Source organism: Neisseria sp. HMSC061B04 (assembly GCF_001836705.1).
GTDB lineage: Bacteria > Pseudomonadota > Gammaproteobacteria > Burkholderiales > Neisseriaceae > Neisseria.
The window spans coordinates 47,075-104,745 of record NZ_KV830189.1 but is presented as its reverse complement, the minus strand read 5'-3'; the positions used below and the strand labels follow the sequence as shown (position 1 = coordinate 104,745).

General features: G+C 50.1%; 49 protein-coding genes. 21 read left to right on the top strand and 28 right to left on the bottom strand.

The genetic code is table 11. The features are described 5' to 3' along the window. The first annotated feature begins 42 nt into the window (after positions 1-42). Entirely contained in the window at positions 43-771 is a 729-nt protein-coding gene (locus tag HMPREF2661_RS05150; RefSeq protein WP_003747857.1) for an LOG family protein, read from the top strand. A gap of 109 nt (positions 772-880) precedes the next feature. Here the strand turns inward: HMPREF2661_RS05150 and HMPREF2661_RS05145 are convergent, their stop codons facing one another. Both HMPREF2661_RS05145 and sstT read right to left on the bottom strand, forming a co-directional pair. Further along, positions 881-2,737 (bottom strand): ABC transporter ATP-binding protein, encoded by a 1,857-nt coding sequence (locus tag HMPREF2661_RS05145; protein ID WP_049323675.1) that lies wholly within the window; start codon positions 2,735-2,737, stop codon positions 881-883. A gap of 227 nt (positions 2,738-2,964) precedes the next feature. After that, on the bottom strand, positions 2,965-4,188 hold the full coding sequence (gene sstT / locus HMPREF2661_RS05140) for a serine/threonine transporter SstT (RefSeq protein WP_049323676.1): 1,224 nt from the start codon (positions 4,186-4,188) through the stop codon (positions 2,965-2,967). 449 nt (positions 4,189-4,637) lie between these two features. Between sstT and HMPREF2661_RS05135 the strand changes: the two genes are divergently transcribed. Together HMPREF2661_RS05135 and HMPREF2661_RS05130 are read left to right on the top strand one after the other, a co-directional pair. Beyond that, positions 4,638-6,479: an autotransporter assembly complex protein TamA gene (locus HMPREF2661_RS05135; protein ID WP_070822612.1), complete on the top strand. Its 1,842-nt coding sequence runs from the start codon at positions 4,638-4,640 to the stop codon at positions 6,477-6,479. A 78-nt stretch (positions 6,480-6,557) separates the two neighbouring features. Continuing rightward, positions 6,558-10,706 carry a translocation/assembly module TamB domain-containing protein gene (locus HMPREF2661_RS05130; RefSeq protein WP_070822610.1) on the top strand — a complete coding sequence of 1,383 codons (4,149 nt, stop codon included), beginning with the start codon at positions 6,558-6,560 and terminating at the stop codon, positions 10,704-10,706. Between the two features lie 239 nt (positions 10,707-10,945). Here the strand turns inward: HMPREF2661_RS05130 and HMPREF2661_RS11435 are convergent, their stop codons facing one another. From HMPREF2661_RS11435 to gltX, 10 genes are all read right to left on the bottom strand, one after another. Further along, positions 10,946-11,119, bottom strand: coding sequence for an anti-sigma factor family protein (locus HMPREF2661_RS11435; protein ID WP_049323681.1), 174 nt, complete (start codon positions 11,117-11,119; stop codon positions 10,946-10,948). Positions 11,120-11,131: 12 nt separating this feature from the next. Next, entirely contained in the window at positions 11,132-11,710 is a 579-nt protein-coding gene (locus HMPREF2661_RS05125) for a sigma-70 family RNA polymerase sigma factor (RefSeq protein WP_070822608.1), read from the bottom strand. 142 nt (positions 11,711-11,852) lie between these two features. Continuing rightward, the gene (locus tag HMPREF2661_RS05120) at positions 11,853-12,539 is read right to left on the bottom strand and encodes an HvfC family RiPP maturation protein (protein WP_070822606.1); all 687 of its coding nucleotides are present in this window, start codon (positions 12,537-12,539) and stop codon (positions 11,853-11,855) included. Beyond that, positions 12,529-13,371, bottom strand: a complete 843-nt coding sequence (locus tag HMPREF2661_RS05115) for an HvfB family MNIO-type RiPP peptide maturase (RefSeq protein ID WP_049323685.1) — start codon at positions 13,369-13,371, stop codon at positions 12,529-12,531. The genes HMPREF2661_RS05120 and HMPREF2661_RS05115 overlap by 11 nt, the downstream gene beginning before the upstream one ends. Positions 13,372-13,457: 86 nt before the next feature. Next, the gene (locus HMPREF2661_RS05110) at positions 13,458-13,730 is read right to left on the bottom strand and encodes a hypothetical protein (RefSeq protein WP_049333024.1); all 273 of its coding nucleotides are present in this window, start codon (positions 13,728-13,730) and stop codon (positions 13,458-13,460) included. Between the two features lie 98 nt (positions 13,731-13,828). Beyond that, positions 13,829-14,278: an HvfX family Cu-binding RiPP maturation protein gene (locus HMPREF2661_RS05105; protein WP_070822604.1), complete on the bottom strand. Its 450-nt coding sequence runs from the start codon at positions 14,276-14,278 to the stop codon at positions 13,829-13,831. 223 nt (positions 14,279-14,501) lie between these two features. Continuing rightward, positions 14,502-16,811, bottom strand: a complete 2,310-nt coding sequence (recQ, locus tag HMPREF2661_RS05100) for a DNA helicase RecQ (protein WP_070822602.1) — start codon at positions 16,809-16,811, stop codon at positions 14,502-14,504. A gap of 216 nt (positions 16,812-17,027) precedes the next feature. Beyond that, positions 17,028-17,363, bottom strand: a complete 336-nt coding sequence (locus tag HMPREF2661_RS05095; RefSeq protein ID WP_070814739.1) for a zinc ribbon domain-containing protein YjdM — start codon at positions 17,361-17,363, stop codon at positions 17,028-17,030. 59 nt (positions 17,364-17,422) lie between these two features. After that, positions 17,423-17,761: a hypothetical protein gene (locus tag HMPREF2661_RS05090; protein WP_004519158.1), complete on the bottom strand. Its 339-nt coding sequence runs from the start codon at positions 17,759-17,761 to the stop codon at positions 17,423-17,425. A 261-nt stretch (positions 17,762-18,022) separates the two neighbouring features. Beyond that, the gene (gltX, locus tag HMPREF2661_RS05085) at positions 18,023-19,417 is read right to left on the bottom strand and encodes a glutamate--tRNA ligase (protein WP_070822600.1); all 1,395 of its coding nucleotides are present in this window, start codon (positions 19,415-19,417) and stop codon (positions 18,023-18,025) included. Between the two features lie 159 nt (positions 19,418-19,576). Between gltX and HMPREF2661_RS05080 the strand changes: the two genes are divergently transcribed. Further along, positions 19,577-20,671 (top strand): ABC transporter substrate-binding protein, encoded by a 1,095-nt coding sequence (locus HMPREF2661_RS05080; protein WP_070822598.1) that lies wholly within the window; start codon positions 19,577-19,579, stop codon positions 20,669-20,671. Positions 20,672-20,777: 106 nt separating this feature from the next. Further along, the gene (locus HMPREF2661_RS05075; protein WP_070461000.1) at positions 20,778-21,029 is read left to right on the top strand and encodes a hypothetical protein; all 252 of its coding nucleotides are present in this window, start codon (positions 20,778-20,780) and stop codon (positions 21,027-21,029) included. 70 nt (positions 21,030-21,099) lie between these two features. Here the strand turns inward: HMPREF2661_RS05075 and HMPREF2661_RS05070 are convergent, their stop codons facing one another. Both HMPREF2661_RS05070 and arsC read right to left on the bottom strand, forming a co-directional pair. Then, a complete protein-coding gene (locus tag HMPREF2661_RS05070) occupies positions 21,100-21,756 on the bottom strand; it encodes a YdcF family protein (RefSeq protein WP_070822596.1) in 657 nt (218 codons plus the stop codon). Positions 21,757-21,781: 25 nt separating this feature from the next. After that, positions 21,782-22,141, bottom strand: coding sequence for an arsenate reductase (glutaredoxin) (gene arsC / locus HMPREF2661_RS05065; RefSeq protein WP_004519164.1), 360 nt, complete (start codon positions 22,139-22,141; stop codon positions 21,782-21,784). Between the two features lie 169 nt (positions 22,142-22,310). Here arsC and HMPREF2661_RS05060 point away from each other — a divergent pair, with 169 nt between their 5' ends. After that, positions 22,311-22,793 (top strand): TlpA disulfide reductase family protein, encoded by a 483-nt coding sequence (locus HMPREF2661_RS05060; protein WP_070822594.1) that lies wholly within the window; start codon positions 22,311-22,313, stop codon positions 22,791-22,793. A 75-nt stretch (positions 22,794-22,868) separates the two neighbouring features. Here the strand turns inward: HMPREF2661_RS05060 and HMPREF2661_RS05055 are convergent, their stop codons facing one another. The 3 genes from HMPREF2661_RS05055 to HMPREF2661_RS05045 all read right to left on the bottom strand — a co-directional run bounded on the left by HMPREF2661_RS05055 (position 22,869) and on the right by HMPREF2661_RS05045 (position 29,727). Continuing rightward, positions 22,869-25,889, bottom strand: coding sequence for a type I restriction endonuclease subunit R (locus tag HMPREF2661_RS05055; RefSeq protein WP_070822592.1), 3,021 nt, complete (start codon positions 25,887-25,889; stop codon positions 22,869-22,871). A 94-nt stretch (positions 25,890-25,983) separates the two neighbouring features. Then, the gene (locus HMPREF2661_RS05050) at positions 25,984-27,306 is read right to left on the bottom strand and encodes a restriction endonuclease subunit S (protein ID WP_070822590.1); all 1,323 of its coding nucleotides are present in this window, start codon (positions 27,304-27,306) and stop codon (positions 25,984-25,986) included. 48 nt (positions 27,307-27,354) lie between these two features. Next, positions 27,355-29,727: a type I restriction-modification system subunit M gene (locus tag HMPREF2661_RS05045; RefSeq protein WP_070822588.1), complete on the bottom strand. Its 2,373-nt coding sequence runs from the start codon at positions 29,725-29,727 to the stop codon at positions 27,355-27,357. 342 nt (positions 29,728-30,069) lie between these two features. Here HMPREF2661_RS05045 and ftsE point away from each other — a divergent pair, with 342 nt between their 5' ends. The 5 genes from ftsE to HMPREF2661_RS05020 all read left to right on the top strand — a co-directional run bounded on the left by ftsE (position 30,070) and on the right by HMPREF2661_RS05020 (position 35,484). After that, positions 30,070-30,720: a cell division ATP-binding protein FtsE gene (gene ftsE / locus HMPREF2661_RS05040; RefSeq protein ID WP_004519169.1), complete on the top strand. Its 651-nt coding sequence runs from the start codon at positions 30,070-30,072 to the stop codon at positions 30,718-30,720. After that, positions 30,717-31,634 (top strand): permease-like cell division protein FtsX, encoded by a 918-nt coding sequence (gene ftsX, locus HMPREF2661_RS05035; protein ID WP_049323027.1) that lies wholly within the window; start codon positions 30,717-30,719, stop codon positions 31,632-31,634. Before ftsE ends, ftsX begins: the two co-directional genes overlap by 4 nt. Positions 31,635-31,830: 196 nt before the next feature. Beyond that, complete coding sequence (murA, locus tag HMPREF2661_RS05030) at positions 31,831-33,084, top strand: UDP-N-acetylglucosamine 1-carboxyvinyltransferase (RefSeq protein ID WP_049333045.1); 1,254 nt, start codon at positions 31,831-31,833, stop codon at positions 33,082-33,084. 127 nt (positions 33,085-33,211) lie between these two features. Continuing rightward, the gene (gene metG, locus HMPREF2661_RS05025) at positions 33,212-35,266 is read left to right on the top strand and encodes a methionine--tRNA ligase (protein WP_070822586.1); all 2,055 of its coding nucleotides are present in this window, start codon (positions 33,212-33,214) and stop codon (positions 35,264-35,266) included. A gap of 23 nt (positions 35,267-35,289) precedes the next feature. After that, positions 35,290-35,484, top strand: a complete 195-nt coding sequence (locus tag HMPREF2661_RS05020) for a hypothetical protein (protein WP_063076351.1) — start codon at positions 35,290-35,292, stop codon at positions 35,482-35,484. A 108-nt stretch (positions 35,485-35,592) separates the two neighbouring features. Here the strand turns inward: HMPREF2661_RS05020 and rsgA are convergent, their stop codons facing one another. Beyond that, on the bottom strand, positions 35,593-36,459 hold the full coding sequence (rsgA, locus tag HMPREF2661_RS05015) for a ribosome small subunit-dependent GTPase A (protein WP_003686695.1): 867 nt from the start codon (positions 36,457-36,459) through the stop codon (positions 35,593-35,595). Between the two features lie 151 nt (positions 36,460-36,610). Here rsgA and HMPREF2661_RS05010 point away from each other — a divergent pair, with 151 nt between their 5' ends. The 5 genes from HMPREF2661_RS05010 (at position 36,611) to HMPREF2661_RS04990 (ending at position 41,456) form a co-directional block, all read left to right on the top strand. Further along, a complete protein-coding gene (locus HMPREF2661_RS05010) occupies positions 36,611-37,228 on the top strand; it encodes a tellurite resistance TerB family protein (RefSeq protein WP_070822584.1) in 618 nt (205 codons plus the stop codon). A gap of 99 nt (positions 37,229-37,327) precedes the next feature. After that, positions 37,328-38,248, top strand: a complete 921-nt coding sequence (locus tag HMPREF2661_RS05005) for a patatin-like phospholipase family protein (protein WP_049323020.1) — start codon at positions 37,328-37,330, stop codon at positions 38,246-38,248. A 108-nt stretch (positions 38,249-38,356) separates the two neighbouring features. Continuing rightward, complete coding sequence (locus HMPREF2661_RS05000; RefSeq protein WP_049323017.1) at positions 38,357-40,213, top strand: ribonuclease catalytic domain-containing protein; 1,857 nt, start codon at positions 38,357-38,359, stop codon at positions 40,211-40,213. Between the two features lie 135 nt (positions 40,214-40,348). Then, complete coding sequence (locus tag HMPREF2661_RS04995) at positions 40,349-40,576, top strand: exodeoxyribonuclease VII small subunit (RefSeq protein WP_003681131.1); 228 nt, start codon at positions 40,349-40,351, stop codon at positions 40,574-40,576. Then, positions 40,560-41,456 carry a polyprenyl synthetase family protein gene (locus HMPREF2661_RS04990; protein WP_049323016.1) on the top strand — a complete coding sequence of 299 codons (897 nt, stop codon included), beginning with the start codon at positions 40,560-40,562 and terminating at the stop codon, positions 41,454-41,456. Before HMPREF2661_RS04995 ends, HMPREF2661_RS04990 begins: the two co-directional genes overlap by 17 nt. A gap of 157 nt (positions 41,457-41,613) precedes the next feature. Here the strand turns inward: HMPREF2661_RS04990 and ftsY are convergent, their stop codons facing one another. Next, entirely contained in the window at positions 41,614-43,134 is a 1,521-nt protein-coding gene (gene ftsY / locus HMPREF2661_RS04985; RefSeq protein ID WP_070822582.1) for a signal recognition particle-docking protein FtsY, read from the bottom strand. A 145-nt stretch (positions 43,135-43,279) separates the two neighbouring features. Here ftsY and msrAB point away from each other — a divergent pair, with 145 nt between their 5' ends. Continuing rightward, positions 43,280-44,848 carry a bifunctional peptide-methionine (S)-S-oxide reductase MsrA/peptide-methionine (R)-S-oxide reductase MsrB gene (gene msrAB / locus HMPREF2661_RS04980; RefSeq protein WP_070822579.1) on the top strand — a complete coding sequence of 523 codons (1,569 nt, stop codon included), beginning with the start codon at positions 43,280-43,282 and terminating at the stop codon, positions 44,846-44,848. 130 nt (positions 44,849-44,978) lie between these two features. On the opposite strand, the gene purB is transcribed toward msrAB, so the two are convergent. Further along, entirely contained in the window at positions 44,979-46,349 is a 1,371-nt protein-coding gene (gene purB, locus HMPREF2661_RS04975; RefSeq protein ID WP_070822577.1) for an adenylosuccinate lyase, read from the bottom strand. 210 nt (positions 46,350-46,559) lie between these two features. Here purB and HMPREF2661_RS04970 point away from each other — a divergent pair, with 210 nt between their 5' ends. Continuing rightward, positions 46,560-47,000 (top strand): surface-adhesin E family protein, encoded by a 441-nt coding sequence (locus tag HMPREF2661_RS04970; RefSeq protein WP_049323011.1) that lies wholly within the window; start codon positions 46,560-46,562, stop codon positions 46,998-47,000. A 385-nt stretch (positions 47,001-47,385) separates the two neighbouring features. Here HMPREF2661_RS04970 and HMPREF2661_RS04965 read toward each other — a convergent pair whose 3' ends face one another. Then, complete coding sequence (locus tag HMPREF2661_RS04965) at positions 47,386-47,955, bottom strand: L-threonylcarbamoyladenylate synthase (protein WP_049323029.1); 570 nt, start codon at positions 47,953-47,955, stop codon at positions 47,386-47,388. A gap of 71 nt (positions 47,956-48,026) precedes the next feature. Continuing rightward, positions 48,027-49,298, bottom strand: coding sequence for a phosphoribosylamine--glycine ligase (purD, locus tag HMPREF2661_RS04960; RefSeq protein ID WP_049323010.1), 1,272 nt, complete (start codon positions 49,296-49,298; stop codon positions 48,027-48,029). 140 nt (positions 49,299-49,438) lie between these two features. On the opposite strand from purD, the gene HMPREF2661_RS04955 reads away from it, so the two are divergent. After that, positions 49,439-49,750 carry a DUF4298 domain-containing protein gene (locus HMPREF2661_RS04955; protein WP_049323009.1) on the top strand — a complete coding sequence of 104 codons (312 nt, stop codon included), beginning with the start codon at positions 49,439-49,441 and terminating at the stop codon, positions 49,748-49,750. Between the two features lie 54 nt (positions 49,751-49,804). On the opposite strand, the gene HMPREF2661_RS04950 is transcribed toward HMPREF2661_RS04955, so the two are convergent. The 5 genes from HMPREF2661_RS04950 to HMPREF2661_RS04930 form a co-directional block, all read right to left on the bottom strand. After that, positions 49,805-50,416 carry an IMPACT family protein gene (locus tag HMPREF2661_RS04950; RefSeq protein WP_049323008.1) on the bottom strand — a complete coding sequence of 204 codons (612 nt, stop codon included), beginning with the start codon at positions 50,414-50,416 and terminating at the stop codon, positions 49,805-49,807. A gap of 61 nt (positions 50,417-50,477) precedes the next feature. Continuing rightward, entirely contained in the window at positions 50,478-51,410 is a 933-nt protein-coding gene (locus HMPREF2661_RS04945; protein ID WP_049359009.1) for an electron transfer flavoprotein subunit alpha/FixB family protein, read from the bottom strand. 10 nt (positions 51,411-51,420) lie between these two features. Next, positions 51,421-52,170, bottom strand: a complete 750-nt coding sequence (locus tag HMPREF2661_RS04940) for an electron transfer flavoprotein subunit beta/FixA family protein (protein ID WP_049323005.1) — start codon at positions 52,168-52,170, stop codon at positions 51,421-51,423. A 184-nt stretch (positions 52,171-52,354) separates the two neighbouring features. Next, on the bottom strand, positions 52,355-53,323 hold the full coding sequence (waaC, locus tag HMPREF2661_RS04935) for a lipopolysaccharide heptosyltransferase I (RefSeq protein WP_070822575.1): 969 nt from the start codon (positions 53,321-53,323) through the stop codon (positions 52,355-52,357). A 46-nt stretch (positions 53,324-53,369) separates the two neighbouring features. Further along, complete coding sequence (locus tag HMPREF2661_RS04930) at positions 53,370-54,005, bottom strand: nicotinamidase (RefSeq protein ID WP_049349188.1); 636 nt, start codon at positions 54,003-54,005, stop codon at positions 53,370-53,372. A 170-nt stretch (positions 54,006-54,175) separates the two neighbouring features. Between HMPREF2661_RS04930 and tsaA the strand changes: the two genes are divergently transcribed. Then, positions 54,176-54,850 carry a tRNA (N6-threonylcarbamoyladenosine(37)-N6)-methyltransferase TrmO gene (gene tsaA, locus HMPREF2661_RS04925; RefSeq protein ID WP_070822573.1) on the top strand — a complete coding sequence of 225 codons (675 nt, stop codon included), beginning with the start codon at positions 54,176-54,178 and terminating at the stop codon, positions 54,848-54,850. Positions 54,851-54,945: 95 nt separating this feature from the next. Here the strand turns inward: tsaA and gap are convergent, their stop codons facing one another. Then, positions 54,946-55,950: a type I glyceraldehyde-3-phosphate dehydrogenase gene (gene gap / locus HMPREF2661_RS04920; protein WP_003747744.1), complete on the bottom strand. Its 1,005-nt coding sequence runs from the start codon at positions 55,948-55,950 to the stop codon at positions 54,946-54,948. A gap of 651 nt (positions 55,951-56,601) precedes the next feature. On the opposite strand from gap, the gene lpxC reads away from it, so the two are divergent. Continuing rightward, positions 56,602-57,516, top strand: a complete 915-nt coding sequence (gene lpxC, locus HMPREF2661_RS04915; RefSeq protein ID WP_036492441.1) for a UDP-3-O-acyl-N-acetylglucosamine deacetylase — start codon at positions 56,602-56,604, stop codon at positions 57,514-57,516. Positions 57,517-57,671 lie beyond the last annotated feature (155 nt).

Genomic DNA, 57,671 nt, shown 5'->3' with positions numbered 1-57,671 from the left:
TTTCGGGTTACAATACGGCACACAAAACACGAAGGAAAAGCCGTGAGCCTGCTCAAAAAACTGCCCAAACCCATGCTGCCCGACGAAACCCGCCGCGATATTCAGGCGCGCGAGTCGTATCATGTATTGAAGATTATTTCCGAATTTGTCGAAGCCGGCGAAGAATTACGCGCCATTCAGCCGGCCGTCAGCATTTACGGCAGCGCGCGCACGCCTGAAAACCATCCCGACTACGCGTTCACATTGCGCTTGGCGCGCAAACTGTCGGATGCCGGATTTTCCGTCATTTCCGGCGGCGGGCCGGGCATTATGGAAGCAGCCAACAAAGGCGCGTTTGCAGGCGCAAGTCCGGCGGTGGGGCTGAATATCGTGTTGCCGCACGAGCAAAAAGCCAATCCGTATCAAGATTTGTCGATTAAATTCCAACACTTCTTCCCACGCAAAGTCATGTTCGTCAAACACGCCGTGGCGTATGTCGTCATGCCCGGCGGTTTCGGCACATTGGACGAATTGTTTGAAAGCCTGACTTTGGTGCAAACCGGCAAAACGCCCGACCGCCCGATTATCTTAGTAGGCAAAGCATTTTGGGCGGGACTGTTGGACTGGATACGCGAGCAGTTGCTGGGCAGAAACCTGATTTTGGAAGAGGACTTGAACCTGATCCGCGTCATCGACGACGAAGACGAAATCATCGAAGAAATCTTCGCCCATTACGAAAACCGCTTGGAAGACTTGTCCGAACACCAAAATGCTTGGTCGCTGGGGCTGTAAAAAACTAAGGTTTCAACTGAAAAAGCAGTTATCCCGCCTGCCCTTTGCTTCATGAATAAAGGCCGTCTGAAAATGTTTTCAGACGGCCTTTTATCTTCTTTCAAAGCGTTTAATTGTTTTCCCACTCGACATGCTCACTCAAGAAACCGCCGCTTTGGTGCGCCCAAAGTTTGGCGTACAGGCCTTGTTTCGCGAGCAACTCGGTGTGGCTGCCTTCTTCGATGATGCGGCCTTTGTCCAAGACGATGAGGCGGTCCATCGCGGCGATGGTGGAGAGGCGGTGGGCGATGGCAATCACGGTTTTGCCTTCCATCATTTTGTCGAGGCTTTCTTGGATGGCGGCTTCGACTTCGGAGTCGAGCGCGCTGGTGGCTTCGTCAAGCAACAGAATCGGCGCGTCTTTAAGCATGACGCGGGCGATGGCGATGCGTTGGCGCTGGCCGCCGGAAAGTTTCACGCCGCGTTCGCCGACGTGTGCGTCATAACCGCGCCGGCCTTTGGCGTCGGAAAGGTTGGGGATGAAGTCGGCGGCTTCGGCGCGTTCGGCGGCGGAAATCATTTCGGCGTCTGTGGCATCGGGGCGGCCGTAGATAATGTTGTCGCGCACGGAGCGGTGCAGCAGGGAAGTGTCTTGCGTCACCAGACCGATTTGGGCGCGCAGGCTTTCTTGGGTCACGCTGTCCACGTTTTGTCCGTCGATCGAAATCGTGCCGCTTTGCGGTTCATAAAAGCGCAGGAGTAGGTTGACGATGGTGGATTTGCCTGCGCCGCTGCGGCCGATCAAGCCGACTTTTTCGCCGGGTTTGATGTTCAGGTTAAAGCCGTTGAGGAGCGGTTTGCCTGCTTCGTAGGAGAAATCGACGTGTTCAAACTTGATTTCGCCCCGGGTAACTTTCAGCGGCAGGGCTTGCGGCTTATCGAGGATGGTGTGGGGTTTGGACAGGGTGACCATGCCGTCGTTGACGGTACCGATGTTTTCAAACAATCGGGCGGATTCCCACATGATGTATTGCGACAAACCGTTCACGCGCAATGCCATGGCCGTGGCGGTGGCGACCGCGCCCACGCCGACTTGGCCGTGATACCAAAGCCAAATACCCAAGGCAGTCGTACCGACGGTCAGCGAGCTGTTGACGATAAAACTGCAGGTGTGAAGCAGCGTTGCCAAACGCATTTGGGCATGGACGGTTACCATAAATTCTTCCATCGACTGCTTGGCATAAGCGGCCTCGCGTGCGCCGTGGGAGAAGAGTTTGACGGTGGCGATATTAGAGTAGGCGTCGGTAATGCGGCCGGTCATCAGCGAGCGCGCATCGGCCTGACGCGCAGCGGTTCTGCCGAGCTTGGGAATCAGGAAACGCATAATCATGGCAAATCCAATCATCCAGCAAATAAACGGCACGATAAGCCAAGCATCGAATGAGGACAGAATCACGCCGGAAGTGATGAAGTACACCAACACATACACAACCATATCGGCAACGGTCATCACGACATCGCGCAGCGCCAGCGCGGTTTGCATGACTTTGGCGGACACGCGGCCGGCAAACTCGTCCTGATAAAAGCCCAGGCTTTGACCCAGCATCAGGCGGTGGAAATTCCAGCGCAGGCGCATGGGGAACACGCCTTGCAGGGTTTGCAGGCGCACATTGGAAGCGAAAAAGGTCCAAACGGCAAAAAATGCCACCATGGCCATCATGCCGATTAATGCATGGCCTTTTTCAACAAAAAGCGTTTGCGGCGTATACGTGCCGAGCCAATCAACCACCTTGCCCATAAATTGGAACATCAAGGCTTCCATGATGCCGACGCCGACCGTAAACACGGCCAACACGGCAATCCATTTGCGCACGCCTTCGATGTTGCTCCAAATAAACCGCCACAACCCTTTTTCAGGCGTTTTCGGGGCGGCTTCGGGATAAGGGTCGATGCGGGACTCGAACCATGAGAATATTTTTTTAATCATTGTTTTTGCAAATTTGATAAGACGGCCAGGCCGTCTGAAAAGGATAACTCAAATACATTCAAGACTGTATTTTACGGTAAAAATCCGACTGATGACAGCAGATACCGTCAGTCCGACCAAACCAATCTATCGATTTGGCCATCTAAAAATCCCTTTTCTTTGCCCAAAACAAAGGCCGTCTGAAACTTTTCAGACGGCCTTTGCCGGATTGGGCTTAACCCTAAAAACTACTCTTTACGTTGGCGGCCCAAATCGGCAGCGGCAGTAAACAAAACGTCGGTGGAAGAGTTCAACGCCGTTTCAGCAGAGTCTTGAATCACGCCGATAATCATGCCGACGCCGACGACGCGCATGGCGAAGTCGTTGTCGATGCCCAAGAGGCTGCAGGCGACGGGGATCAGCAGCAGCGAGCCGCCGGCAACGCCGGATGCGCCGCATGCGCCGACGGTGGCGACGAGGCTCAGGAGCAGGGCGGTTGGGTAATCGACGACGATGCCTTTGGTGTAGGCGGCCGCCATGGCTAAGACGGTGATGGTAATCGCTGCGCCTGCCATGTTGATGGTTGCGCCCAGAGGGATGGAGACGGAGTAGGTGTCTTCATGTAAGCCGAGTTTCTTCGCCAATGCCATGTTGACGGGGATGTTGGCGGCGGAGGAGCGAGTGAAGAAGGCGTAGAGTCCGCTTTCGCGCAGGCAGGTGAAGACGAGTCCGTAAGGGTTTTTGCGGGTTTGCGACCAGACGATGAGCGGGTTCACGACAAGGGCGATGAATGCCATGCTGCCGAGCAGGACTGCCAGCAGGCGTCCGTAGCTGAGGAAGGCGGCAAAGCCGGTTTCGGCGACGGTTTGGGAGACCAATCCGAAAATGCCCAAGGGGGCGAAGCGGATAACCCATTGCACGACGGTGGTAACGGCTTCGGAGAGGTCGGAGACGACTTGGCGGGTGGTGTCGGAGCCGTGGTGGCGCAATGCGGAGCCTAAAACCAATGCCCATGCAAGAATGCCGATGTAGTTGGCTTGCACGATGGCGTTAATCGGGTTGGACACGAGCTTCATCAAAAGCTCTTTGAGGACTTGGACGATGCCGGAGGGCGGTGCGAGGGTGGAGGCAGCTACGTCTTTAAACACCAGTGCGGTCGGGAATGCCATACTGGCGGCAACGGCGACTGCGGCGGCGGCAAATGTGCCGACGAGATACAGAATAATGATGGGTTTGATTTTGGCTTCGCCGCCTTTGCGGTATTGCACCAGCGCGGCGGTTACCAAGACAAACACCAATACGGGGGCGACGGCTTTCAATGCGCCGACGAACAATTCGCCGAGCAGCCCGACGTTCATGCCTGCTTTCGGGGAGATGGTACCGACCAATACGCCCAACATTAAACCGATGATAATTTGCGGTACGAGTCCGATACGGTTGACTGCGTTCAGCAGTGGATTGCCACTTGCCATATCTGTTCCTTCACAATTTAAAGATATGTTAAAAAAGTCTTACATTCTAAAATAAAAAATCATTTGTCGGCGAGGTTTTCATGCACACCTCACAAAAACAGCATTAAATTTTAGCATTTATAACACATTTGGTTCTTTATACCAAAAATACAGCCAAACTTATGCAAGACCTGCTTAAAAGCATACCCATACCGTTGCCTTATCCCTCTGTATCTTGATTTCAGACGGCCTGAAACCTGCACCATAAGGCCGAACACAAAGGCAACTTCATCAGTCAAAATACAAAAACATAAATATTACAATCAGATAGAAACAAACCAAAATCTTCCCTTAAGTCGCATTTGGCAACATTATCGCGCTAAATTTCCGTTTATAACCATAGTCTGAAAGCTTGCAGAAATAATGTTAAAATCCCCAAACTGAAGAATTGTCGCTGTCGAACACACATCATGACCAAACTGACCTACCCTGTTTTATTCGCATCATTGGCGCTTGCCTACGGACACGCGTTGGCAGTAGAGACTTCCGTTCCCAAAGCGGAAGACTACGAGGCCGTCCCCGAATCCGAAATGCCCAAGCAGCCCAAAGACGACCAAACAGGCAAACTCAAGCCCAAATTCCCCGTCAAAATCGACACTCAAGACAGCGAAGTCAAAGAAATGCTTGAAGAATACCTGCCGCTGATTACCCAGCAGCAGGACGAAGAACTGGACAAAGAGCAGGTCGGCTTCCTCGCCGAAGAGGCGCCCGACAACGTCAAAACCATGCTCCGGACCAAAGGCTACTTCAACAGCAACGTCAGTATTCAAGACCACGGTGAAAGCTACACCGTCAACGTTACCCCCGGCCCGCGCACCAAAATCGACAACGTCAGCGTGGCCATCCTCGGCGACGTATTGAATGATGAAAACCTGGCCGGGTACTACCAAAATGCGATGGAAAACTGGCAGCAGCCCATTGGCGAAAACTTCGATCAAGACGGCTGGAATGCGAGTAAAACCTCCGTCCTCAGCGCGGTAACGCGCAAAAAATACCCTTTGGCGAAACTCACCACCACCCAGGCCACCATCAATCCCAATACCCAAAAGGCCGACTTAAACGTCATCGTGGAGAGCAACCGCCCGATTTACTTTGGCGAGTTCCAAATCACCGGCACGCGCCGCTACCCTGAAAGCGTGGTTTCCGGCATGGCGCGCTTCCAACCCGGTTCGCCTTACGACTTGGACAAAATCCTCGACCTGCAACAGGCGCTCGAGCAAAACGGCCACTATTCCGGCGCGTCCGTACAGGCCGACTTCGACCAACTGCAAGGCGACCGCGTCCCCGTCAAAATCAACGTGACCGAAGTCAAACGCCACAAACTGGAAACCGGTATCCGCTACGACTCCGAATACGGAATCGGCGGCCGCATCGCCTACGACTATTACAACCTCTTCAACAAAGGCTACATCGGTTCGGTCGTTTGGGACATGGACAAATACGAAACCACGCTGGCCGCCGGTATCAGCCAGCCGCGCAACAACCGCGGCAACTACTGGACAAGCAACGTTTCCTACAACCGCTCGACCACGCAAAACCTTGAAAAACGCGCCCTGTCCAGCGGCATTTGGTATGTCCGCGACCGTAACAATATCGATGCCCGCTTCGGCCTAGAATTCATTACTGAAGACCGCAAAGTCCCCGACACCAGCTACGATTTGGGCCGAAGCCATGCTACCATGCTGACCGCCTCATGGAAACGGCAAAGCATCGAAACCGAGCTGCATCCTCAAAACGGCTACTACCTCGACGGCAAAATCGGCTTGACCTTGGGCAAATTCCTCTCCTCCACCCAAATGGCGCGCGCTACAGCACGCGCAGGCTATTTCTTCACGCCTGAAAACAAAAAACTCGGTACGTTCATCGTACGCGGACAGGCCGGCTACGTTTATGCCCGCGAAGGCGAAGAAGTGCCTTCCAGCCTGATGTTCCGCACCGGCGGCGCGACTTCCGTACGCGGTTACGAACTCGACAGCATCGGTTTGGCCGGCCCCAACGGCTCCGTCCTGCCGCAACGCGCCTTGGTGGTCGGCAGCCTCGAATATCAATTCCCGGTTACCAAAAGCTTCTCCGGTGCCATCTTCCATGATGTCGGCGATGCGGCAAGCAACTTCAAACACATGACCTTAAAACACGGTACCGGCTTGGGCGTGCGCTGGTTCAGCCCGGTTGCGCCGTTCTCCTTCGACATTGCCTACGGCCACCACGACAAAAAAATCCGCTGGCACATCAGCTTAGGCACAAGGTTTTAACAAACATACACCATCCATTTTTTCAGACGGCCTCAGCCATTCCAGGCCGTCTGAACAACAGACAAACAGAAAAATATCATGACCGATACTGCAAACACTTCCACGCCGTCTGAACAACAGCCCGCCCCGCCAAAGCGCAAAAAACGTCTGTTGCGCGGCTTTGTCCTGTCCGCCTTGGGCGTATTGACCGTTTCCGCCGGCGCGATCGGCTGGCTGGTCGGTACGGAATCGGGTTTGCGTTTCGGTTTGTACAAAATTCCGTCATGGTTCGGCGTCAAAATCTCTTCGGACACACTGAAAGGCACGCTGATTGAAGGTTTTGAAGGCGATAAATGGTTGATTGAAACAGAAGGTGCGGACATCAAAATCAGCAGCTTCCGTTTTGATTGGAAACTGTCCGAGCTGTTCCGTCCGTCTTTGCATATTACCGAAGTCGTGGCCGGCGACATCGCCATCGTGACCAAGCGCACGCCGCCCAAAGAAGAAGAGCCGTCAAAAGGCCTGCCAGACAGCATAGACCTGCCCGTTACCGCCTATCTCGACCGTTTGGAAACCGGCAAAATCAGCGTGGGCAAGCGTTTTGACAAGCAGACCGTCTATCTCGACCATCTGCACGCGGCCTATCATTACGACAAAAAAGAACACCGCCTCCACATCAAAACCGCCGATACACCCTGGAGCAGCTCGACAGGCGCGGTGGTGCTCGGTTTGAACAAACCTTACGTCCTCAATACCGCCATCTACACCAAAGGCCAGCTTGAGGGCGAAACCATACACGGCACGGTGCGCCTGTGGGGCAGCCTGCAAGACGTGTACACCGACCTGCTGCTCGACGGCGACAACGTTCATTTGTCTGCCAAATCCACCATCCACCCATTCGCCGACAGCCTCAACGAAACCGTCGGCGAAATCCTGGTTAAAGGTTCCAACATCAATCCGCAGGCCTTCCTGCCCACCCTGCCCAAAGCACGTCTGAATTTCGACGCCACCACCATTCCGTCCTTTACAGACGGCGTTGCGCTGGAAGGCTCGATAGACTTGGAAAACAACCAGGCCGGTTTTGCCGATGAAAACCATATCCCCGTCAAACGCATCCTCGGCGAATTCATCATCGACGACAAAGGCACGGTCAAAATCGAAGACATCGGCGTCGGCCTGCTCAAAGACGGCAGCATCGACGTATCCGGCACTATCGACACCGCCCAAGACCAGCTCAAACTCGCACTGGGCATCAACAATACCGGCGCGGACGACTTTGTCCGTCAAAACATCGCAGGCCGTCTGAACGGCAGCATCGACGTCAAAGGCGAAACCTCCTCCCCCGTCGTCAACTGGAATCTCGACAGCGGATTTGCGCGTACAGACGGCATGCTGTTTTTCCAAACCGACAAACAGCTCGGCCAGCGTACGCTCAAGCTCGACAAAGTCCGCCTGGTTCCGCAAAACGGCGGCGAACTCAACGCCAAAGGCTCGCTCGAACTCTTCAAAGACCGCAAACTGCAACTGGACATCGTCAGCAAAGCCTTCAACCCTGCGCGCATCGATCCGCAGCTTCCGCAAGGCAGCGTCAACGGCAACATCAACTTGACCGGCATACTGGCGCAAGAGAAATTCGCCGGCAAAATGCAGTTCGCACCGAGTACGCTCAACGGCGTTCCGCTCAGCGGCAAAGCCGACGTCGCCTATGAAAACAAACACCTCTCGCGCGCCCTGACCGACCTGACCCTCGGCAGCAACGTCATCAAAACCAACGGCAGCTTCGGCAAAAAAGGCGACCGCCTCAACCTCAACATTACTGCCCCCGATTTGTCGCGTTTCGGCTTCGGCTTGGGCGGCCTGCTCAACGCGCGCGGCTATATCTCCGGCAGCTTTTCAGACGGCCTCAAAACCCTTGAAGCCGATTTGAACGGCGAAGCGCGCAACTTCAAAGTCGCCGATGCCGTCAACATCCGCACCCTCGACTTCAAGCTCAAAGGTTCGCCCGACACCAACCGTCCGCTGAGTGCCGACATCAAAGGCGAACACATCGCCGTCTCCGGCGGCGCGGCCATGATCGACAACGTCAACCTGCTCATCAGCGGCACCGGTTCGCACCACCATATCCGCGGCAACAGCAACATGGCGGTGGACAACAAACGCTACAAGCTCGACCTCGATGCCACCGGCGGCCTCAACAAAGACCAAACCCAATGGAAAGGCACGGTTGACACGCTCGACATCAGCGGCGCGTTCAACCTCAAACTGCAAAACCGCCTCAACCTCGAAGCCGGCAGTGAACGTGTCTCCCTCAGCAGCGCACGCTGGGCGGCCATGGGCGGCAGCCTCAACCTGCAAAATTTCGTTTGGGACAAAAAAGCCGGCATTACCAGCAAAGGCAGCGCACAAAATCTGCACATTACCGAGTTGCACAACTTCTACACCCCGCCCATCGAACACAACCTCGTCTTGGGCGGCGACTGGGATTTGGCGTACAGTCAAAACGCGCGCGGCTTCCTCAACATCAGCCGACAAAGCGGCGACATTATCCTGCCGGGCAAAGATCCGAAAAACAAACAGCCTTTGGGACTTTCCGCACTCGCCCTGCGCACCCGTTTCCAAAACGGCCGCATCGACAGCACGCTGGAAGGCAACACCCGCTTCGGCAAAGTTGACGGCACGCTCGGCATCGCCCAACAGTTCGGCAACAACATCAACAACGCCCCCGTCAGCGGCAAGGTCAATATCAGCGTTCCCGATTTGGGCTCGCTCAAATCCTTTATGCCGGCGACAGCCCAAGGCATTGCAGGCCGTCTGAACGCGACCGCCACCATCGGCGGCCGACTCGGTTCGCCTACCGTCAACAGCAACCTCGACCTCCAAACCAATTACGGCCGGGCCGACGGTACCGTCAACATCGGTCAGGGCAGCAGCTTCGACACCGCCCCCCTGAGCGGCAAACTCAACCTGAACGTCGCCAACCTCGAAGTCTTCCGCAACTTCCTGCCCGTCGGCCAAACCCTCAAAGGCCGTCTGAACGCCGCCGTCAACTTGGCAGGCCGTCTGAACGATCCGCAACTGAGCGGCCAGATTAACGGCGACAACCTCTATTACCGCCATCAAACCCAAGGCCTGATTCTCGACAACGGCGTATTGCGTTCGCGCCTGCAGGGTCAAAAATGGGTAATCGACAGCCTCAAATTCCACCGTGGCGGCACGATTGAGCTCAAAGGCGCGGTCAACCTTGCCAACGCCAACCCCGATGTCGACGTGGACATCGTCTTCGACAAATACCGCACCCTCTCGCGTCCAAACCGCCAACTGCAGCTCTCCGGCGCGGCCAAAGTCCTCTACAATCCGGAAAAAGGCGTATCGCTCAACGGCACGCTCAACACCGACTACGGCAGGTTTGGTTCGCAAAAATCCTCCATGCCGACCCTCGATGACGACGTGGTTGTACTGGGCGAAACCAAAAAAGAAGCAACGGCCACCACGCCGATTAATCTGAACCTTGTCTTGAACATCAACGACAATGTCCGCTTTGTCGGCTACGGCGCAGACGTTACCATCGGCGGCAAACTGACCATCACGTCCCGCCCCGGCGAAGCCGTCCAAGGCGTCGGTACCGTGCGCGTTGTCAAAGGCCGCTACAAAGCCTACGGTCAAGACCTTGACATCACCAAAGGCTCGGTTTCCTTTGTCGGCCCGCTGACCGATCCGAACCTCAACATCCGTGCCGAACGCCGTCTCTCCCCGGTCGGCGCAGGTGTCGAAGTCCTCGGCAGCCTCAGCAATCCGCGCGTGACCTTGGTTGCCAAAGAAGCCATGAGCGAAAAAGACAAACTCTCCTGGCTCATCCTCAACCGTGCCAGCAGCGGCAGCGACGGCGACAACGCCACACTCTCCGCCGCCGCCAGCGCATTGCTTGCCGGCCAAGTCAACGACCGCATCGGCCTTGTCGATGATTTGGGCTTTACCAGCAAACGCAGCCGCAACGCCCAAACCGGCGAGCTCAACCCTGCCGAACAAGTCCTGACCGTCGGCAAACAGCTCACCAACAACCTCTACGTAGGTTACGAATATGGCATCTCCAGCGCCGAACAATCCGTCAAACTCGTGTACCAACTGACCCGCGCCATCCAAGCCATTGCCCGCATCGGCACACGCTCATCCGGCGGCGAATTGAAATACACCATCCGCTTTGACAACTGGTTCGGCAAAGACGAACCCGAGCCGGAAGAACAACACTAAAAGCCGTGAAAAAGGCCGTCTGAAATTCATCTTTCAGACGGCCTTTATCTTGTTCTACCGTATTAGAATCTTTCTCCCATGCCTCAAAAGACAAAGGCCAACGGCGCAAGTTTGAAAATAAAGGCAACTAAAAAAATGAGCGGCCAGCCACGGCTTATTCAAGATTAGCGATAAATCAAGCGGACACAAAAAGGCCGTCTGAAACTGACAGGGGTAGGTTTCAGACGGCCTTTTTTGAATCATCGAAACATCTTGTGCATGGCGTTGCTGATTAATTCGAGCTGTTTCTTATATTCGCGGCAACGGGGACAGAGCGACAGGTGCACGGCAAGGGCAATGCGGTTAAAAAGACTGAGACGCACTTGGTCTTGCTGTTTGGAAATCAGATCGGTTATTTTGCGGCATTTTTTCATGGCATTTTCCTGTCAGACATGGGAGAACCATTTGATTTGCAGGCACTGGCGCAAGGTTTCGCGCGCGCGGTGCATGATGGTGTGGTAGTTGGCATGGCTGATGCCGCATTGTTCGCGGATTTCATCGCTTGAAAAACCAAGAATCTCTTTCATGGTAAACACGCGGGCGGTGTTTTCCGGCAGGTGGTAGAGGCAGGTCTGCAAAACTTGATAGAACTCTTTATTGTTCAAACTGGCTTCGGGCGAGTCCCAACCCTGAGGTTGTCCTTCATCCGTCCAATGCCCGTCGGCGGCAAAATGTCCTTCAAAAGCTTCATCCAAGGCTTCCTCGTCGCGCGTGACGAAAACTTGGCGTTGCCGCCCGATTTGGCGCAGGCAGTCGGTAATTTTGTTTTTTAAGATTGCAAACAGCCAGCTACTCACTTGTGCATCTCCTTTGAAACCTTCGGCCGCGCGGTAGGCGGAAAGCATGGTTTCCTGCACAAGGTCTTCCGCCAAATCGGGGCGGTCGGGCAGCTGGATATGGGCAAAGCGCAGCAGCAGTTTGCGGGATTCGGCAAGCTCGGCATTGGTCAGTTCGGGTAGGGCCATAATGTATCAGTATGAAATGAATGATCAATATGCTTCTGATTTTACGCTGATACGGCAAGAGCATGCGATTGAATCTATAAACGATTTCAGTAGTATTTTTGTTTTACTGAAACCGACTGCGCCCGTTTCAGACGGCCTTGATTTATGCCGCAACCAAAATGCCTTGTTCCAGCCATTCTGTCCATTTTTGCCTTAATGTGTCCTGCCAAACGTTTTCAGACGGCATGAACTCTGCCAGCATGGTTTGCAGGCCGTTTAGGGAAGTGGGCGTCTCTGCCAGCGTTTCCAGCAATAATGCGTCGAAACCGTCGAGGGTTTGGTACATCACGTCGTCTTCCTTATCGCGCCACACCAAAACAGCGGTTTCCGCCTCATGCAATTCATCCGTCACGTCATACTGATAACGGCGCACAAAGGCGGCGGAAGAAAGGGTGTGCGCCAAATCATCTGAATCGGCGGACGAGGCTTGGCTGTCGATTTGAGCGGTTTCGGCGAGCAGCTGGGTGTGTTCAAAGTCCATCAGTGCCAAGAGGTCGTCTGAAAGCGGCAGGCTTTGGCAGTATTGGAGAAACTCGCCGGGGATTTCTTGAAAATAGGGCGTTTGGGCGCGCGCGTCGCGGACGAAACCCTCTTTCAGACGGCCCCATTCTTCGCTATCAAAGTATTGCAGCGTTTCGGTATAGCAGCGGTCGATAAAGCTGTGAATATTGTTGCGTATCAGGCGGATATAGACATTCAACCGCTCTTGCGGCAATCCGTCTGCGGCTTTGCCTTCGCGTATGGCTTGGGCAAAGCGGTGTTGATATTGGGCGGAAGTTTCAGGCTGCACGGCGGTATTCCTTTCCGGCACGCGTTTGATAGTCGGCAATTTTGGCGACTTCGGCTTCGAGTTCGGCAAAAGGCGGAAAATTGAAATCGCGTTCCAACAGGGTGGGCGGAATCGTCGGCAGCTTGGCATAGGCCAGTTCGAGCAAATCCCAAACGGTCGGCAATACCGCCGCGCCGTGGGTATCAATTAAAAGCTCAGGGGTTTCGACATCGTGTCCGGCGATGTGGATGTAACACACGCGCCCTGCATCCACATTTTCTAAAAAGGCTTCAGGCGACAACAGTCCGTGATTGACGGCGTTGACGTAAATATTGTTCACGTCCAAATGAATGCCGCAGTCGGCTTCGCGTGCAACCGCGTTAAGGAACTCGACTTCGTTCATTTCGGCAAGCGGAGAATGCAGGTAGTAGGAGGTGTTTTCTACGGCAATACGGCAGCCCAACCGGTCTTGCACTTCGCGGATACGCCGCGCGGTATGTTGCACCATTTCTTCAGTGAAAGGCAGCGGCAACAAATCGTAAAGATGACCGCCGTCGTGGCAGTAGCTCAAATGGTCGGAAAAAAACGTGCAGTCATACCGGCGCATCATTTCTTTGATTCCGTCTATCAAGGCAGTATCCAGCGGGGCTTGTCCGCCCAGCGACATGGATAATCCGTGCAATGCCAGCGGCAGCCGTTCCGCCACGCGGTCAAACTGTTTGCGCGCCCTGCCGCCCATTTTCAGCCAATTTTCGGGGGCGGCTTCGATAAAGCGTATCGGGCTGTCGTCTGAAAGCGAGAGGAAGTCTTCCGCCAAGTCGCGGCGGTAGCCCAAGCCTGCATGTTGAATCATGGTGATGTCCTGTTATGGTGCCGTATGAACGACAAAGTCGCATTTTCGTTTGTAAAATGCGACTTTGTTAAAGGTATGTTGCAGGATTATTTAGAACCGCATTTACCTTCGCCGCATTTGCCTTCTACTACTTTGGCAGCTTTGGCTTTAGATGCTTTGCCCTTTTTGGCGTGTGCTTTTTTCATGGCTGCGCCGCAAGAACCTTCACCGGCTTTGGCAGCCGCACCGCAAGTACCTTCGGCAGCTTTAACAGTTTTCTCAACGGCCACGTCGCTGGCGGCTTTATCAGCGGCAACAACACCGGCAGCCAAAGACAGGGACAGTGCACCGGCCAGAGCAGCAGCTACATTTTTTTTCATTTCAACTTCCTTTTTAAAATATGGGTTTTAAAACAAATCAAGGGATAATATCGGGCATTTAAAGTCGGCCCGCGACCATTAATCCTTAAAGATAATCCTTAAAGAAAATGCTTGATGCGGCAACAGCGTTTCTTCAGCAGTGCATCCAAAGACAGACGGCCAGCGCCCTGTAACAGAACAGGAAATAAAACCACCAAATAAATCAGTGCCATTTTATAACCGTTGTCGCACACATTGTACCCTAAGCCGGCATGTACCGCAGACCATGCGACAGCCGTTACGATCATCAATCCCAGCGCGGACAGCCGTGTTGCCAAGCCGACGATGAGCAGCGCAGGCAAAACCAGTTCCGCCCACATCGCCAAATTCCAGTTGACCGTATCCGACAACAAATTGAACGGAAAGGGAAATTGACTGTTTATTTCTGCAAACCAGTTTTCCCCGTTCCATTTTTCCAGGCCGGACTCAAGAAATTCATACGCGGCAAAAAGCCTGAGTGCCAACAAACCGAAAGCAGCCTGCCAAGAGGGGTTGGATGAGGTGTTCATTTATTTTCCTAATCGATGTGTGTCGAATGGGCTGAGACGAAAAATCCATCGGCACCATCCCATTTTTCATGCCTGTTTAGACGCGGCAGCTTTAAAAAACTGACAAAATAAATGAAGATATTTTCTTATTCATTGTTTTATAAAGATTAAAAATTTAAAAAGGCCGTCTGAAACACCATGTTTGATTGGGTTTCAGACGGCCTTTGATGATAATCGCAATCCATTAATCCGCTTGTTTGCACAATTCGACAATTTCCGCGCCATATTTGTCGGTTTTTTCCTCATTCATGCCGTGGATTTCCGCCAGCTCTGCCAAATCCTGCGGCCGTCGGGCGGCAATGGCGCGCAGGGTGACTTTGCTGCATATCTGATAGGCTTCGAGGCCTTCATGACGGGCAGTATCGATGTTCCACTGAAGCAGGCGGCGCATCAATCGGCGTTTGCGTTTGTCCTCTTCGCTCAGGCCGTCTGAAAACGGGCGGCAGATGTTTAAAATGCCCTCGCCGTATTGTTCGATGCGTTTTTCGCCGAGTTTATACACGCCTAAAAGATCGATGGGTTCGGCAGGCGTATTGGTCAGCAAGTCGTCCATGCTTTCGTTGGAGAACACCGTTCCCAGTGTGACTTTATCGGCACTTGCCTGCTGCTCGCGCCAAGTTTCCAAAGCCTGTTTTAAGGCCTGTTCGCGCCCGCCCAAGCTGTGGATAACTTGTGTACTGTCTGTGGAAACCGTACCGGCTTCGGCCGTTTCGCAAACGTCGAGTATCTCCAAACCGAATTTATTGATTTTCGCCTCGCCCAAGCCGTAGATTTGATGCAAATCTTCCAAACTTCGGGGCATTTTTTCGACAATATCGCGCAGGGTTTTGTCGCCGCAAACCACATAGGCCGGCACTTCCTCTGCCCGGGCGCGTTGTTGCCGCCATTGGCGCAATGCCTGCCACAAACGCTCTTCGCGCTCGGTACGCAACCAATCGTCTTTCGGCTTTTGGGTAGCCGTTTTTTCGCGGCGCAGGGGGCGCAGCATGACTTCGGTTTCGCCCTTGAGGACTTTTTTTGCCGCTTCGGTCAGCTGCAGGGCTTGATGCTGCTCGACATTGACGGTGAGATAGCCCAGGCTGATACACTGGCGGATGACGCTGCGCCATTCTTTGTCGGTCTGTTCGCTGCCGATGCCGAATGTAGATAACTTGTCATGGCCGTTGCGCTGTATCCAATCGTCGCTTTTACCGCGCAAAAGGTTGGTGATGTAACCGGCGGCAAAACGTTGTCCGGCGCGGTACACGCAGCTGAGTAATTTTTGCACCAACACCGTGCCGTCAAACCGTACGGGCGGATGCAGGCAGTTGTCGCAATGGCCGCAGGGTTCGGATTCTTCGCCGAAATGTTTGAGCAGCAGTACGCGGCGGCAGGCGGCGGTTTCACAGACGGAAAGCATGGCATCGAGTTTTTGCATTTCGATTTGCTTTTGCACCTCGTCGCTGCTGCCCTCGGCAATCCGTTCGCGCAGCAACACCCAATCGTTCAAGCCGTAACACAGCCAGCTCACGGCAGGCAGCCCGTCCCGGCCGGCGCGCCCCGATTCTTGATAGAAATGTTCGACACTCTGGGGCATATCGAGATGGGCGACAAAGCGCACGTCGGGTTTGTCTATGCCCATACCGAACGCCACGGTCGCCACCACAATAATATTGTCTTCATGCGTAAAGCGGCGTTGGTTTTCCTCGCGCACATCCATGCTCAAACCGGCATGATACGGAATCGCCTCCAAGCCGTTTTCACACAAAAACTGCGCCACATCCTCGACTTTTTTGCGGCTTAAGCAATACACAATGCCGCTTTGCCCATGCATCTGCTTGCGGATGAAATCCAGCAATTGTTTTTTACCATTATTTTTTTCGATAACCTGATAATAAATATTCGGACGGTCAAAGCTGGAAATAAATTCGGGCGCATTGTCCAAATGCAGATAATGCTTGATGTCGGCGCGCGTGGCCGCATCGGCGGTAGCGGTCAGGGCGATGCGCGGGACGTTCGGATAGCGTTCGGCAAGCATGCCGAGCTGTTGATATTCGGGGCGGAAATCGTGTCCCCATTGGCTGACGCAATGTGCCTCATCAATGGCAAACAGGCTGACGGTTTGTTGGTCGAGAAAACGCAAAAAGCGGTCGGTAACCAAGCGTTCCGGCGCAACATAAAGCAGTTTCAGACGGCCTTGGGCAAGCTTGTCGACAATCTCGCGCGCCTCATCTGCCGATGTGCTGCTGTTGACTGCCGCCGCTTCAATCCCGGCCACATGCAGGCTGGCCACTTGGTCGTTCATCAGCGCAATCAGCGGCGATACGACAACCGCCACGCCTTCGCGCATCAGCGCCGGAATCTGGTAACACAAAGACTTGCCCCCGCCCGTCGGCATCAGCACCATCAAACTCTCGCCGCCGGCCAAAGCATAGACGATAGCCTCCTGCTTACCACGAAATTCGGGATAACCGAATACTTCGTGCAAAATCTGTTTGGCGGTCGGCTGAGGCATCATGGTTCCGTAGAATAGGGGAAAGCGTTATTTTAACGGTTTTACACCCGCGTATGTGCGGAACATTTTGCCGTCGCTTTTTCAGACGGCCTGAAATTCAACTCCATTAAATTTATTTAATTTTAAATAAAGATTTGTTTTATTTTGAATGAACCGCATAAAGGCCGTCTGAATCCTAATCTTCGGATTTCAGACGGCCTTTCAAAGATAAAATCTTTAGGCTTTTTTGACGAACTCAGATTTCAAGTTCATCGCGCTGCCATCGATTTTACAACCGATATTGTGGTCGCCCTCTTGCAGGCGGATGCCTTTGACTTTGGTGCCTTGCTTGATGACCATAGAGCTGCTTTTGACTTTCAAATCTTTAATCAAGACAATCGTATCGCCATCTTGCAAGACCGCGCCGTTGGCATCTTTGACTTCCAATACATCATCGCTTGCAGCCACAGCATCGGCCTCGTTCCACTCATGGGCGCACTCAGGGCAAACGTATTGGGCGCCGTCTTCGTAAGTGTATTCGGAGTGGCATTTCGGGCAGGGAGGTAGGGACATGAGGTTTCCTTATAAATATGATAAAAGAAGCGTAAAACGCAAATAATACAATGTCTAAATTATTGATTCGCCTTGCTGCCGCCTACGCCGTAAACAGCATTCCACGCCGCATCCAACATCTGGCCGGCTTGTTGCAGCTTGGCATTTTGCTGCTCTTTCTGAGCCAAGGCCGTCTGAATTTCGCCTTTCAAACGGTCAATATCGGATTGCGCAGCCTGCAAACGGCGCTGCGCGCTTTCCAAATCGCTTTGCAGGGAAATGATTTTGCTGTCGTTGCTGTTTTGCTCATGCAAAGCGGCACGGTAAACCGATTGGACGGACAGCAAACGGTCTTCTGCCTCACCGGCATACGCCGCGGCGGCAGATAACATCATCAGGGCAAGTAAGGTTTTTTTCATGGGTTTTCCTTTAAAGTTGTTTGATTTGTAAAGTAAAGCGCAGAGCTGATTTTTCAGCCGCCAAGTTTACATAATAGGCTTATTGGTCTTTGTTCTTGATGGCTTATTTTATATTCAGGCTACTAATAAAAGTTAATCCAATCATCTGTTTCGACAGGCAGGCATTATTTTCTCATATTCTCCGCCTGATTCCATTATTTTCTGGTTTTATGATAAAAGGCCGTCTGAAAAATTTTCAGACGGCCTTTTATCATTCATGCCTTACGAACGGATCCGTTTCAACACTTCTTCTTTGCCGATTAATGCCAATACGGCATCGACGCTTGGGGTTTTTGCCGTACCGCAGACAGCGAGGCGTAGGGGCATACCGAGTTTGCCCATTTTGATGCCTTCTTCGTCGCAGAAAGGTTTGAAGAGGTCGTGGATGGCTTCGGCGTTCCAGTCTTCCAGCCCTTCGAGGCGTTCGGCGAAGCGCAGCATACGGGCGGCGGCTTCATCGTCCCAGTGTTTCTGCACGTCTGCTTCGGCAGGCGTTTGTTTGACGTAGAAGTAGAGGCACTCGTCGGCGAGGGTGTTCAGGTCTTGGGCGCGGTCTTTGACCAATGCCAACACGTCTTCCAAAGCGGGCTTACTGGTTTCGTGGATATCGCGCAGGGCGAGGCGGGGTTTTACCATTTCAGCCAGTTTGTCGTTAGGCGTGATTTTGATGTGTTCGCCGTTAATCCAGTAGAGTTTCTTCAAGTCCATGCGGCTTGGAGATGGGGAAACATCTTTCAAATCAAACCATTCGATGAATTGTTCCATTGTGAAGAATTCGTCGTCGCCGTGTGCCCAGCCCAAGCGTGCCAAATAGTTGAGCATGGCTTCGGGCAGGATGCCCATCGCGCCGAAATCGGTGATGGCAACGGTATCGCCGCTGCGTTTGGAGATTTTTTTGCCTTGTTCGTTAAGAATCATCGGCAGGTGGCCGTATTCGGGCAGGGTAGCGCCAATGGCTTTTAAGATGTTGATTTGTTTCGGGGTGTTGTTCACATGGTCGTCGCCGCGGATAACGTGGGTAACGCCCATGTCGTAGTCGTCCACGACGACGCAGAAGTTGTAAGTCGGCGTGCCGTCGGCGCGGGCGATAATCAGGTCGTCGAGCGCTTCGTTGGGAATGGAGATTTCGCCTTTGACCAAGTCCGTCCATTTGGTGACGCCGTCCAAAGGCGTTTTGAAACGGACGACGGGTTGCACGTCGGCCGGGATTTCGGGCAGGGTTTTGCCTTCTTCCGGACGCCAGCGGCGGTCGTACGTCGCCGTGCCTTCTTTTTCGGCTTTCTCACGCATGGCTTCCAACTCTTCTTTGCTGCAATAGCAGTAGTAGGCATGGCCTTTTTCTAAAAGTTCGACGATGACTTCTTTGTAGCGGTCGAAACGGCGGGTTTGGTAAACGACGTTGTCGGCATTGTCGTAGTCCAGGCCGACCCATTTCATGCCGTCGAGGATGATGTTGACGGATTCGGCAGTAGAGCGCGCCAAGTCGGTGTCTTCGATACGCAATAGGAACTCGCCTTTATGATGGCGGGCAAACGCCCATGAGAACAGGGCGGTGCGTACGCCGCCGATGTGCAGGTAGCCGGTGGGGCTGGGGGCGAAACGGGTTTTGACGGTCATGATGGCTCCAAAATCTTTTAAAACGGTTATTTTACTTTTTCGGCAAGGTTTAAACAATGTAAGGCCGTCTGAAAATAATGTCGGCGCAGAAGGACCGTTTGGGAACTTTTCTCCCGAAAACAAGACAAATGATAATTATTTCTTTGAAAGTATCCGCTCATGAACAAACGCGCTTTATTTACCGCCCTCGCCCTCCTGCCCCTTTTTGCCCAAGCCGAAATCAAAACTATCAAAGACGTATTGGGACGCGAAGTCAAAGTCGATGTCCCTGTCAAACGCGCGGTTTTGGCGTTTTACTATCCCGACTATATCGCGGTAACGGGCGCGGACAAATTTAAAAACGTCATCGGCATTTCGCGTGAGTTTTGGGAGAAATTCAATCCCGGCAGCTGGGCGATGTTCAAACAGAAGCTGCCTACCCTGCAAAACATTGCGGACATCGGCAACATCAGCACCGGCACGTTTTCACTGGAGAAAACGCTCGCGCTCAAGCCGGACGTATTGATTCTGGCCGACTGGCAGTATAAGGCCATCGCCACCCACCTGCCGCGCATTAAAGCGGCAGGCATACCCGTCGTCGTGGTCGATTTCAACGCCGAAACCGTCGCGCGGCACACGCGCAGTGCGGAAATTTTCGGCGAACTCAACGGTACGCAGGCGCGCGCCCAAAAAATTGCCGCCGAATACGCCCGAGGCATTGCCGACATCCAAAAACGCGTCGCGCGCGCCAAGCAGTCCAAACCGAAAATCTATATCGAATTCGGCGACAAAGGCCCGTCCGAATACAGCTACACCTTCGGCAAAGATATGTGGGGCGCGATTGCCGACACAGCAGGCGGCAACAATATCGCCGCACCTTACGTTAAAAACTGGGGACCGGTAAACCCTGAAAAATTCCTGACGGCCAAACCCGACGTCATCGTCATTTCGGGGACGGAAAACAGCCATAAAGACAAGCCTGACATTATGGCGATGGGCATAGGCATCAGCCAGGCCGATGCGCAACGCCGCCTGGCCGGATTTGTCAAACGCAAAGGCTGGGCAGACATTCCTGCCGTCAAAAACAAACGCGTTTACGGCATCTACCACACCGCCTCCCGCTCGCTCACCGATTTGGCCAGCGCACAATTTATCGCCAAAACCCTGTATCCGCAGCAGTTTGCCGACATAGACCCAAACAAGACCTATCTGGACTTCTACCGCAAATACCTGCCCGTCGTGCCGGACGGTACATTTTACATCCGATTGAAATAGCGGCTGCAAAAATCATAGGCTCAGGCCGTCTGAATATGTATGCTATACCAATATGGTTTTATTATGTATAATTATTATTCTTTTTATTTAATGTATTGGACAAGATATGACTGAACAAAACCAAATCGGCCATCAACAGGCTCCAATTGTAAGCGTCAAAGAATGGTTGATAACAAACTTGATTTTGATGATTCCGCTGGTCAATATAGTTATGACGTTTGTATGGGCATTCGGCTCAAACACCAATCCGAATAAAGCCAATTATTTCAAGGCTGCCTTGATTCTGTTTGTCATCTATCTGGTACTGGCTGTAGCTGTAGTCATTTTTGGCAGTGCAGCTGCAAATCAATATCAATAAGTAAGCATACATTTAGGCCGTCTGAAACCTAAAAGGCTTTAGACGGCCTTTTGTATGGCTTGCCCAAAGCTCAACCACCTATCCAATTCCAAACCGCATCGCTCCATTTGCCGATACGGTAGAGAAACAAAGAATAGCTCTCCTGCATCAGAAACTTGGCTTTCTTGCTGCGCTCGTCAAAGCGCGTGGTCGGGGTGGCGGAGAACTGCGCATCTGACAAGCCCAAATCGGCGGCCATTTCTTCGGCGCGCGCCAAATGATACGGGTCGCTGACAACGATAATGCTGCCGACTCCGTTGGCGTGCATGATGGGAACGATATTGCGCAGGTTTTCGTAAGTGTTGCGCGATGTGTTTTCAAACAGGATATTGTGTGCCGGTATGCCCTGCTTGAGCGCGTATCGGCGCCCCACTTCGGCTTCGGTCATGAATCCTTTTTTGGGTGTACCGCCGGTGAAAATGATTTTGCCGACCCGATGGCTTTGGTAGAGCGTGATGGCGTGGTTGATGCGCTCACGGAATACCGGCGACGGGCGTTTGTCCCACGCCGCCGCACCCAATACCACCGCCGCATCGGCATGAGCGTCCTTCGGCAAGGTGTGCGAACCTGTCCGGTAAATCTGCCATGTGCCGCTCAAAAAAATACCGCACACCAGCAAAACGCTCAAAGCAAGGCCGCGAAACAGGTAATATCGCAGTCCGTTGCGGCTTTTAAGCAGGGAAATCATCTTCAGACGGCCTTATCCAACCCCATCAGCCGAGTAGGGCGGCAATGTTTTCCAACGGACGGCCGATGGCTGCGCGCGTAGGCGTTACCAAAACGGGACGCTCGAGCAAGGCGGGGTGTTCGGCGATTGCCTGAAGCAGGGCGGCATTGTCCAAATCAGGATTGTCCAAACCCAATTCTTTGTACAAATCGTCTTTCGTGCGCATCATGCCGCGCACCGATTCGATGCCGAGTTTGGCAAACATATCCTGCAAAGTCGCCAAATCGGGCGCGGTATCCAGATATTTGACCACGTCGGCGGCAACGCCTTTTTCTTCGAGCAAAGCCAGCGCGGCACGCGATTTGCTGCAACGCGGGTTGTGATAAAGTGTGAATTCAGACGGCATGAAATTCTCCGTATTATTGCAAAATCATTCAATGATGGCGGTTATTATCGTCTGCAACTGATTTTTACTCAAACTTTTTACCTGATATCTTGATATGAATCGGTAGGCATACCCACCAAACCGTTTTACAATAAACCCAATTTCGATTGGCAACCTCAAGGATACAACCATGAAAGCCTTAACCGCCCTTCTCTTGTCCGCCGCCGTTTTTACCGCTGTACCGGCCTTTGCCGCCGATGAAACGGCAGGTTGGCAGGACAACAAACCGCAAAGCCTGGAATCGCTCAAAGCCCCCGTGCGCGTGGTCAACCTTTGGGCAACCTGGTGCGGCCCCTGCCGTAAAGAAATGCCCGCCATGTCCGCATGGTACAAAGCGCAGAAAAAAGGCAGCGTCGATATGGTCGGCATCGCACTGGATACGACCGACAACATCGGCAAATTCCTGAAACAAACACCGGTCAGCTATCCGATTTGGCGTTATACCGGCGCCAACAGCCGCAACTTCATGAAAGCCCACGGCAACAATGTCGGCGTATTGCCCTTCACTGTTGTCGAAGCGCCGAAATGCGGCTACAAACAAACCATCACCGGCGAAGTCAACGAAAAAAGCCTGACCACCGCCGTGAATTTGGCCAAAACCAAATGTAAATAAAACAGCGGATAAGGTGCTTAACCTACGCTGATACCGAGGCCGTCTGAAACCCAACCGTTCAGACGGCCTTTTTTTCTACCTAGCCAAAGCTCGTTGCAAACTCTGCGTCCAAGCGGTTCTAAATGCGGCATCTTTCGCAAAAAGTTTGTATAGCTCTAGTTCATCCCGATGGCGTTCGCTCATCACATCGCGCAAAATGGCTTGGAAAGCTAATTCACGGGTATGAACATCCGGGTTGTTTTGATATTTCTGCTCAAAGTCTTTATGGCTACGAATGCGCTCAGTAATATTGATAAATTTTACCCGTTGTTCATCCGGCGTTGCGCTCCAATCTTGAAACCATCTTTCGTTAAATACACGAATAATTTCATCAATCGGATCTTTTTCTTTATCTTCACCATGCGTGCCGCGTGGATTGGGATTTTGTGGGTCAAGCTCTGTTTCTTCATCATCTAATTTAATACTGTAATTCAGTTTGGTGCGCGCCAAGCCGTAAGAGCTTAAATCCACAGCATCTAAAATTTCATCAAATTCATCCATCGGATCTTGTACTTTTAATTTTGGTACTAAAAATTTGAGGAACCAATAAAGCTTCTCCCAAGCGATATTTTCAAAATTGATGATGGAGGCCATTTGCCCGTAAATTTTTAAAAACTGTTTTGCCTTGATTTTAAAATCGACTTTTTGGGTTGGCTCAAGCGCCAACTCATGGTCGAAACGTTGAACCGCCACATCAATAATACTGCTTAATTGTTGTGCGTCTTTATTGGCAAAATAGCCTTCAGTAAAATCGTTGACCTCCGCTTGTTCATACACACCAGTTTCATCCAACTGATCTTTCAAATCATGCAAGACATTGACATCGGTTGCTTGCGACAACGACGTAGAAGTATAAAACGGCTCAAATGCTTGCTGAATATCTTCAACGCTGTTAAAAAAATCCAACACAAACAAATCTTCCGTGCGTTTACCCAACTTATTCGCACTGCGATTTAAACGAGATAAAGCTTGCACACAAAGTACGCCGGAGAGTTTCTTATCCACATACATGGCACACAATTTCGGCTGGTCAAAACCGGTCAGATATTTGTTGGCCACCACCAGCAAACGATATTCATCTTGATCGAAATATTCTTTGGTTTCACTTTCCGCAAACCCATTCATTTCCGCTTCGGAGTATTCAACGCCATCAACCACTTTACTGCCTGAAAACGCAATCGCAATTTTAAATGGATTGCCTCGCTCAGCCAGCAATCGTTTTAACGCCTGAAAATAGCGGATGGCGGTTTCAATATTTTGCGTTACCACCATGCCCTTGGCTTTGCCTTTGAGTTTTTTACGGTTAAATATTTGCTGGATAAAATGATCCAGCATGATTTCCGCCTTGGTATCAATCGTTTGTTGCGAACGCTCTACATAAGCTTTCAGACGGCTTTGTGCCTTTTTACTATCAAACTCCGGGTTATCTTCAATCGATTTAGTGATCTCATAAAAACTTTTATAAGTGGTGTAATTCGCGATCACATCCAAAATAAAGCCTTCTTCAATCGCCTGTTTCATGGAATAAAGGTGGAACGGCTTAAATTTACCATCCGCCTGTTTCTCGCCGAATTTTTCCAAAGTGCTGTTTTTCGGTGTGGCGGTGAAAGCAAAATACGACGCATTGCCGCGCATTTTGCGGGATTGCATGGCTTGTAAAATCAAATCTTGCACATCTTCGGCATCAAAGTCTTCCGTTTTGCTGATGGCTCGGTTCATGTTGTCGTGTGCCGAACCGGATTGTGAGCTGTGCGCCTCATCAATAATCACCGCAAATTGTTTATCACCCAAATCAGCAATGCCATCCACAATAAACGGGAATTTCTGAATCGTGGTAATAATGATTTTTTTGCCCTGCTCAAGCGATTGGCGCAATTCTGCCGAACTCAACGCCGGCGCAACAATGTTTTTCACTTCTGAAAAATCTTTGATATTGTCGCGCAACTGCTTATCCAGCAAACGACGGTCGGTAACGACAATCACCGAATCAAAAATCGGGCGGTCTACCTCTCTGCCGTTTGCCGCCTTTTCATTGCGCGGATAAGCCTCAATCAACTGATACGCCAACCAAGTAATGGAATTAGATTTGCCCGAACCGGCAGAGTGTTGAATCAGATATCGTTTGCCCACGCCTTGTTCGCTGACATCAGCAATCAAACGGCGCACCACCTCTAATTGATGATAGCGGGGGAAAAAGAGTGAGCGTTTCTCCAGCGGATCTTTGGTTGAACCATCTAAACGCATAAAATGCTGAATAATGTTGGCAAGGCTGGCTTTACTGAACACCTCTTGCCATAAATACGCCGTGCGGTGTCCGTTTGGATTCGGCGGATTGCCCTTACCGCAGTTGTTGCCCAAATTAAACGGCAAGAAAAACGTAGCAGGCCCCGCCAATTTGGTGGTCATATAAGCTTCTTCCGTATCTAAGGCAAAATGTGCCAAACAACGCCCGAAATGAAACAGCGTTTGGCTTAAATCTCGGTTGCGGTATTGCTTTTGGGCATCAATGGCCGTCTGACCCGTCCAATGGTTTTTCAGCTCAAGGGTAATAATCGGCAAGCCATTGACAAACAGCACCATATCCACCGTTTCATTACTTGAGGCAGAATAAGGCACTTGGCGCATACAGCTAAACAGATTCTGTTCAAAACGCTGCTTGACCTTTTCGCCGCTGCTGGCAAGCGGAACGGGGTAGAGCAAATCAAAATGGGCGCTATCAATATCCAAGCCTTTTTTCAGCAGGTGCAACACGCCGTTTTTCTTTATTTGGCGGTCTAACCGCTCTAGAATTTTACGTTGCCAGTCGTTTGGGTTTAGCTGTTGAAAACGGGCAAGTTCTGCCTCTTGGCTGGTTTGCAGGAATTGCCAAAACAGGCGTGTGTCAATCGCAAACTGCGCATCAAAATCCTGTGAAAATGCCAGCTCAAAACCATGATGGCGCGGCAGGTATTCTGCCTTCGGCTCGCCCAGCTTATTTTCCATGTTTTCACGCCAAGTGCCGGTTAAAGCTTTTTCGATGGCAATTTCTAAATCTTTTTCCTTAGTTCCTGAAACCATTTTTCACCCTTTTGTGAATGTTTTAAAATTTATTCATTACGCCCAAGTTGCGCTGCCAATATTCAAAATCCATCGGATTTTTTGACCGCACTTTTCACACCGATACCCGCACCTTGCCGGTTACCACATCGTTAATTAATACGCTTTTGTATTCTTTCAGCTTTTCAATATGGGCTGTTTTTAATGCGATGGCTTGATTTATTTTTGATACTTGTGTTTCAAGATAATCAGCAATTTTTTGTTGTTCAGAAATTGGAGGAACAGTTATCCATAAATTGGATAAATCTGTTGAGTTAATTGCTGGATAGCTCATACCTTTAGAAAACACAGAAACTTGCTCCGTAAATGCATCACTTTTTGCATATAAATCAAAGAAATTATCTTCTAGGCACTCATTTGACGTTATCACAGCAAACCCTGTCGAAAATATACAATCTTGATGTTCTTCTTTTACCATTGTTATTGCTTTCAAATAAGTTCTTACAGTTGAAACAACGATATCTCCTCTATTGGCTAATCTTCTGGCTCTTGATGGGGCATTTTTAAATGAAAAATTCTCTACTTTTTCGATACCGTTCTCAAAAGATACACTTCCAATATCTACATATTTAATACTCAGGCTACCGTTTGTATTTTCGGGCAATGTGTGTTGATTTATTTTTGAAACAAATTTCAACTTTTTCACTTCCCAATGCTCCGGCACTTGCCCTATCCATTCCACACCGGAATCTTTTAAAGGCACATCAGGGTTTAAGCCTCGGGTTACGGCATTTTGAATCAGAATCTGCTTGTGCTCTTTCAACAGGGCAATCTGCTTTTCCGCCAAATCCACCGCCTGATCGATTTTGGCAGTTTTGTCGTCTAGGAATTGTGCGATTTTTTGTTGTTCGGAGAGAGGAGGAATTGGAAAATACAATTTTTTTAAATCATCTTGTGATATTTTCATTCTTATTGTATTCATTTTGCCATTTTCACCGAATTTTATAAGAATTCCTTTACCAAATCGTAATAATCCTCTTTGAAAATTTTCATTTTTAAAAATATTTTCATAATAAGATAAATTTGCTCTTTGATTATATAAAGATAAAGCATAATACACAGGGCTAATAGCGCCAAAATATTTTGATACCCCAACAGCACCAACGATAACATTCATACTATTAAGAACAATATCATTTGGATATGCTAATTTATAGGAAGATAAGTCATCTTTTCTTTTATTTCCGCCTCTATTTTCATCTGAATATTCAGTAACTCCATTTGCAATGGATAAAGATAATATATTATCCGTTTTAATCGGATCATTTTTTTCATTTCTAAATTTAAAAATAGATCTAATAGGCAAACACTCCCAATGACTCGGTATTTCCCCCAGCCATTCCACGCCCGAATCTTTGTAACTCTCGTATCGTCTCATTTGCAAAAAATCCTTAAAATCTGACCGTTTGAATATACCCAATGCAGCTTATATGTCTAAAATCTCACTAATCAAGCCGTCAGCCTGTTTTTCTAACGCTAAAATATCTTGGGCAACTTCCGCAAGGCTGCGTAATGGTTTGTGGCGGTAGAAGTATTTATTGAAGCTGATTTCATAGCCAATTTTCACGCTTTCCATATTCAGCCATGCTTCGCTGATGTGCGGTTGCACTTCGGCTTTGAAATAATCGTGGATATTTTGTTTAAGCGGTATGGATTCGCTGTCGCGTAAGTCGCTGCTGGTTTCATATTGGATATATTCGCCTGCTTTGCCGGTGGCGTAATAGCCAAAGTCTGCCAGCTCGTCGGCTTGGCATTGGTAGCGTTGGCAAAGAGCACCCAATTCGTTTGGTTTGAGCTTAAGTGTTTTGGCAATCACTTTAGCGGCATCTTCGTTGTACCAACTTACGGCATTGAAAATGGCCTTTTTCTCTGTGGCAGAAAGGGTGGTTTTTTCGGCTTTCAGACGGCCTTCCACGGCTTGTTTGAATTGGTTGAAATCGTCAAATTGGGTTGAGCCGAAATGTTCGAGCAAGGTTGAGGCCGTCTGAAAAAGTGCGGCGGCTTTTTCCCACGTTTTAATATCCAGCAGCTTGGCTTTGTTTTTGTTGTTTAAGGCAATGCCCTGCGCTTCGCACCAAGCGGCAATTTCTTGCTCGGTTTCGGCTAAATATTCTGCGTTGTAAACTTGTTCGCCATGTTGCTGATAGAGATATTGCATGGGCTCAAACAGGGCTTTGTCAAAACGTAAAGACGCAATATTTTCTGCGGTAAATTGTGCAGAACGACGATCCGGGCGTTCGATGGTGACTTTGTAATAGCCGAAATCTTGATTGTCAAAAATCTGCGAAGCTAAGCCGACCGCTTCATTTTGGCTGTCGGTTTCGCGCGCTTTAGCGGTGAAATCAAGATAGTTTTGGGTAATCTCTGCAATATGCTCTGGGGCAAATTCACAGTTTTTGTCGCCTAGGTTTTTACGCAACTTACGGAATAAGAGGCTGGCATCAATCAGCTGTACTTTGCCTTTGCGCGCTTCGGGTTTGTTGTTGGACAGCAACCAAATATAGGTGGTAATGCCTGTGTTGTAGAACAGGTTGTTAGGCAGCTGTACGATAGCTTCCAGCAAATCGTTTTCAATGATATGGCGACGGATGTTGCTTTCCCCTGAACCTGCATCGCCGGTAAAGAGGCTTGAGCCGTTATGTACGGAGGCTACTCGGCTGCCGATTTTGTTGTCATTCGGCGATTTCATTTTGCTGACCATTTCCATGAGGAATAGCAGCTGTCCATCGCTAGAGCGTGGCGTGGCATCAAGAACTTCTTCTTTTCCCCAGTAATCAGGCAAGCTGACTTTAAAGCGGCTGTCGATAACCTCATTGCCGTCTTTAATATAAGCTTGGTCGCTGCTCCAGCTTTTGCCGTATGGCGGATTGGAAAGCATGAAGTCAAAGTAATTGCCTTGGAAGCTGTCGGTGGCAAGGGTGGAGCCGACTTTGATGTTTTCGGGATTGTCACCTTTAATCATCATGTCGGATTTGCAGATGGCGTAAGTTTCGTCGTTGATTTCTTTACCGAATAAGAAAATTGAGCGCTCGCCTTGCGATTCTGGCAGCGGATATTTTTGTTCAATAAAGTTTTGTGATTCGGTCAGCATACCGCCGCTGCCGCAAGCCGGGTCGTAAATCGTAATAATTGCCGGGATTTGGTTTTTGAGCGGATCAAAGACCAAATGCGTCATCAGCTCAATTACTTCGCGTGGCGTAAAGTGTTCGCCGGCTTCTTCGTTGTTTTCTTCGTTAAATTTACGGATCAGTTCTTCAAACACATAGCCCATGCCAAGATTGCTTAAGGCAGGTAATTTGTTGCCATCCGGGTCTTGTTGCTCTTTAGGCGTCAGGTTGACGTAAGGGGAGACAAATTTTTCCAACACACTCAGCAAAACATTTTTATGGGACATGTGGCGGATTTGTTCACGCAGCTTGAAGCAGTTGATAATTTCCTGCACGTTGGCACTAAAACCATCAAGATATTCTTCAAAATTGGCCAGCATATACTGCGGCGTATTGCTGGCGGTTTGATAGAGGGATTTCAAGGTCCATTTTGAGGTGTTATAAAAAACATGGCCGGTAATTTTTTTAAGGGGAAGGTCATCCAATTCGGTGAATACCAATTCTTCTTTTTGAAAGCGTACTTCTTCCAATACCGCTTCTTTGCTTGGCTCAAGCAAGGTATCCAAACGGCGAAGCACAAACATCGGCAAGATCACATCACGATATTTACCGCGCACATAGACATCGCGCAGACAATCGTCTGCAATGCTCCAGATAAAAGAAACCAGCTTGTTATGAACTGAATGATCCATATTTATTCCCACTTAATATTACGAAATTATTCTGGGTATTGTTGCCTATTTTGAATAAGGATTCAATTAGAAACATTGCTTATCTTTGTTTGTATTCCTACTTTTGGGGGAATACGCCGATAAACTCAAAAGGCCGTCTGAAACCCAATCGTTCAGATGGCCTTTTTTCAAACCATATTGCTTTGTGTTGCAAACCGGCAGTGTATCCGCCGGCAGAACCGGGGTTTCACTATCAAAAAGCAGCCGAAATATTTATAATCTGTGAATATCCCCATTTTTTCAGACGGCATGTTGCCCTATCGATGTCGCCGGCCGTCTGAATCCCTATTTTCAGGAAAACCCATGATCCGTTTCGAACAAGTTTCCAAAACCTATCCCGGCGGTTTCGAAGCCCTGAAAAATGTCAGTTTCCAGATTAACAAAGGTGAGATGATTTTTATCGCCGGCCATTCGGGCTCGGGCAAATCCACCATTTTGAAGCTGATTTCAGGCATTACCAAGCCTACCAAAGGCAAGGTTTGGTTCAACAATCAAGACCTCGGCACCTTGAGCGACAATCAGATCGGCTTTATGCGCCAACATATCGGCATTGTCTTCCAAGACCACAAAATCCTCTACGACCGCAATGTCTTGCAAAACGTTATCCTGCCTTTGCGGATTGGCGGCTACCAGCCGCGCAAAGCGGAAGAGCGCGCGCGTATTGCGATTGAGAAAGTCGGCTTGAAAGGCCGCGAAAACGATATGCCCATCACTTTGTCCGGCGGCGAACAGCAGCGTTTGTGCATTGCGCGCGCAGTGGTTCACCAACCCAGCCTGCTGATTGCCGACGAGCCGTCCGCCAGCCTCGACCGCGCCTATGCGCTGGATATTATGGAATTGTTTAAAACCTTCCATGAAGCAGGCACGACCGTGATCGTTGCGGCGCACGATGAAACGCTGATGGCGGATTACGGCCACCGCGTCTTGCGCCTGCAGAAAGGACGCCTCGCATGAGCATGATTCACTACATCTCGTTACACGTCGAATCGGCGCGCGCCGCGCTCAAAGAGCTTCTGCGCCAACCCATCGGCACGCTGCTGACCCTGCTCATGCTTGCCGTTGCCATGACTTTGCCGCTGTTCATGTATTTGGGCATCCAAAGCGGACAAAGCGTGTTGGGCAAACTCAACGAGTCGCCGCAGATTACGGTCTATATGGACACCGATGCGGCAAGTTCTGATGCCGATACGGTGAAAAACCTGCTCCAACGCGACAGCCGTATCGATAAAGTCCGCTTTATCAGCAAGCAGGAAGGTTTGGAAGAATTGCAGACCAATCTCGACCAAAACCTCGTTTCCATGCTCGATGGCAACCCGTTGCCCGACGTCTTTATCGTTACGCCCGACCCTGCCACTTCGCCGGATCAGATGCAGGCCATCTATAAAGACATTACCAAGCTGCCACGCGTCGAATCGGCAACCATGGATACGGAATGGGTACAAACCCTTTATCGTATTAACGAATTTATCCGCAAGATTTTGTGGTTCCTCTCGCTGACATTGGGCATGGCCTTTGTCTTGGTGGCACACAACACCATCCGCCTGCAAATCCTCAGCCGCAAGGAAGAGCTGGAAATCACCAAGCTATTGGGTGCGCCCGCTTCCTTCATCCGCCGTCCTTTCCTTTATCAGGCAATGTGGCAGAGTATTTTCTCCGCCGCCGTCAGCCTGGGCTTGTCGGCTTGGCTGCTGGCCGAAGTACAGCCGCTGGTGGACGCGATTTTCAAACCCTACGGTCTGAACATCGGCTGGCGTTTCTTCACATTTAGCGAAGTGTCGCTGGTATTCGGCTTCGTCATCGCGCTGGGCGTATTCGGCGCATGGCTGGCCACCACGCAACACCTTTTGGGCTTCAAAGCCAAAAAATAAGCCTTGGCAAACAGGCCGTCTGAACCATTCAGACGGCCTGAAATCTTATCCTTTCGCAACTTAAACAAACCTTGTGAAAATTTAATACTGCCAAATCTAACAGCAAGGGCATAATCCCTTATAATTGATGGTTTATTATCCATCTCATTTCATTTGTGCGGCATAAACCGTGCAGACAAATAACGAAAGACATCCTGTGGACAAACTCAAAATCTCTGCCAACGGCCCCCTCAACGGCGAAATCATCGTATCCGGCGCAAAAAATGCTGCCCTGCCGCTGATGTGTGCCGGTCTGCTGACTTCCGGCACTTTACGCTTGAAAAACGTACCCATGCTCGCCGACGTCAAAACCACCCAAAAACTGCTGCAAGGCATGGGCGCACGCGTTTTGACCGACAACATCTCCGAATTTGAAATCAACGGCGGCACCGTCAACAACACCTGCGCACCTTACGAGCTGGTAAAAACCATGCGCGCATCCATCTTGGTTTTGGGCCCGACCCTCGCCCGTTTCGGCGAAGCCCAAGTCAGCCTGCCCGGCGGTTGCGCCATCGGTTCGCGTCCGGTTGACCAACACCTCAAAGGCCTCGAAACCATGGGCGCGGAAATCACCATCGAACACGGTTACGTCAAAGCCAAAGGCCGTCTGAAAGGCACGCGTGTCACCATGGACGTCGTGACCGTAGGCGGTACCGAAAACCTGCTGATGGCGGCCACGCTCGCCGAAGGCACCACTATCCTCGAAAACTGCGCCATCGAGCCCGAAGTCGTCGATTTGGCCGAATGCCTCGTTAAAATGGGCGCAAAAATCAGCGGCATCGGCACAGCAACCATGACCATCGAAGGTGTAAAAGAGCTGCACGGCTGCGAACACAGCGTCGTTCCCGACCGTATCGAAGCCGGTACCTTCCTCTGCGCCGTCGCCATGACCGGCGGCAAAGTCGTCCTGCGCAATGCTGCTCCCAAAACCATGGAAGTCGTATTGGACAAACTGACCGAAGCCGGCGCCATCATCGAAGCCGGCGACAACTGGATTTCCATCGACATGCAACAACGCCCCAAAGCCGTGGACATCCGTACCGTCGTCCACCCTGGCTTCCCAACCGACATGCAGGCGCAGTTTATGGCCATGAACGCCATTGCCGAAGGCAGCAGTCGCGTGGTGGAAACCATTTTTGAAAACCGCTTCATGCACGTTCCCGAACTCAACCGCATGGGCGCAGACATCACCACCGAAGGCAACACCGCCTACATCAAAGGCGTAGAAAAACTCTCCGGCGCCGTCGTGATGGCAACCGACCTGCGCGCCTCCGCCAGCCTCGTCATGGCCGGTTTGGTCGCTGATGGCGAAACCATCGTCGAACGCATCTACCACCTCGACCGCGGCTATGAATACATCGAGAAAAAACTCGGCGGCGTAGGCGCAAAAATCGAACGCGTACGCGGTTGATCCCATACGCAGCCGATAAATAAAAGGCCGTCTGAAACACCGGCAATCGGGTTTCAGACGGCCTTTGCGTATTGTTTTGCGGTATAATTCCCGACATCTTTATCCATTGTTTTTAAAAGCACAAACCATGACACGCAAAATCCTTGTCACTTCCGCGCTGCCGTATGCCAACGGCAGCATCCACCTCGGCCACATGGTCGAACACATCCAAACCGATGTTTGGGTACGCTTCCAAAAACTACGCGGCCACGAATGCTACTACTGCTGCGCCGACGACACCCACGGCACGCCCGTGATGCTTGCCGCGCAAAAACAAGGCATCGCGCCCGAAGACATGATTGCCAAAGTGCGCGAAGAGCACCTCGCCGACTTTACCGGTTTCAACATCGGCTACGACAATTATTACAGCACCCATTCCCCTGAAAACAAACAGTTTTCCCAAGACATTTACCGCGCGCTGAAAGCTAACGGCAAAATCGAAAGCCGCGTCATCGAGCAGCTTTTCGACCCCGAAAAACAAATGTTCCTGCCCGACCGCTTCGTCAAAGGCGAATGCCCCAAATGCCACGCCCAAGACCAATACGGCGACAACTGCGAAGTCTGCGGCACGACCTATTCCCCGACGGAACTGATTAATCCGTATTCCGCCGTTTCCGGTGCCAAACCCGAATTGCGTGAATCCGAACACTTCTTCTTCAAACTGGGCGAATGCGCCGACTTCCTCAAAGCATGGACCTCCGGCAACAACCCGCACGACGGCAAGCCCCATTTGCAACCCGAAGCCCTCAACAAAATGAAAGAATGGCTGGGCGAAGGCGAAGAAACCACCCTGTCCGACTGGGACATCTCCCGCGATGCGCCGTATTTCGGTTTCGAAATCCCCGACGCGCCGGGCAAATACTTCTACGTTTGGCTGGACGCGCCCGTCGGCTACATGGCGTCGTTTAAAAACCTGTGTGACCGCATCGGCATCGATTTTGACGAATACTTCAAAGCCGACAGCCAAACCGAAATGTACCACTTCATCGGCAAAGACATCCTCTATTTCCACGCCCTGTTCTGGCCTGCCATGCTGCATTTCTCCGGCCACCGCGCCCCGACCGGCGTGTACGCACACGGCTTTTTGACCGTGGACGGACAAAAAATGTCCAAATCGCGCGGCACCTTTATCACCGCCAAATCCTATCTGGAACAAGGCCTGAACCCCGAGTGGATGCGCTACTACATCGCCGCCAAACTCAACAGCAAAATCGAAGACATCGATTTGAACCTGCAAGACTTTATCAGCCGCGTCAACAGCGACCTCGTCGGCAAATACGTCAACATCGCCGCCCGCGCTTCAGGGTTTATCACCAAACGCTTTGAAGGCCGTCTGAAAGACGTTGCCGACAGCGAATTGCTGGCAAAACTGACTGCGCAAAGCGAGGCCATTGCCGAATGCTACGAAAACCGCGAATACGCCCGCGCCCTGCGCGACATCATGGCATTGGCAGACGCCGTGAACGAATACGTCGATGCCAACAAACCGTGGGAACTCGCCAAACAAGAAGGTCAAGACGAACGCCTACACGAAGTATGCAGCGAACTCATCAACGCCTTCACCATGCTGACCGCCTACCTCGCCCCCGTGTTGCCGCAAACCGCCGCCAACGCCGCGCGTTTCCTCAATCTGGACGCAATTACCTGGGCAAACACGCGCGAAACCTTGGGCGGACACGCCATCAACAAATACGAACATTTAATGCAACGAGTGGAGCAAAAACAAGTGGACGATTTAATCGAAGCCAACAAACAAAGCATTCAGACGACCCCTGCGCCTGTTGAAGACAGCAAATACGAAAAAGTCGCCGAACAGGCGAGCTTCGACGACTTCATGAAAATCGACATGCGCGTCGCCAAAGTATTGAACTGCGAAGCCGTCGAAGGCAGCACCAAACTTTTGAAATTCGACCTCGATTTCGGTTTTGAAAAACGCATCATCTTCTCCGGCATCGCCGCGTCTTACCCAAATCCTGCCGAATTGAACGGCCGCATGGTCATCGCCGTCGCCAACTTCGCCCCGCGCAAAATGGCAAAATTCGGCGTATCCGAAGGCATGATCCTCTCCGCCGCCACGGCAGAGGGCAAACTAAAGCTCCTCGACGTTGACGCAGGCGCACAGCCCGGGGATAAAGTGGGCTAAGTATCAAATCTTAAGGAGAAACCATGTTAAACCTTTCCGCACCGGTACTTAAAGAAATTGAGTTGCTTAATGATGCAGGCTTATCGGTTGGCGCTATTGTTGCAGTGTTGCGTCTGAAGTTTCCGGTAGAGCTCCATGATCGGGAGGACAAGAAAATTGAAGAAGCCGTTCTTCTCATGATCAATCCACCGCGAAAAGCACCTTCTCTTTCCCGCTAAGGTAGCGATACCGGTTGAAAGGTAAATTTGGTTATGCTTCAACAAAAGGCCGTCTGAAACTTTCAGACGGCCTTTTTATTTATCCAAACACTTATTTCCGTTAAAACTTTATCTCAACAATTCATCGGTAACGCGTTGCAGAAATTCGATGCGCTCGGGTTTGGCTTCGCCTGATTCGGCAGCGGCTTTGACGGCGCAGCCGGGTTCGGCGCGGTGGGTGCAGTTGTGGAAACGGCACTGGCCGATAAGGTGGCGCAGGTCGGGGAAGTATTGCAGTAAATCGGCGGCTTGGAGATGGTGCAGGCCGAATTCTTGCAGGCCGGGGGAATCGATGAGTCGGGTTTCTGCGTTTAAATCGTATAGTTGGGCGTGGGTGGTGGTGTGTTTGCCGGAGTCGAGCGCGGTGGAAATGTCGCCGGTTCGGGCGGCTTGGTTGCCGAGTAGGGCGTTGGTCAGGGTGGACTTGCCCATGCCGCTTTGTCCGAGCAGGATGTTGGTTTGCCCTTCTAAAATGGGGCGCAGGATGTCGGCGTTTTCTAATGCGTTGGTTTCGACCACGGAGTAGCCGAGGGTTTCGTAGAATTTGAGTTTCTCGCGCCATTGGGCGGTTTCGGGGAGGTCGGCTTTGTTGAGGACGATGACGGCGTCGATGCCGGCCGCTTCTGCCGCGAGGAGGGCGCGTTGCAACAGGGCTTCGCTGGGAGATGGGCTGGCGGCGGTTACGATGAGCAGTTGGGTAACGTTGGCGGCAATCAGTTTGGTTTTCCACGCGTCTTGGCGGTAGAGCAGGCTTTCACGCGGGAGGTAGTCTTCAATCACGACTTGTTCGCCGTTGATGGGGCTGATGCGGACTTGGTCGCCGCAGGCGAAATCGACGCGTTTTTTGCGGGTGGTGGCGTCATATGTTTGGCCGTCGGGGGTGCGGACAATATAGCGGCGGCCATAGCTGGTAATGATTTGGGCGGTATCGGTCATGATGGGGTTTATTGTTTGGAATGGTGTGATTGTACCGAAAGTCGGCTATGGCCGTCTGAAAACTTGTTTGCACCTTTTAACTTTCTTTGGCTTGGTTTTTGGGTGTTTCTACTCTATATTTGCAATGTATTGGTTTTCAGGAGATTTTTTTATGGATTTCAGTCAGTTGCTCAATCAGGTTTTGGGTGCGGCCCAAAAAGGCGGCAAAGCGGTGGCGGACAGCCCGCTCAATTCTTTCGGCGGCGGCGCGCTGACGGGTGCTTTGGCATCGATGCTGTTGAAAAAGAAAAACGCAAAGAAGCTGGTCAAAACCGGCTCGGTCGCCGCTTTGGGTTTTCTGGCTTATAAAGGCTATCAAAACTGGAAACAAAACCGCCAGCAGGACGAATTGCCGCAAAGTGCGTTCCAACCTGCCGGCCTGATTGGCGAAAACCACAGCCGTGTGATTTTGCAAACAATGATTGCGGCGGCGGCTTCAGACGGCCTGATTGACGATGCGGAACGCGCGGCCATTGAGCGTGAAAGCGGCAGCGATGCGGAAACGGCGGCATGGTTGCAGGCTGAATATGCGCAACCGGCCTCTATCGAGCAAATTGCCGCTTCAGTCGGCAATGACGAGGCTTTGGCAGCCGAAACTTATCTGGCGGCCCGATTGGTCTGCGCGGACTTGTCGCGCAAGGAAATCGTGTTCCTGAGCCGTTTGTCCCAAGCTTTGAATTTGGACGACCAGCTGGTCGAAAGTTTGGAAAAACAGCTCGAATTGGCTTAAGCCGGATTTACAAGGCCGTCTGAAACCTGATTTCAGACGGCCTTTCGACTTAATTTCAGAGTAAAATAACCCTTTCGACATATTAAAGGCTGTCCGAACATGAATAAACTTTTTTCCACATTCAAAACGTTTTTAGCCGCTTCGTCCGTCTTGGTATTGGCCGCCTGCCCGAGCGGCAACGCGCCGCAATCCAAACCTTCTACACAGGGTCAAAATACGGTTTCGCATACTGCACCCAAACCGAAAGCCACGGTTGCGCTGGCTTTGGGCGGCGGCGCGTCCAAAGGCTTTGCCCATATCGGGATTATTAAGGTTTTGAAAGAAAACAATATTCCGGTCAAAATCGTTACCGGTACATCCGCAGGCTCGATTGTCGGCAGTATGTACGCTTCGGGAATGTCGCCCGACCGCCTCGAATTGGAAGCGGAAATTTTGGGTAAAACCGATTTAGTGGATTTAACCTTGTCCACCAGCGGCTTCATCAAAGGCGAAAAACTGCAAAACTACATCAACCGCAAAGTCGGCAACCGCCCGATGCAGCAGTTTCCCATCAAATTTGCCGCCGTTGCGACCGATTTTGAAAGCGGCAAACCGGTGGTGTTCAACGTAGGCAATGCCGGACAGGCCGTCCGCGCTTCTGCTTCGATTCCGAACGTGTTCCAACCTGTCGTTATCGGCAGCCGCAAATATGTGGACGGCGGCCTGTCTCAGCCCGTACCGGTCAGCGCGGCGAAAAAACTGGGGGCAAACTTCATCATTGCCGTCGATATTTCCGCCCGTCCGGCCAAAAACGTCAGCCAAGGCATGTTCTCCTATCTTGACCAAACCTTCAACGTGATGAGCCAAACCGCCTTACACCAAGAATTGGGCCAAGCCAATGTGGTCATCAAACCGCAGGTTTTGGAGCTGGGTTCGGTTGGCGGTTTCGACCAAAAACAACGCGCCATCCAATTGGGCGAACAAGCCGCACGCGCCGCCCTGCCTGAAATCAAACGCAAACTGGCGGCATATCAGTATTAATCATCCGCCGTTTGAACAGGCCGTCTGAAAGTATGTTTTTCAGACGGCCTTTCTTGTGCAAATCTGCTAAAATCACGCGTTTCCTACAAATCATAAAATCCTAAAAAAATGAATATCTTTTACGAAGAGTCCGGCCAATTCAAAGTCGCCACCATCGTCCAAAAAAACGACGCCACCTACCAAGTCGATACCCAACACGGCAAACGCACCAAAGTGAAGGCAAACAATGTCTTTGCCGAGTTTGACGGCGATATGGCGGCATTTTTGGAGAACGCGCAGGCACAGGCAGCGGACATCGACACCGATTTATTGTGGGAAGTATGCGGCGAAGAGGAGTTTACCGCCGAAGCCATCGCCGAAGAATATTACGGCCACGCGCCGACCAAAACCGAGCTGGCGGCAACTTTGATTGCGCTGTACGCCGCGCCGATGTATTTCTACAAAAAAGCCAAAGGCGTGTTCAAAGCCGCGCCTGAAGAAACTTTGAAACAAGCGCTTGCCGCCATCGAACGCAAAAAACAGCAAGACGCGCAAATCGACGCTTGGGCAGAAGCCTTAAAACGCGGCGAGATGCCGTCTGAAATCGCGGCGGATTTGAAAACCATCCTGCACGCGCCCGACAAGCAGTCGCTGACCTACAAAGCCTTTACCAAAGCCGCCGACGCGCTGAAAATCTCCGCCTACGAATTGGCGAAAAAGACGGGCGGTATTACGTCCATCCCCCAATACCTGCAAGACGGTTTTGAAATCAAATACTTCCCCAAAGGAACAGGTTTCCCCGACCTCCCCCTGCCCGAAATGCCCGACCTGCCCAAGGCCGACGTTACCGCCTTTTCCATCGACGACGAATCGACCACCGAAGTGGACGACGCCTTGAGCCTGACCGATTTGGGCAACGGCATGAAACGCGTCGGCATCCACATTGCCGCGCCGTCGCTTGCCGTTAAACCGGGCGACAAAATGGAAAAAAACATCATGGAACGCTTAAGCACGGTTTATTTCCCAGGCGGCAAAATCACCATGCTGCCCGAAAACTGGATTGCCGCGTTCAGCCTTGATGCGGGCGCATACCGCCCTGCCGTTAGCATTTATTTCGATGTGGACAGCGAGTTCAACGTCGGCGCACCAACCTGCAAAATCGAAGCGGTCAACATCGCCGAAAACCTGCGCATTCAAGCCATTGAGCCGCATTTCAACGCTGAAACCGGCTTGGACGAAGCAGGCGAAATGATGTTCGCCCACCATCAAGACCTGATTTGGTTCTATCAATTCGCCATCGCCCTGCAAAAAGCGCGCGGCAAATACGAGCCCGACCGCGCGCCGCAATACGATTACAGCATCGAATTGAATGAGGAAGGCAACGTATCCGTCGTCCGCCGCGAACGCGGTTCGCCCATCGATACGCTGGTCAGCGAGATGATGATTCTTGCCAACAGTACTTGGGCGCAGATGCTCCATGATAACGACCTGCCCGGCCTCTTCCGCGTCCAACCGGCAGGCAAAGTGCGCATGAGCACCAAATCCGAACCGCACATCGGCATGGGCGTGCAGCATTACGGCTGGTTCACCTCGCCGCTGCGCCGCGCCGCCGACTACATCAACCAAAAACAGCTGATCAGCCTGATTGACGACACGGCCGAGCCGCTGTATCAAAACAGCGATGCCGAGCTTTTCGCCGCACTGCGCGACTTCGATGCCGCCTATACAGCCTACGCCGACTTCCAACGCCAAATGGAAGCCTACTGGAGCCTCGTCTACCTGCAACAGCAAGGAATGAGCGAGCTGACGGCTACCATCCTCAAAGAAGACCTCGTCCGCATTGAGGGGCTGCCGCTGGTAACGCGCGCGACCGGTATTCCGTTTGACGCGCTGCCCAAATCGCAGGCATTGTTCAAAATCACTGAATTGGATGCCGAGAAGCAGTTTATCGCGCTCAACTATCAAAAAGCCGTTTTACCGGGCTGATAACATTATTCCGTTTGAAAAAAGGCCGTCTGAACGCAAAAACAGAAATCTTTGATTTCGTTTTCATCCCTGTTCAGACGGCCTTCATCATCTAAAAATGCTACAATTCCCCTTTTCTGCCCATCATTTCAAACCATGAAAAAAAACGCCCCCCAATCCTTTGAAGAAGCCTTATCCCGCCTCGAAACCCTGACCCAGGCCATGCAAAGCAGCGAAATGCCGCTGGAAGACGCCCTGGCCGCCTATCAGGAAGGCAACGAATTGGTCCGATACTGCCAAACCAAATTGGCGGAAGTCGAGCAGAAACTGCAAGTCTTGGATGCCGGCGAACTGAAGGAGTTGAACCTTGAACCCGGAGAATGAACTCAAAACATGGCAGCAAAAAGCCCAAGCGCAGACCGAATTGCTGCTGGCGCATTTCTTGCCGTCTGAAAGCCAAGTGCCGCACACGCTGCACGAAGCCATGCGTTACGTTACCCTCGGCGGCGGAAAACGGCTGCGCCCGCTCTTGGTGCTTGCCGCGTCCGAATTGGGCGAAGCAAACCAAAATGCCGTCGAGCAGGCGATGGCGGCCATCGAAATGGTGCACGTCTATTCGCTGGTTCACGACGATATGCCGGCGATGGACAACGACAGCCTGCGCCGCGGCAAACCGACCTGCCATGTGCAATACGATGAAGCAACCGCCCTTTTGGTCGGCGATGCGCTACAAACCCAAGCCTTTGATGTACTGAGCCGTCCGACAGGTCTGTCTGCCGAACGCCAGCTTGCCATGTTGTCCACGCTGGCCCAAGCATCCGGCAGTCTCGGCATGGCGGGCGGACAAGCCATCGACCTGGCCAATGTCGGCAAAGCCATGAATCCGGCCGAACTGGAACAAATGCACAGCCTCAAAACCGGCGCACTCATCCGCGCGGCCGTAGCCTTAGGCGCACTTTCCTGCCCGGACTTAACACCGGCGCAAATCCAAACCTTAGACCACTACGCCGCCAAATTGGGCCTGGCTTTCCAAGTGATCGACGATGTATTGGACTGCGAAGCCGATACCGCCACCTTGGGCAAAACCGCCGGCAAAGACTCGGACAACGACAAACCGACCTACGTCAAACTGATGGGCCTGCACGCCGCGCGTACTTACGCAGAAACGTTGATTGCAGAAGCCGTTGCCCTGATCGAGCCATTCGGCGACAAAGCCCTGCGCCTGCGCCAACTGGCCGAGTTTGTTACTGCGCGGAAAAACTAAACCTGCGAATAAAATAAAGGCCGTCTGAAACCTGATTTTAGGTTTCAGACGGCCTTTTTAACAGCCTGTTTGGCTGGTTCAACCGAATGCTGAGTCTTTCTAAATACGGCTCAAAAATCCCCCCGCAAACTGCGTTGACAAGCCTCAGCCTGCCTGTTTAATCCAATAGGGCATCTACAAACGCTTTGGCATTAAACGGACGCAAATCATCGATGCCTTCGCCTACGCCGATGTAGCGGACGGGAACTGGGCGGTCAGAGGCAAGGGCGGCAAGGATACCGCCTTTGGCCGTACCGTCGAGCTTGGTGACGATCAGACCGGTCAGACCCAGCGCTTCGTCAAAGGCTTTCACTTGGTTGACGGCGTTTTGACCAATATTGGCATCAAGCACGACAATGATTTCATGTGGCGCATCCGGCATGGCTTTTTGCAACACGCGTTTCACTTTTTTGATTTCTTCCATCAAATGAAGCTGCGTGGGCAGGCGGCCGGCAGTATCGGCCAGCACGATGTCGATCCCGCGCGCTTTCGCAGCTTGGACGGCATCGAAGCAAACAGCGGCGGAATCGCCCGTGGTTTGCGAAATCACGGTCACATTGTTGCGTTCGCCCCAAGCTTGAAGCTGCTCGCGCGCGGCGGCGCGGAAAGTATCACCTGCCGCCAGCAATACAGATTTGCCCTGCGCTTGGAAGTATTTGGCGAGTTTGCCGATAGATGTGGTTTTACCTGCGCCATTGATACCGGCAAGCATAATCACGAAAGGCTCCTTGGTTTCCGGCAAGACCAAAGGTTTTTCCAGAGGCTTAATCAAGTCGTACAGCGCATCTTTCAGTGCGCCGCGCAATTCGTTGCCGTCTTTGAGGCCTTTGAGGCTGACACGGTCGCGCACGTCTTTCATCAAGTATTCGGTGGCTTCCATGCCCATATCGCTGGTAATCAGCACGGTTTCCAGCTCTTCGTACAAATCCTCGTCGATTTGTCCGCCGCCGAACACGCCGGCCAGCGATTTCGCCATTTTATCGCGTGATTTGGTCAAGCCTTGTTTCAAACGTGCGGCCCAACTGAGCTTGGGTTCTTCTGCCGGAGCAGGGGCTTCAGCCGGTGTTTCCGTAACGGCTTCTTGAGCTTGCTCGACAGTCTCGCTAACTGCTTCAACAGCTTCTTCTTTGACCGCTTCTGCCTGTTCTGCTGCTTCTTCAGAAGCCTCAGCTACTTCAGACGGCATCTCGGCAACGGTTTCTTGAACCTGTTCAACAGCTTCGCTGACGGTTTCAACAGCCGTTTCTTTTGCCGCTTCAGCCTGTTCTGCTACTTTTTCAGCAACCTCGGCCGCTTCAGACGGCATCTCGGCAACGGTTTCTTGAACCTGTTCAACAGCCTCACTGACGGTTTCAACGGCCGATTCTTTTGCCGCTTCAGCGTGTTCTTCTACTTTTTCAACTGTTTCAGACGGCGTTTCGGTCAAAGCTTCCCGCACCTGCTCGACGGTTTCACTGACAGTTTCAACAGCCGATTCGACATGCCCTTTGACGCTTTCCGCTAAAGATTCGGCATCTTCTTTAATATTTTCAACTACTTGAGCAACTTCAGATTCTGCTTTTACTGCGGTTTCCTGAACTTGAGCCTCCTCAGGAGCCGGAGTTTCCTGTTTTTTCTTGCGACGGAAGAAGCTGAACATTAAATTTTCCTTTTAATTTTAGAAACTTGAAATAGGGAGTATTGTAGCGTATTTTACGTGGCAAGGTTGTCTGAAAATCAAGGTTGTCAGGTTTTGGCATTTCCAACGTCTAACAAGGCAAACCCTCCATACAGGAAACATAGAGATGAAACCCCGTACCTTCTTTTCCCTTTGCGCCAAGTTCGGCTGCCTGCTTGCGCTTGGCGCCTGCTCATCCAAAATGATGGATACCGAAGCCGCAACCGTACCGCAAGCATTGTCCTCTTTGAAAACTCCTGACAACCGCCCTGCCAGTGTTTTCTTGAAAAAAGACAAACCGACTCTGATTAAATTTTGGGCAAGTTGGTGTCCTTTGTGTTTGTCCGAATTGGGACAAACCGAAAAATGGGCGCAAGATGCAAAATTCGGTTCTGCCAACCTGATTACCGTTGCCTCGCCCGGTTTTCTACACGAGAAAAAAGACGGCGACTTTCAAAAATGGTATGCCGGTTTGAACTATCCCAAGCTGCCCGTCGTTACCGACAACGGCGGCACCATTGCCCAAAGCCTGAATATCAGTGTTTACCCTTCGTGGGCATTAATCAGTAAAGACGGCGACGTGCAGCGCATCGTCAAGGGCAGTATCAACGAAGCGCAGGCATTGGCTTTAATCCGCGATCCCAATGCCGATTTAGGCCGTCTGAAAAACACATTTTACAAACCCGACATACAGAAAAAGGATTCAGCAATCATGAATACGCGCACCATCTACCTCGCCGGCGGCTGCTTCTGGGGCTTGGAAGCCTATTTCCAACGCATAGACGGCGTGGTTGACGTAGTATCCGGCTACGCCAACGGCAAAACGGAAAACCCAAGCTACGAAGACGTGTCCTACCGCGATACAGGCCATGCCGAAACCGTCAAAGTCACCTACGATGCCGACAAACTCAGTCTCGACAACATCCTGCAATACTATTTCCGCGTCGTTGACCCGACCAGCCTCAACAAACAAGGCAACGACACCGGCACGCAATACCGCAGCGGCGTGTATTACACCGACCCCGCCGAAAAAGCCGTCATCGCTGCCGCCCTCAAACGTGAGCAACAAAAATACCAACAGCCCCTCGTCGTCGAAAACGAGCCGCTGAAAAACTTCTACGACGCCGAGGAATACCATCAGGACTACCTGATTAAAAACCCCAACGGCTATTGCCACATCGACATCCGCAAAGCCGACGAACCGCTGCCGGGCAAAACTAAAGACACCCCGCAAGGCAAAGGCTTTGACGCGGCAACGTATAAAAAACCTAGCGATGCCGAACTCAAACGCATCCTGACTGAAGAGCAATATCAAGTTACCCAAAACAGCGCGACCGAATACGCCTTCAGCCACGAATACGACCACTTGTTCAAACCCGGCATTTATGTGGACATCGTCAGCGGAGAACCCCTGTTCAGCTCCGCCGACAAATTCGATTCCGGCTGCGGCTGGCCGAGCTTCACCCACCCGATTAATGCCTCCGCCATTACCGAACACGACGATTTCAGCTACAACATGCGCCGCACCGAAGTGCGCAGTCATGCCGCCGACTCACACTTGGGACACGTTTTCCCCGACGGCCCGAAAGACAAAGGCGGCCTGCGCTACTGCATCAACGGCGCAAGCTTGAAATTCATTCCTTTGGAAGAAATGGACGCAGCCGGCTACGGCGCATTGAAAGACAAAGTGAAATAACGGTTTGAATCGAAAAAGGCCGTCTGAAAAAGATTTCAGACGGCCTTTTTAATTTGCCGGATGTATAGGGTTGGTTTCTTATCTATCAAGAAATCCCAATAACTAAGAAAGTGCGCCCTACAAAAGCCTTTTAAATTCGTTTTGCCAACTCTTCGGCTTTACCCACATACAACGCAGGGGTCAACTCAAGCAATTTGGCTTTGGCTTCTGCTGGAATTTCCAACGATTCGATAAAGAGTTTCAACACTTCAGGCGTAATGCCGTCTTTACCGCGTGTCAGGTCTTTCAGCTTCTCGTAAGGATTGGCCACGCCGTAACGACGCATTACGGTTTGGATTGGCTCGGCCAGCAGCTCCCAAGTAGCATCTAAATCGGCAGCAAGGGCGGCAGGATTCGGCTCAAGCTTGTTCAGACCGCGCAGATGGGCGGCAAAGCCCAATACGGTATAGCCCACGCCTACGCCCATATTGCGCAATACGGTGCTGTCGGTCAGGTCGCGCTGCCAACGGGAAATCGGCAGTTTTTCGGACAAAAAGCCCAATACGGCATTGGCCATACCGAGGTTGCCTTCGGAGTTTTCAAAGTCGATTGGGTTGACTTTGTGCGGCATGGTGGAAGAACCGACTTCGCCTGCTTTGACTTTTTGTTTGAAGTAACCCAAAGAAATATAACCCCAAACGTCGCGGTTGAAGTCGATCAGAATCGTGTTGACACGGCTGATGGCTTGGAAGAATTCCGCCATATAGTCGTGCGGCTCGATTTGAATGGTGTAAGGGTTGAAGGTCAGGCCGAGGCTGATTTCGACAAAGTTGCGGCAATGGGTTTCCCAATTCACATCGGGATAAGCGACCATATGGGCATTATAGTTGCCGACTGCGCCATTAATTTTGCCGAGGAATTCTTGCGCTTGCAGGTTTTTGAACTGGCGTTGCAGGCGGTACACGACATTGGCGATTTCTTTACCCAGTGTGCTTGGCGTCGCAGGCTGGCCATGCGTGCGGCTCATCATAGGGACGGCAGCCAACTCATGCGCCATCCCGGTCAGTTTTTCGATGATTTCGGCCAGTTTCGGCAGCAAAACAGTCTCACGCGCTTCTTGCAGCATTAAAGCGTGGGACAGGTTGTTGATGTCTTCGCTGGTGCAGGCAAAGTGAATGAACTCGCTGGCAGCAGCCACTTCAGGCACGCCGGAGAAGCGTTCTTTAAGCCAATACTCGATGGCTTTGACGTCGTGATTGGTGGTCGCCTCAATGGCTTTGACGGCGGCGGCATCTTCAAGTGAGAAGTTTTCGATCACTTTGTCGATTTCGGCAAGCGTAAAATCGCTGAAAGCAGGAACTTCTGCAATCTTAGGCTCGGCGGCAAGGGCTTTGAGCCAGTTTAATTCAACTTTGACACGCGCACGCATCAGGCCGTATTCGGAGAAAATCGGACGCAATGCTTCAACGGATTTGGCATAGCGGCCATCTAATGGGGAAAGTGCAGCGATAGGGTTAATCATGTCGGATCTTCCTATGGGATGAAAACCAAATTGTTTGCAATTATACATGATTTTACACTTCAAGGCCGTCTGAAAAGCAGGTTTCAGACGGCCTTTTCAGCGTATTTCTCATAAAATTCTTTTCAGAGGTTCAACTTTGCAAATTCGATTTACGATATATGCCATCTTCACGGATAATATCGGCTGACTTTCTGTAAATAATGAGGTTTTATGAATATCAAACGTTTTTCCCTAGCTGCAACCGTATTTGCGGCTTTGATGTTGAGTGCCTGTGAAACAACCACCACATCGAGCGGCGGTGGCAGCTGGACCAACATCGGCACCATCTCTGAAGGCAATATCAAAGTGGCCATTGATAAAAGCAGCATTAAAAGAAATGGTGCACTGGTTACTTTCCGCGATAAAAAAACCGTTTCAAAACTGAAAGAGGAACGTTTCGTCAACACGCCTGCCTATAAAACGGCCATTGGCAGCTGGGAAATTCATTGCTCAAACAAAACCTATCGCCTGGCAGCGCTGCAACTGATGGACGAACACGGCCGGGTGATTTCCAACCAAAGCTATACGCCGACCAGCATCCGCCCAATGAGCGTCATGAGCGGCACGATTACTGAAAAACAATACGAAACAGTGTGCGGACATAAGCTTTAATCCACACTTATTCACAAAGTTATCCACAGTTTAAATATTTAAAAGGCCGCCTGAATGCTTTGAATATCAAGTTTCAGACGGCCTTTTTATGTTTTGATGGAAATTTATCTTCAAATTTATCCACAAAATTTGTTTATTCAAAAATAATTTATTACAGCGATTCATTTACGCTCAAAATTTGCTTCACTTTTTGCCAGAGTATTTCACAAAATACTGCTTTCTACTCTATTTACTGACTTACTATCTGCTTAATCGATCTGTATTTACAGACTGCTATGTATCAAACTGGATCTGCACTAAATGCTTTTCACACAGGTATTCCAATCTTTTGGAAAAAATTTACTTCTCCAAATGAATACTTTTTCTTTGATGATACAACCCTTCTTTAACGCAGCCTTGCTCCTGTTTCTCCATCAATAATCTGGCTGGGCGTTTTCTGCTTACCTATCAATCCGCCTACAACCCAGACTTTCCTGCCGAACTGTCTTCTGACCTCCCTTGCCGTTTTGCACGCCCGTTTGCCTGCACGATTGCATGAAGTAGAGACTAAAGGCATTTCCAAAACCTGACACAAACGCCTTGCACCTGCATGCGCAGGAACCCTGACAGCCAATTTACTGCGTCCTTTCCCACGCAATAAGGGCAATACTTTTTTGCCGGCCGGCAATAAAAAAGTTTTCGGAGCCGGCCATGCTTCATGCAGCATGGTTTGGATATTTTCAGACGGCCTTTGCAGCAAAGGTTGCAACTGTTCCAAGCTATGGCCAATGACAATCATACCTTTGTGTTGCGGTCGTTTTTTCAGATGAATCAGTTGATTGAGTGCTTTGGGCAAAGTAGGGATACAGCCTAAGCCATAGCAAGACTCGGTGGGATAGGCGACCAAACCGCCTTTTTTAAGATGCGCCTGCAGCCTACGTTGGGCTGCAGCCGATAAAATTCTGGGGAACATCATCATATACCAAGGCCGTCTGAAACTGCGATTGTCGGACAATCTGTGTTCAGACGGCCTATTTCTATTCATTATTAACGGTTGATGGCTTTATCGGCAATGTCTTTACGGTATTGCATACCGTCAAAACGGATGGTTTCCAATGCCTCATAAGCCTTACTCTTAGCTTGTGCAACATCATCACCCAAACCGACGACACACAACACACGGCCGCCGTTGGTTACCACTTCGCCTTTTTCATTCGTTGCAGTACCGGCATGGAAAACTTTACCGATTTGATTAGCCTTATCCAAACCGGAGATCACATCGCCTTTTTTCGGAGAGTCAGGATAGTTTTGTGCGGCCAACACCACGCCTACGGCAGTCTGCGGATTCCATTCGGCGGTAACACTATCCAGTTTGCCGTCGATTGCTGCTTCAATCAAATCCACCAAATCACTATTCAACCGGCTCATAATCGGCTGGGTCTCAGGGTCGCCGAAACGGCAGTTGAATTCAATGGTATAAGGCGCACCACTTTTATCAATCATCAAGCCCGCATATAAAAAGCCGGTAAACTCATGACCTTCTGCTTTCATACCTGCCACAGTCGGCAAAATAATTTCATTCATCGCGCGCTCGTACACATCAGGCGTTACTACCGGAGCAGGGCTGTATGCACCCATACCGCCGGTATTAGGGCCTTTGTCGTCATCCAACAGGCGTTTATGGTCTTGACTGGTTGCCATCGGCAAAACATGATTGCCGTCCACCATAACGATAAAGCTTGCTTCCTCGCCTTGCAGGAAATCTTCAATCACGACGCGCGCGCCTGCATTGCCCATTTTGTTACCCAACAACATATCGTCGATAGCGGCATGGGCTTCATCCAAAGTCATGGCGACAATCACGCCCTTACCGGCAGCCAAACCATCCGCTTTAATGACAATCGGCGCACCTTTTCGGTTGACGTAATTATGTGCCGCATCGGCATTTTCAAAGGTTTGGTATTGCGCGGTTGGAATGTTATATTTTGCCATAAACGCTTTAGCAAAATCCTTTGAGCTCTCCAACTGGGCCGCGTATTGAGTCGGGCCAAAAATCTTCAATCCGGCAGCACGGAAGTCATTGACCACACCTGCAGCCAAAGGCGCTTCAGGGCCGACTACAGTAAAGGCAATATTTTCATTACGGCAAAAATCAATCAAATCTTGATGCGCCGTTAATGCGATATTCTGAAGTTTAGGTTCAATTGCCGTTCCGGCATTACCAGGTGCAACAAAGACAGTTTCTACTTTAGACGACTGCGCTAATTTCCAAGCCAGTGCGTGTTCACGTCCACCATTACCAATAACGAGCAATTTCATACCATCTCCTTGAAGAATAGATGTTGTCAATTAAATTCAATCGATGGAATTATTGTTCCATCTTGTATAGCTGTTTCAAATTAAGAATAATATTGCACCAAGACAACCATACTCTAATTTCAAACAACAAAAGGAAAATCATGCAAAAGCGTATTGACGAAATTCAAAGCAAATACCGCGAATGGTGCGAATTACTGCCGCAACTGGAGGCAGATATCGCCCGATGGAAACATGCTGCAAGCCTCATGCAGGACATGGATGAATTCTATACCAACGAATACCAAACGTGTCATCAAGCCATTGAAGAAGGTGCAGATGTTGATTTGCGTACACAGGGCGAATACAGCATTATGAGCGAAGATGCCCTATGGAACGCACTGGGAGAATTTCATCAACTGGCTTGGGAACACTTGCGCTCAAGCGTAAATGCTTTAGACAGATACCAAGGCTAAAACATCAAAGGCCGTCTGAAACTTTTGATTGATCAAATATGTTCAGACGACCTTTTATTCAAACGGCTTCTCAGTATTTACTTCAATTTGGCGCGTATTTTTCCAGGCGGCAATACAGGCTTCATAATCGGCCAACGCTATTTTTACTGTCAACTTACAATCCAGCTGCAAATCCTGTTCCACAATATCGGCCTGATATTGTTTGGCAATCCGTATCGCCTCATTCAAAACTGGATATTCACACTTCAACCAAACCGTTTTTTCAACATTCTTTTCAACAACTTCAGCTATCGCCAGCGCCTGAGCCGTTGATTCCTTATAGGCATGAATCAAACCGGGAACACCCAATAGCGTACCGCCAAAATAACGCACAACCACAACCAATACATCCGTTACGCCAACAGAATCAATCTGCCCCAGAATAGGGCGGCCAGCGCTCCCGGACGGTTCTCCATCATCATTTGCGCGAAACTGCATTCCATCCACACCCAATCGATAGGCGTAGCACCAATGTCGTGCTTTGTGATGCTCTTCCTTTAATGGGTCGAGATATTTCTTCACATCAGCCAACGTGCGGATCGGATAGGCATATGCGATGAAGCGGCTGCCTTTATCTTTAAATTCAGCCTGTGTCGGTGTGGTAATGGTTTTATAGGTCGTAATCATGCCAAAATATTTTCAGACGGCCTTTGTTATAAAAGGCCGTCTGAACGTTTCACGTGAAACATTAGTTTTTCAGTGCTTCTGTCAGTTGAGGCACAACTTCAAACAAATCACCAACCAAGCCGTAGTCTGCCACATTGAAAATAGGCGCATCAGCATCTTTGTTGATGGCAACAATCACTTTACTGTCCTGCATACCGGCAACGTGTTGGATAGCACCGGAAATACCGATAGCGAAGTATAGTTGCGGCGCAACCACTTTACCGGTTTGACCCACTTGGGCATCGTTTGGCGCATACTCGGCATCCACTGCCGCACGGGACGCACCAATCGCCGCACCCAAAACATCTGCCAAAGGAGTCAACACTTCATTAAATTTTTCAGCACTGCCCAATGCACGGCCACCGGAAACAATCACTTTTGCCTGAGTCAATTCAGGGCGGTCAGACTGAGAAAGTTGACGGTTTACGAAACGGCTCAGGTTTTGAGCAGGTGTTGCCTCAACATTGACCACTTCTGCATTACCGCCTTGTCCGGCAGCATCAAATGCTGTCGCACGGAAAGTCAGCACCAGTTTTTCAGAATTGGATTGAACGGTTTCAAATGCATTACCGGCATAAATCGGACGGACAAATGTCGAGTTATCCACAACTTCGGTTAAATCCGAAACTTGTGGCACATCCAACAGGGCAGCTACTCGGGGCAACAGATTTTTACCAAACGCAGTTGCAGTCGCAGCCACATAGCGGTAATCCGCAGCCAGTTTAACAACCAAAGGCGCTAATTCTTCTGCCAAACCTTCAGCGTAATAGGACGCATCGGCTACCAAAACCTTCGCTACGCCTGCAACCTGTTTCGCCTCTTCAACCACCGCAGCAGCATTACTGCCGGCAACCAATAAATCTACATTACCCAATTTAGCGGCAGCCGTTACCGCATGCAAAGTGGCAGGATTCAAATGTTGGTTATTATGTTCCGCAATAATCAATACGCTCATTTCATACTCCTTAGATCACTTTGGCTTCGTTTTTCAGCTTTTCAACCAACTCGGCAACATCAGCTACTTTCACACCGGCTTGACGTGCTTTAGGTTCGGCAAATTTCACGGTATTCAAACGCGGAGAAATATCCACAGCCAAATCGGCAGGACTTAATTTTTCCAAAGGTTTTTTCTTTGCCGCCATGATATTAGGAAGTTTGACAAAGCGTGGTTCGTTCAAACGCAAATCCGCACTGATGACTGCAGGCAGCTTCAATGCAACAGTTTCTTCGCCGCCGTCAATTTCACGAGTTACCAATGCTTCTTCGCCTTCAATTTGCACTTTTGATGCAAAAGTACCTTGAGCCGCATTCAACAACGCAGCCAGCATTTGGGCAACTTGGTTGGCGTCATCATCAATTGCCTGTTTGCCCAGCAGTAAAATTTGCGAATTTTCTTTATCCGCAACAGCTTTCAGCAATTTTGCAACGGCCAAAGGCTCCAATTTCGCATCAGTCTCAACATGAACCGCACGGTCAGCACCCATCGCCAAAGCAGTACGCAACGTCTCTTCGCATTTTTTCTCGCCAAGAGAAACAGCAACAATCTCGCTTACTTTTCCGGCTTCTTTCAAACGGACAGCTTCTTCTACCGCGATTTCATCAAACGGGTTCATCGACATTTTGACATTACCGATATCCACATCGGAACCATCGGCTTTCACACGAACTTTGACGTTGTAGTCCACTACGCGCTTTACTGCGACCAGTGCTTTCATTCAATTCTCCTAAAAAGAATGCCCATCAAATCAAGCATACTGCTTTTGATACATTCTTTATATAAAATCCAATTCGGTTTTCACCAACATGACAAAACCAAATTTATATAAATCTTGGCAAATAGAGCGAAATTATATCATTTCTAAAGCATTTACTCAGAAAATAAATCCAACTCCCCAGCAATTATTTACCGTATGCTGCAACACACTCCATCAAGGTTTGATAAACCTCGTCAACATTGGGAATTTGAGCAATACCGCCTAAATTTTTTGCATAAGCCGAAACTTGAACGCCGGTCTTGGCCGGATCTGTATCTGTATAAATTCCTACGACAGGCTTTTCCAACGCATTGGCAAGATGCAGTAGTCCGGTATCTACGCCAACAATACCTTCTGCGTTTTTCAATAAAAATGCAGCCTGTAATAAATTCATTTTGTCGCAAACCGAGGCAAACGGTAAATCGCTTGCAATCTGTTCGGCACGCATTTTTTCGGTTTCATTTCCCCATGGCAGATATACATTGCATTGTTGTTCTTCATTCAACTTTTTCAATAATGCACGCCAGTGTTCTACCGGCCATAATTTACTGTCGCGACTGGTTGCATGCAAAGCAACGTAATAAGGGGATTGCAAATTTTTCAGACGGCCTGATTCAGGAACCGATAAACCAAACACCTGCGTTTCAGGCATTGTATAACCAAATACTTGAGCGAATAATTCACGGTTTCGCCAGACCGCATTTTTACCTTTCGGCACGGCAAATGTTTTACCGTATGCAAGGGCAGCCAAACTTTCACGCGCGCTGTGTTTATCCAAACCGTAAATAGGGGATTTCGCCATTTTGGCAAAGCATGCGCTTTTAATCAGTCCTTGACTATCTAAAACAAAATCAAAAGATTCAGCCTGTAAATCCGTTTTCAGACGGCCTATTTCACGCCACGTTTCAGCCTGAAAAAGGTGTTTGCGCCACTGCCGCCATTTCATTACATGAACCTTTTTGACAAAAGGATGCAGGCGCGCAATATCCGCAAATCCGGCCTCACACAACCAATGCAGTTCTACCTCAGGACATTGTCTTGCCAAATCTTCAACTGCGGGCAACGTGTGAATTAAATCGCCCATACTGGACAAGCGGACAAGTAAAATCTTCATATTTTGAAAGATGTTTCACGTGAAACAATAGGATTTAAAATATATTTTATTGATTATTAATATATTTTTTTATTTCTTCGGCGTTTTCTAAAATAATAGCTCCGGCAGAATGCATTTCCTTCCATGCGGATTCAACCGTTTCCGGAGCAATACCTCGGCAAGCCGCCTGATTGACGATGACTTTCCAAGCCCCGCCTTTAAGCAACTGTAAAACCGTTGTCTTCACACAATAATCCGTTGCCAAGCCGCCGACAATAACTGTATCTGCATTTTGACAGCGCAACCATTCGATCAAACCTGTACTGAGCTTTTCTTCAATATCGTGAAAACATGCGCCGTAAGGATGCAATTCAGGATCAACGCCTTTCCAAACACAATAATCGTATTCCTTGGCTGAAGGCAGGCCATCCAACAATTCATAGCCATATGTTCCAACCATCGCATGCGCCACCCAAGTCAAATCCGCATCGGGTAAACCTGTCGGCTTCAACATATCAACAGGATTATCCACAAGCCATTTTGCCGCGGCATGATGCGCATCTTTCGTCATCACGCGCAAATCCGCCAATGCAGCTTGGGCATTGAGTTCATCCGCAATCAGATGGCCTTCGGCAACAGGCAATTCTTTCGGGCACAAAGGCGTAAACGTTTTTTGTGCATCTACATCGATAGAAACAATCATGGAATAATATAACCTATTGATTTTATTTTAAATAATTTAAATTTTGCATTTATTTCCAATGTACGGACATTTGGAATAAATGCCTTGTATTATAACAAATTACGACTGCAAAATGTGGGAAAACATCTGTGATATGATGACAGTTTGCACAGAATATTTATCCACAAATTATGTCCTATTCAATTACGCCTATTGCAACCGTTCATTCCCCCTACAAGCAAAAATTCGGCATTGCCCGCCAACCCGGTTTGGTTCCTGCGGCAGAAATTTGCATTGAACTCTCTCCTGAATTTACCGCAGACAGCGTTCGGGGATTGGAAGATTTCGACTATGTGTGGATAAGTTTTATTTTCCACGCCGTATTAGATGAAGGTTGGGCGCAAATGGTGCGTCCGCCACGGCTTGGAGGCAAACAAAAAATGGGCGTATTTGCCACGCGCAGCCCGCACCGCCCCAATCATCTCGGTTTATCCCTGCTGAAACTCGAACGCATCGAAACAGGCAAATCTGTCCGCATTTATTGCAGCGGCGCAGACCTGTTGAACGGTACTCCGGTAGTGGATATCAAACCCTACATCCCGTTTGTCGAATCCAAACCTGACGCATCATCAGGCTTTGTCAGCGGCAAACCTGAAGAATTGAGCGTAGTCTGGGCAGAAAGTACGCTTGCGGAACATTTATCCACAGAAGAAAAACATCTTATTGAGCAAAGCATTGCCCAAGATCCCCGTCCTGCCTACCAAGATATTCCCGAACGGATTTATGTAATGAATATTGCGGATTATGAAGTGCAGTTTAGGATAGAAAACAAATGTGCCACAGTGATTAAACTATCCACAATCTGATTGCAGATTGAAATTTTCTACAAACGAAAGGCCGTCTGAACATTTCAGACGGCCTTTGAGTTATCCATAGACTGATTGATTCAGCCTGTTATCCTTTAGATTTTGCTGGCAAAGAATTCCAAGGTACGAACCAATTGGCAAGTGTAAGACATTTCATTGTCGTACCAAGCAACGGTTTTCACCAATTGTTTGTCGCCTACGGTCATCACGCGGGTTTGAGTGGCATCGAAGAGTGAGCCGTATTCAATACCAATGACGTCGGAAGATACGATTTGATCTTCAGTGTAGCCGTAAGACTCGCTGGCGGCAGCTTTCATCGCAGCATTGATTTCTTCTTTGGTCACAGGACGCTCCAGAACAGAAACCAGTTCGGTCAAAGAGCCGGTAGCAACGGGAACGCGTTGGGCAGAACCATCAAGTTTACCGTTCAATTCAGGGATAACTAAGCCGATGGCTTTAGCGGCACCGGTGCTGTTCGGTACGATATTCAAGGCAGCGGCACGGGCGCGGCGGAAGTCGCCTTTGCGGTGTGGCGCGTCAAGGGTGTTTTGGTCGCCGGTATAGGCGTGGATGGTGGTCATCAAGCCTTCGACAATACCGAATTCTTTTTGCAATACCGCAGCCATAGGAGCCAGGCAGTTAGTCGTACAAGAAGCGGCAGAGATGACGGTTTCGCTGCCGTCCAAAATATCTTGGTTTACGCCGTATACGACAGTTTTCACATCATTGCCGCCGGGAGCCGAAATCACAACTTTGCGCGCACCGGCACGGATATGGGCTTCCGCTTTGGTTTTATTGGTAAAGAAACCGGTACATTCGAGGACGACGTCCACACCCAGCTCGCCCCAAGGCAGTTCTTCAGGATTAGGATTGGCAAATACTTTGATTTCTTTGCCGTTAACAACAATAGCGTCGTCTTTCAATTCGGCAGAGCCTTCAAAGCGGCCTTGGGTGCTGTCGTATTTGAAGAGGTGCAACAGCATGTCAGCAGGAGTCAAGTCGTTAACAGCAACGACTTCGATACCTTGGGCTTTTTCAATTTGACGCAATGCCAGACGACCGATACGGCCAAAACCATTAATCGCTACTTTAATACTCATTTTGCTACTCCTAATTAGATGGAATGGGAAAAATTTTTCAGTAAGGCCATTGTATCCTGAAACAAAATTACTTTCTAGGATTACAGATAATTACTTTTAAGTTGTTTGATTTAAATAAAGAAAACATGAAATTCTTGTTTGTAGGAAAATATCAGGTAAATCGAATTAGTCCTAGCTTTTGATATTTTATTTCATAAAAACCTTTTTCCAATCTTAAAAGTTTCATAAGTTTATGGAAATCATAAACTTAGTTCTATTTCTTCCGTATTTGGTCATTTTGTGTTGATAACTCAGTGTTTTCTTCAAATCATAATATTTTAATTTTTAAAATGATGATTTTGATGAAGAACCAAACTATCTGTGGATAACGGAATAACTTTCTTTAAAACCAATTTGATAGTTACTTTTTATCTTTGAGGCCAACCTCAACTGAATGCCGGAATAAAAAAGGATAGAATCTTAGTTTCCCTATTTATCTGTGGATAAAAACCAAATTACCCACTTCAATTTCACACACCTTTGTGGATAATTCAAAACGTGAAGTTCATCCCTGCAAAACATCCATATTGGCAAATACTATTAAAAATGATGGCTTGTTTTTTCCTTTTTAACGTATCATTTGCCCATTAGATTTTTTAAAAGGAAGCAATTATGCTGCAACGGACTTTAGCCAAATCAGTAAGCGTTACCGGTGTTGGCCTGCATTCGGGCGAAAGGGTCGCTCTGACTTTGCATCCTGCCGAAGAAAACAGCGGTATTTCGTTCCGCCGTACTGATTTGAGCGGGGAAATGGGCGAAGTCATCCAATTGAATCCTTATTTGATCAACGATACCCGCCTCTCTTCAACCATTGTTACCGATAAGGGCGTGCGCATCGGTACGATTGAACACATTATGTCGGCTCTGTCTGCCTACGGCATCGACAATGCCTTGATTGAATTGAACGCGCCCGAAATCCCGATTATGGACGGCTCGAGCCTGCCGTTTATTTATCTTTTGCAAGATGCGGGCGTTGTCGATCAAAAAGCCCAAAAACGTTTTTTAAAAATCCTCAAACCCATTGAAATCAAAGAAACCGGCAAATGGGTGCGCTTTACGCCTTACGACGGCTTTAAAGTTACTTTAACCATCGAATTCGACCATCCTGTATTCAATCGTAGCGCACCTACTTTTGAGATTGATTTTGCAGGAAAATCCTATATCGATGAAATTGCCCGCGCCCGTACCTTCGGCTTTATGCACGAAGTGGAAATGATGCGCGCCCACAATCTCGGACTGGGCGGCAATTTAAACAATGCCATCGTGATTGACGACATGGATGTTTTGAATCCGGAAGGTTTGCGCTATCCCGATGAATTTGTCCGCCACAAAATCCTTGATGCGATTGGCGATTTGTACATTGTTGGCCATCCGATTATCGGCGCGTTTGAAGGTTACAAATCAGGCCATGCCATCAATAATGCGCTGTTGCGTGCCGTTTTGGCAGACGAAACTGCTTACGAATGGGTTGAGTTTGCCGATGACGAAGAATTGCCCACCGCTTTTCACGAGCTGCCGGCAGCCTGATAGAAAGTAGATAAAGCAATCCAATGAGAAGGCCGTCTGAAAGGTTCAGACGGCCTAAATCATGTCATTTTCCACAATTAATTATCCACATATTCATTCTTTTTATCTTATTGAAAAATAAAAATATTAAAATTCAACTCTATTCTTATACACAT

Coding starts and splice junctions, on each gene's coding strand:
- HMPREF2661_RS05145 (WP_049323675.1), bottom strand. CDS start 2,737: ATGATTAAAAAAATATTCTCATGGTTCGAGTCCCGCATCGACCCTTAT.
- sstT (WP_049323676.1), bottom strand. CDS start 4,188: ATGGCAAGTGGCAATCCACTGCTGAACGCAGTCAACCGTATCGGACTC.
- HMPREF2661_RS05135 (WP_070822612.1), top strand. CDS start 4,638: ATGACCAAACTGACCTACCCTGTTTTATTCGCATCATTGGCGCTTGCC.
- HMPREF2661_RS05130 (WP_070822610.1), top strand. CDS start 6,558: ATGACCGATACTGCAAACACTTCCACGCCGTCTGAACAACAGCCCGCC.
- HMPREF2661_RS11435 (WP_049323681.1), bottom strand. CDS start 11,119: ATGAAAAAATGCCGCAAAATAACCGATCTGATTTCCAAACAGCAAGAC.
- HMPREF2661_RS05125 (WP_070822608.1), bottom strand. CDS start 11,710: ATGGCCCTACCCGAACTGACCAATGCCGAGCTTGCCGAATCCCGCAAA.
- HMPREF2661_RS05115 (WP_049323685.1), bottom strand. CDS start 13,371: ATGATTCAACATGCAGGCTTGGGCTACCGCCGCGACTTGGCGGAAGAC.
- HMPREF2661_RS05110 (WP_049333024.1), bottom strand. CDS start 13,730: ATGAAAAAAAATGTAGCTGCTGCTCTGGCCGGTGCACTGTCCCTGTCT.
- HMPREF2661_RS05105 (WP_070822604.1), bottom strand. CDS start 14,278: ATGAACACCTCATCCAACCCCTCTTGGCAGGCTGCTTTCGGTTTGTTG.
- recQ (WP_070822602.1), bottom strand. CDS start 16,811: ATGCCTCAGCCGACCGCCAAACAGATTTTGCACGAAGTATTCGGTTAT.
- HMPREF2661_RS05095 (WP_070814739.1), bottom strand. CDS start 17,363: ATGTCCCTACCTCCCTGCCCGAAATGCCACTCCGAATACACTTACGAA.
- HMPREF2661_RS05090 (WP_004519158.1), bottom strand. CDS start 17,761: ATGAAAAAAACCTTACTTGCCCTGATGATGTTATCTGCCGCCGCGGCG.
- gltX (WP_070822600.1), bottom strand. CDS start 19,417: ATGACCGTCAAAACCCGTTTCGCCCCCAGCCCCACCGGCTACCTGCAC.
- HMPREF2661_RS05080 (WP_070822598.1), top strand. CDS start 19,577: ATGAACAAACGCGCTTTATTTACCGCCCTCGCCCTCCTGCCCCTTTTT.
- HMPREF2661_RS05075 (WP_070461000.1), top strand. CDS start 20,778: ATGACTGAACAAAACCAAATCGGCCATCAACAGGCTCCAATTGTAAGC.
- HMPREF2661_RS05070 (WP_070822596.1), bottom strand. CDS start 21,756: ATGATTTCCCTGCTTAAAAGCCGCAACGGACTGCGATATTACCTGTTT.
- arsC (WP_004519164.1), bottom strand. CDS start 22,141: ATGCCGTCTGAATTCACACTTTATCACAACCCGCGTTGCAGCAAATCG.
- HMPREF2661_RS05060 (WP_070822594.1), top strand. CDS start 22,311: ATGAAAGCCTTAACCGCCCTTCTCTTGTCCGCCGCCGTTTTTACCGCT.
- HMPREF2661_RS05055 (WP_070822592.1), bottom strand. CDS start 25,889: ATGGTTTCAGGAACTAAGGAAAAAGATTTAGAAATTGCCATCGAAAAA.
- HMPREF2661_RS05050 (WP_070822590.1), bottom strand. CDS start 27,306: ATGAGACGATACGAGAGTTACAAAGATTCGGGCGTGGAATGGCTGGGG.
- HMPREF2661_RS05045 (WP_070822588.1), bottom strand. CDS start 29,727: ATGGATCATTCAGTTCATAACAAGCTGGTTTCTTTTATCTGGAGCATT.
- ftsE (WP_004519169.1), top strand. CDS start 30,070: ATGATCCGTTTCGAACAAGTTTCCAAAACCTATCCCGGCGGTTTCGAA.
- ftsX (WP_049323027.1), top strand. CDS start 30,717: ATGAGCATGATTCACTACATCTCGTTACACGTCGAATCGGCGCGCGCC.
- metG (WP_070822586.1), top strand. CDS start 33,212: ATGACACGCAAAATCCTTGTCACTTCCGCGCTGCCGTATGCCAACGGC.
- HMPREF2661_RS05020 (WP_063076351.1), top strand. CDS start 35,290: ATGTTAAACCTTTCCGCACCGGTACTTAAAGAAATTGAGTTGCTTAAT.
- rsgA (WP_003686695.1), bottom strand. CDS start 36,459: ATGACCGATACCGCCCAAATCATTACCAGCTATGGCCGCCGCTATATT.
- HMPREF2661_RS05010 (WP_070822584.1), top strand. CDS start 36,611: ATGGATTTCAGTCAGTTGCTCAATCAGGTTTTGGGTGCGGCCCAAAAA.
- HMPREF2661_RS05005 (WP_049323020.1), top strand. CDS start 37,328: ATGAATAAACTTTTTTCCACATTCAAAACGTTTTTAGCCGCTTCGTCC.
- HMPREF2661_RS05000 (WP_049323017.1), top strand. CDS start 38,357: ATGAATATCTTTTACGAAGAGTCCGGCCAATTCAAAGTCGCCACCATC.
- HMPREF2661_RS04995 (WP_003681131.1), top strand. CDS start 40,349: ATGAAAAAAAACGCCCCCCAATCCTTTGAAGAAGCCTTATCCCGCCTC.
- ftsY (WP_070822582.1), bottom strand. CDS start 43,134: ATGTTCAGCTTCTTCCGTCGCAAGAAAAAACAGGAAACTCCGGCTCCT.
- msrAB (WP_070822579.1), top strand. CDS start 43,280: ATGAAACCCCGTACCTTCTTTTCCCTTTGCGCCAAGTTCGGCTGCCTG.
- purB (WP_070822577.1), bottom strand. CDS start 46,349: ATGATTAACCCTATCGCTGCACTTTCCCCATTAGATGGCCGCTATGCC.
- HMPREF2661_RS04970 (WP_049323011.1), top strand. CDS start 46,560: ATGAATATCAAACGTTTTTCCCTAGCTGCAACCGTATTTGCGGCTTTG.
- HMPREF2661_RS04965 (WP_049323029.1), bottom strand. CDS start 47,955: ATGATGTTCCCCAGAATTTTATCGGCTGCAGCCCAACGTAGGCTGCAG.
- purD (WP_049323010.1), bottom strand. CDS start 49,298: ATGAAATTGCTCGTTATTGGTAATGGTGGACGTGAACACGCACTGGCT.
- HMPREF2661_RS04955 (WP_049323009.1), top strand. CDS start 49,439: ATGCAAAAGCGTATTGACGAAATTCAAAGCAAATACCGCGAATGGTGC.
- HMPREF2661_RS04950 (WP_049323008.1), bottom strand. CDS start 50,416: ATGATTACGACCTATAAAACCATTACCACACCGACACAGGCTGAATTT.
- HMPREF2661_RS04945 (WP_049359009.1), bottom strand. CDS start 51,410: ATGAGCGTATTGATTATTGCGGAACATAATAACCAACATTTGAATCCT.
- HMPREF2661_RS04940 (WP_049323005.1), bottom strand. CDS start 52,170: ATGAAAGCACTGGTCGCAGTAAAGCGCGTAGTGGACTACAACGTCAAA.
- waaC (WP_070822575.1), bottom strand. CDS start 53,323: ATGAAGATTTTACTTGTCCGCTTGTCCAGTATGGGCGATTTAATTCAC.
- HMPREF2661_RS04930 (WP_049349188.1), bottom strand. CDS start 54,005: ATGATTGTTTCTATCGATGTAGATGCACAAAAAACGTTTACGCCTTTG.
- tsaA (WP_070822573.1), top strand. CDS start 54,176: ATGTCCTATTCAATTACGCCTATTGCAACCGTTCATTCCCCCTACAAG.
- gap (WP_003747744.1), bottom strand. CDS start 55,950: ATGAGTATTAAAGTAGCGATTAATGGTTTTGGCCGTATCGGTCGTCTG.
- lpxC (WP_036492441.1), top strand. CDS start 56,602: ATGCTGCAACGGACTTTAGCCAAATCAGTAAGCGTTACCGGTGTTGGC.